Annotated in this window: 58 protein-coding genes (2 of these 58 only partly in view); 39 read left to right on the forward strand and 19 right to left on the reverse strand. The window is 64.0% G+C overall.

What is annotated here, in order from left to right:
• Both AC0L23_RS06305 and AC0L23_RS06310 read right to left on the reverse strand, forming a co-directional pair.
• A protein-coding gene (locus AC0L23_RS06305) for a DUF2865 domain-containing protein (RefSeq protein WP_085352744.1) crosses the window boundary here: on the reverse strand, positions 1-30 show its start. It extends 1,164 nt beyond the left edge of the window; only the first 30 of its 1,194 coding nucleotides appear in the window; it begins with the start codon at positions 28-30; the stop codon falls past the left edge of the window.
• Between the two features lie 131 nt (positions 31-161).
• Positions 162-467, reverse strand: coding sequence for a hypothetical protein (locus AC0L23_RS06310; protein ID WP_026233782.1), 306 nt, complete (start codon positions 465-467; stop codon positions 162-164).
• A 291-nt stretch (positions 468-758) separates the two neighbouring features.
• Here AC0L23_RS06310 and cysS point away from each other — a divergent pair, with 291 nt between their 5' ends.
• From cysS to AC0L23_RS06330, 4 genes are all read left to right on the forward strand, one after another.
• Positions 759-2,141 carry a cysteine--tRNA ligase gene (gene cysS, locus AC0L23_RS06315; protein WP_085352745.1) on the forward strand — a complete coding sequence of 461 codons (1,383 nt, stop codon included), beginning with the start codon at positions 759-761 and terminating at the stop codon, positions 2,139-2,141.
• A 115-nt stretch (positions 2,142-2,256) separates the two neighbouring features.
• Complete coding sequence (locus AC0L23_RS06320) at positions 2,257-2,766, forward strand: GNAT family N-acetyltransferase (RefSeq protein ID WP_085385796.1); 510 nt, start codon at positions 2,257-2,259, stop codon at positions 2,764-2,766.
• The gene (gene cimA, locus AC0L23_RS06325; RefSeq protein ID WP_018459349.1) at positions 2,763-4,361 is read left to right on the forward strand and encodes a citramalate synthase; all 1,599 of its coding nucleotides are present in this window, start codon (positions 2,763-2,765) and stop codon (positions 4,359-4,361) included. Before AC0L23_RS06320 ends, cimA begins: the two co-directional genes overlap by 4 nt.
• Positions 4,362-4,410: 49 nt before the next feature.
• Positions 4,411-4,788 carry a VOC family protein gene (locus tag AC0L23_RS06330; protein WP_018459348.1) on the forward strand — a complete coding sequence of 126 codons (378 nt, stop codon included), beginning with the start codon at positions 4,411-4,413 and terminating at the stop codon, positions 4,786-4,788.
• On the opposite strand, the gene AC0L23_RS06335 is transcribed toward AC0L23_RS06330, so the two are convergent.
• A complete protein-coding gene (locus AC0L23_RS06335) occupies positions 4,785-5,390 on the reverse strand; it encodes an LOG family protein (RefSeq protein WP_018459347.1) in 606 nt (201 codons plus the stop codon). The genes AC0L23_RS06330 and AC0L23_RS06335 overlap by 4 nt on opposite strands.
• Before the next feature lie 202 nt (positions 5,391-5,592).
• On the opposite strand from AC0L23_RS06335, the gene AC0L23_RS06340 reads away from it, so the two are divergent.
• The 4 genes from AC0L23_RS06340 to AC0L23_RS06355 all read left to right on the forward strand — a co-directional run bounded on the left by AC0L23_RS06340 (position 5,593) and on the right by AC0L23_RS06355 (position 10,171).
• Positions 5,593-7,548 (forward strand): ABCB family ABC transporter ATP-binding protein/permease, encoded by a 1,956-nt coding sequence (locus AC0L23_RS06340; RefSeq protein ID WP_018459346.1) that lies wholly within the window; start codon positions 5,593-5,595, stop codon positions 7,546-7,548.
• A 77-nt stretch (positions 7,549-7,625) separates the two neighbouring features.
• Entirely contained in the window at positions 7,626-8,330 is a 705-nt protein-coding gene (locus AC0L23_RS06345; RefSeq protein WP_256374445.1) for a phosphatidylserine decarboxylase, read from the forward strand.
• Positions 8,331-8,417: 87 nt separating this feature from the next.
• Positions 8,418-9,299, forward strand: a complete 882-nt coding sequence (locus tag AC0L23_RS06350) for a CDP-alcohol phosphatidyltransferase family protein (RefSeq protein WP_018459344.1) — start codon at positions 8,418-8,420, stop codon at positions 9,297-9,299.
• Between the two features lie 152 nt (positions 9,300-9,451).
• Positions 9,452-10,171: an RraA family protein gene (locus AC0L23_RS06355; RefSeq protein ID WP_018459343.1), complete on the forward strand. Its 720-nt coding sequence runs from the start codon at positions 9,452-9,454 to the stop codon at positions 10,169-10,171.
• Between the two features lie 18 nt (positions 10,172-10,189).
• On the opposite strand, the gene AC0L23_RS06360 is transcribed toward AC0L23_RS06355, so the two are convergent.
• On the reverse strand, positions 10,190-10,483 hold the full coding sequence (locus tag AC0L23_RS06360; RefSeq protein WP_085353034.1) for a hypothetical protein: 294 nt from the start codon (positions 10,481-10,483) through the stop codon (positions 10,190-10,192).
• 327 nt (positions 10,484-10,810) lie between these two features.
• Between AC0L23_RS06360 and AC0L23_RS06365 the strand changes: the two genes are divergently transcribed.
• From AC0L23_RS06365 to AC0L23_RS06395, 7 genes are all read left to right on the forward strand, one after another.
• Positions 10,811-11,584: a motility protein A gene (locus AC0L23_RS06365; RefSeq protein WP_018459340.1), complete on the forward strand. Its 774-nt coding sequence runs from the start codon at positions 10,811-10,813 to the stop codon at positions 11,582-11,584.
• Between the two features lie 23 nt (positions 11,585-11,607).
• Positions 11,608-12,438 carry an OmpA/MotB family protein gene (locus tag AC0L23_RS06370; RefSeq protein ID WP_007592497.1) on the forward strand — a complete coding sequence of 277 codons (831 nt, stop codon included), beginning with the start codon at positions 11,608-11,610 and terminating at the stop codon, positions 12,436-12,438.
• A 271-nt stretch (positions 12,439-12,709) separates the two neighbouring features.
• Positions 12,710-14,608: a potassium transporter Kup gene (locus tag AC0L23_RS06375; protein ID WP_085385797.1), complete on the forward strand. Its 1,899-nt coding sequence runs from the start codon at positions 12,710-12,712 to the stop codon at positions 14,606-14,608.
• 141 nt (positions 14,609-14,749) lie between these two features.
• Positions 14,750-16,678: a potassium transporter Kup gene (locus AC0L23_RS06380; RefSeq protein WP_085352750.1), complete on the forward strand. Its 1,929-nt coding sequence runs from the start codon at positions 14,750-14,752 to the stop codon at positions 16,676-16,678.
• A gap of 170 nt (positions 16,679-16,848) precedes the next feature.
• Positions 16,849-17,175 (forward strand): rhodanese-like domain-containing protein, encoded by a 327-nt coding sequence (locus AC0L23_RS06385; RefSeq protein WP_063996571.1) that lies wholly within the window; start codon positions 16,849-16,851, stop codon positions 17,173-17,175.
• A gap of 8 nt (positions 17,176-17,183) precedes the next feature.
• Positions 17,184-18,362, forward strand: a complete 1,179-nt coding sequence (locus AC0L23_RS06390) for an aminotransferase (RefSeq protein WP_085352751.1) — start codon at positions 17,184-17,186, stop codon at positions 18,360-18,362.
• 4 nt (positions 18,363-18,366) lie between these two features.
• The gene (locus tag AC0L23_RS06395) at positions 18,367-19,473 is read left to right on the forward strand and encodes a polyamine ABC transporter substrate-binding protein (RefSeq protein ID WP_085352752.1); all 1,107 of its coding nucleotides are present in this window, start codon (positions 18,367-18,369) and stop codon (positions 19,471-19,473) included.
• Positions 19,474-19,486: 13 nt separating this feature from the next.
• Here AC0L23_RS06395 and AC0L23_RS06400 read toward each other — a convergent pair whose 3' ends face one another.
• The 6 genes from AC0L23_RS06400 to AC0L23_RS06425 all read right to left on the reverse strand — a co-directional run bounded on the left by AC0L23_RS06400 (position 19,487) and on the right by AC0L23_RS06425 (position 24,366).
• Positions 19,487-20,419, reverse strand: coding sequence for a lipid A biosynthesis lauroyl acyltransferase (locus AC0L23_RS06400; RefSeq protein WP_018459334.1), 933 nt, complete (start codon positions 20,417-20,419; stop codon positions 19,487-19,489).
• 8 nt (positions 20,420-20,427) lie between these two features.
• Positions 20,428-21,705, reverse strand: coding sequence for a beta-ketoacyl-ACP synthase (locus AC0L23_RS06405; protein WP_018459333.1), 1,278 nt, complete (start codon positions 21,703-21,705; stop codon positions 20,428-20,430).
• A gap of 99 nt (positions 21,706-21,804) precedes the next feature.
• Positions 21,805-23,010: a beta-ketoacyl-ACP synthase gene (locus AC0L23_RS06410; protein WP_018459332.1), complete on the reverse strand. Its 1,206-nt coding sequence runs from the start codon at positions 23,008-23,010 to the stop codon at positions 21,805-21,807.
• Entirely contained in the window at positions 23,007-23,477 is a 471-nt protein-coding gene (locus AC0L23_RS06415; RefSeq protein ID WP_085352753.1) for a 3-hydroxyacyl-ACP dehydratase FabZ family protein, read from the reverse strand. Before AC0L23_RS06415 ends, AC0L23_RS06410 begins: the two co-directional genes overlap by 4 nt.
• A gap of 10 nt (positions 23,478-23,487) precedes the next feature.
• Positions 23,488-23,775 carry an acyl carrier protein gene (locus AC0L23_RS06420; protein ID WP_007592476.1) on the reverse strand — a complete coding sequence of 96 codons (288 nt, stop codon included), beginning with the start codon at positions 23,773-23,775 and terminating at the stop codon, positions 23,488-23,490.
• A 249-nt stretch (positions 23,776-24,024) separates the two neighbouring features.
• Entirely contained in the window at positions 24,025-24,366 is a 342-nt protein-coding gene (locus tag AC0L23_RS06425) for a hypothetical protein (protein ID WP_085352754.1), read from the reverse strand.
• A gap of 271 nt (positions 24,367-24,637) precedes the next feature.
• Here AC0L23_RS06425 and AC0L23_RS06430 point away from each other — a divergent pair, with 271 nt between their 5' ends.
• On the forward strand, positions 24,638-25,261 hold the full coding sequence (locus AC0L23_RS06430; protein ID WP_063992858.1) for a ParB-like protein: 624 nt from the start codon (positions 24,638-24,640) through the stop codon (positions 25,259-25,261).
• Positions 25,262-25,411: 150 nt separating this feature from the next.
• Positions 25,412-25,555 (forward strand): hypothetical protein, encoded by a 144-nt coding sequence (locus AC0L23_RS06435; protein ID WP_162847291.1) that lies wholly within the window; start codon positions 25,412-25,414, stop codon positions 25,553-25,555.
• Positions 25,556-25,572: 17 nt separating this feature from the next.
• Here AC0L23_RS06435 and AC0L23_RS06440 read toward each other — a convergent pair whose 3' ends face one another.
• The 3 genes from AC0L23_RS06440 to AC0L23_RS06450 form a co-directional block, all read right to left on the reverse strand.
• On the reverse strand, positions 25,573-26,514 hold the full coding sequence (locus AC0L23_RS06440) for a hypothetical protein (protein WP_085352755.1): 942 nt from the start codon (positions 26,512-26,514) through the stop codon (positions 25,573-25,575).
• 198 nt (positions 26,515-26,712) lie between these two features.
• Entirely contained in the window at positions 26,713-27,291 is a 579-nt protein-coding gene (locus AC0L23_RS06445) for a peroxidase-related enzyme (RefSeq protein WP_026233779.1), read from the reverse strand.
• A gap of 103 nt (positions 27,292-27,394) precedes the next feature.
• Positions 27,395-29,134, reverse strand: coding sequence for an ATP-binding protein (locus tag AC0L23_RS06450; protein WP_026233778.1), 1,740 nt, complete (start codon positions 29,132-29,134; stop codon positions 27,395-27,397).
• 435 nt (positions 29,135-29,569) lie between these two features.
• On the opposite strand from AC0L23_RS06450, the gene AC0L23_RS06455 reads away from it, so the two are divergent.
• Positions 29,570-30,532: a catechol 2,3-dioxygenase gene (locus AC0L23_RS06455; protein ID WP_085353038.1), complete on the forward strand. Its 963-nt coding sequence runs from the start codon at positions 29,570-29,572 to the stop codon at positions 30,530-30,532.
• Between the two features lie 3 nt (positions 30,533-30,535).
• Here the strand turns inward: AC0L23_RS06455 and AC0L23_RS06460 are convergent, their stop codons facing one another.
• Both AC0L23_RS06460 and AC0L23_RS06465 read right to left on the reverse strand, forming a co-directional pair.
• Positions 30,536-34,066 (reverse strand): molybdopterin cofactor-binding domain-containing protein, encoded by a 3,531-nt coding sequence (locus AC0L23_RS06460; protein WP_085352757.1) that lies wholly within the window; start codon positions 34,064-34,066, stop codon positions 30,536-30,538.
• Complete coding sequence (locus AC0L23_RS06465; protein ID WP_085352758.1) at positions 34,066-34,548, reverse strand: (2Fe-2S)-binding protein; 483 nt, start codon at positions 34,546-34,548, stop codon at positions 34,066-34,068. The genes AC0L23_RS06460 and AC0L23_RS06465 overlap by 1 nt, the downstream gene beginning before the upstream one ends.
• Before the next feature lie 282 nt (positions 34,549-34,830).
• Here AC0L23_RS06465 and AC0L23_RS06470 point away from each other — a divergent pair, with 282 nt between their 5' ends.
• From AC0L23_RS06470 to AC0L23_RS06510, 9 genes are all read left to right on the forward strand, one after another.
• Positions 34,831-36,288, forward strand: a complete 1,458-nt coding sequence (locus AC0L23_RS06470) for a 6-hydroxynicotinate reductase (RefSeq protein WP_085385609.1) — start codon at positions 34,831-34,833, stop codon at positions 36,286-36,288.
• Entirely contained in the window at positions 36,285-37,181 is an 897-nt protein-coding gene (locus AC0L23_RS06475; protein WP_018459320.1) for a UPF0280 family protein, read from the forward strand. Before AC0L23_RS06470 ends, AC0L23_RS06475 begins: the two co-directional genes overlap by 4 nt.
• 27 nt (positions 37,182-37,208) lie before the next feature.
• Positions 37,209-37,793, forward strand: coding sequence for an amino acid synthesis family protein (locus AC0L23_RS06480; protein WP_085352760.1), 585 nt, complete (start codon positions 37,209-37,211; stop codon positions 37,791-37,793).
• Between the two features lie 24 nt (positions 37,794-37,817).
• On the forward strand, positions 37,818-39,020 hold the full coding sequence (locus AC0L23_RS06485) for an ABC transporter substrate-binding protein (protein WP_085352761.1): 1,203 nt from the start codon (positions 37,818-37,820) through the stop codon (positions 39,018-39,020).
• 152 nt (positions 39,021-39,172) lie between these two features.
• Positions 39,173-41,062: an ABC transporter permease gene (locus tag AC0L23_RS06490; RefSeq protein WP_085352762.1), complete on the forward strand. Its 1,890-nt coding sequence runs from the start codon at positions 39,173-39,175 to the stop codon at positions 41,060-41,062.
• Positions 41,059-41,850 carry an ABC transporter ATP-binding protein gene (locus AC0L23_RS06495; RefSeq protein ID WP_085352763.1) on the forward strand — a complete coding sequence of 264 codons (792 nt, stop codon included), beginning with the start codon at positions 41,059-41,061 and terminating at the stop codon, positions 41,848-41,850. Before AC0L23_RS06490 ends, AC0L23_RS06495 begins: the two co-directional genes overlap by 4 nt.
• Entirely contained in the window at positions 41,847-42,551 is a 705-nt protein-coding gene (locus AC0L23_RS06500; protein ID WP_007592446.1) for an ABC transporter ATP-binding protein, read from the forward strand. Before AC0L23_RS06495 ends, AC0L23_RS06500 begins: the two co-directional genes overlap by 4 nt.
• A gap of 26 nt (positions 42,552-42,577) precedes the next feature.
• Complete coding sequence (locus tag AC0L23_RS06505) at positions 42,578-43,033, forward strand: MarR family winged helix-turn-helix transcriptional regulator (protein WP_007592445.1); 456 nt, start codon at positions 42,578-42,580, stop codon at positions 43,031-43,033.
• A gap of 42 nt (positions 43,034-43,075) precedes the next feature.
• A complete protein-coding gene (locus tag AC0L23_RS06510; protein WP_018459313.1) occupies positions 43,076-43,465 on the forward strand; it encodes a hypothetical protein in 390 nt (129 codons plus the stop codon).
• A gap of 5 nt (positions 43,466-43,470) precedes the next feature.
• Here the strand turns inward: AC0L23_RS06510 and AC0L23_RS06515 are convergent, their stop codons facing one another.
• Together AC0L23_RS06515 and AC0L23_RS06520 are read right to left on the reverse strand one after the other, a co-directional pair.
• A complete protein-coding gene (locus tag AC0L23_RS06515) occupies positions 43,471-44,160 on the reverse strand; it encodes a hypothetical protein (RefSeq protein ID WP_085352764.1) in 690 nt (229 codons plus the stop codon).
• 108 nt (positions 44,161-44,268) lie between these two features.
• Positions 44,269-45,465: an amidohydrolase family protein gene (locus AC0L23_RS06520; protein ID WP_018459312.1), complete on the reverse strand. Its 1,197-nt coding sequence runs from the start codon at positions 45,463-45,465 to the stop codon at positions 44,269-44,271.
• Positions 45,466-45,621: 156 nt separating this feature from the next.
• Between AC0L23_RS06520 and AC0L23_RS06525 the strand changes: the two genes are divergently transcribed.
• From AC0L23_RS06525 to AC0L23_RS06560, 8 genes are all read left to right on the forward strand, one after another.
• Positions 45,622-46,395 carry a ferredoxin--NADP reductase gene (locus tag AC0L23_RS06525; RefSeq protein ID WP_018459311.1) on the forward strand — a complete coding sequence of 258 codons (774 nt, stop codon included), beginning with the start codon at positions 45,622-45,624 and terminating at the stop codon, positions 46,393-46,395.
• 106 nt (positions 46,396-46,501) lie between these two features.
• Positions 46,502-46,828 (forward strand): hypothetical protein, encoded by a 327-nt coding sequence (locus AC0L23_RS06530; protein WP_018459310.1) that lies wholly within the window; start codon positions 46,502-46,504, stop codon positions 46,826-46,828.
• Between the two features lie 110 nt (positions 46,829-46,938).
• Entirely contained in the window at positions 46,939-48,210 is a 1,272-nt protein-coding gene (locus AC0L23_RS06535; RefSeq protein WP_018459309.1) for a cytochrome P450, read from the forward strand.
• Positions 48,211-48,347: 137 nt separating this feature from the next.
• Positions 48,348-48,530 carry a hypothetical protein gene (locus tag AC0L23_RS06540; protein WP_018459308.1) on the forward strand — a complete coding sequence of 61 codons (183 nt, stop codon included), beginning with the start codon at positions 48,348-48,350 and terminating at the stop codon, positions 48,528-48,530.
• A 13-nt stretch (positions 48,531-48,543) separates the two neighbouring features.
• Positions 48,544-48,744 (forward strand): hypothetical protein, encoded by a 201-nt coding sequence (locus tag AC0L23_RS06545; RefSeq protein WP_018459307.1) that lies wholly within the window; start codon positions 48,544-48,546, stop codon positions 48,742-48,744.
• Between the two features lie 3 nt (positions 48,745-48,747).
• The gene (locus tag AC0L23_RS06550) at positions 48,748-48,975 is read left to right on the forward strand and encodes a hypothetical protein (protein ID WP_018459306.1); all 228 of its coding nucleotides are present in this window, start codon (positions 48,748-48,750) and stop codon (positions 48,973-48,975) included.
• 15 nt (positions 48,976-48,990) lie between these two features.
• Positions 48,991-49,254, forward strand: coding sequence for a hypothetical protein (locus tag AC0L23_RS06555; RefSeq protein ID WP_018459305.1), 264 nt, complete (start codon positions 48,991-48,993; stop codon positions 49,252-49,254).
• A gap of 34 nt (positions 49,255-49,288) precedes the next feature.
• Positions 49,289-49,531, forward strand: a complete 243-nt coding sequence (locus AC0L23_RS06560; RefSeq protein ID WP_026233777.1) for a hypothetical protein — start codon at positions 49,289-49,291, stop codon at positions 49,529-49,531.
• A 38-nt stretch (positions 49,532-49,569) separates the two neighbouring features.
• Here the strand turns inward: AC0L23_RS06560 and AC0L23_RS06565 are convergent, their stop codons facing one another.
• The gene (locus AC0L23_RS06565; RefSeq protein WP_026233776.1) at positions 49,570-50,820 is read right to left on the reverse strand and encodes a DUF763 domain-containing protein; all 1,251 of its coding nucleotides are present in this window, start codon (positions 50,818-50,820) and stop codon (positions 49,570-49,572) included.
• Positions 50,821-50,945: 125 nt separating this feature from the next.
• Here AC0L23_RS06565 and AC0L23_RS06570 point away from each other — a divergent pair, with 125 nt between their 5' ends.
• Positions 50,946-52,094, forward strand: coding sequence for a mechanosensitive ion channel family protein (locus tag AC0L23_RS06570; protein ID WP_018459302.1), 1,149 nt, complete (start codon positions 50,946-50,948; stop codon positions 52,092-52,094).
• Positions 52,095-52,181: 87 nt separating this feature from the next.
• Here the strand turns inward: AC0L23_RS06570 and AC0L23_RS06575 are convergent, their stop codons facing one another.
• Complete coding sequence (locus AC0L23_RS06575; protein ID WP_085353040.1) at positions 52,182-53,159, reverse strand: tripartite tricarboxylate transporter substrate binding protein; 978 nt, start codon at positions 53,157-53,159, stop codon at positions 52,182-52,184.
• A gap of 105 nt (positions 53,160-53,264) precedes the next feature.
• Between AC0L23_RS06575 and AC0L23_RS06580 the strand changes: the two genes are divergently transcribed.
• The 3 genes in view from AC0L23_RS06580 to dctA are tightly spaced (at most 29 nt apart) and all read left to right on the forward strand, a layout consistent with a single transcriptional unit that may run on beyond the window.
• Positions 53,265-53,972: a TetR/AcrR family transcriptional regulator gene (locus AC0L23_RS06580; protein WP_085385611.1), complete on the forward strand. Its 708-nt coding sequence runs from the start codon at positions 53,265-53,267 to the stop codon at positions 53,970-53,972.
• Between the two features lie 29 nt (positions 53,973-54,001).
• Positions 54,002-54,886, forward strand: a complete 885-nt coding sequence (locus tag AC0L23_RS06585) for an amidohydrolase family protein (protein ID WP_018459299.1) — start codon at positions 54,002-54,004, stop codon at positions 54,884-54,886.
• On the forward strand, positions 54,883-54,890 hold the 5' portion of the coding sequence (gene dctA, locus AC0L23_RS06590; protein ID WP_018459298.1) for a C4-dicarboxylate transporter DctA. Its footprint extends 1,294 nt past the window's final position; only the first 8 of its 1,302 coding nucleotides appear in the window; it begins with the start codon at positions 54,883-54,885; its stop codon lies off the right edge, out of view. Before AC0L23_RS06585 ends, dctA begins: the two co-directional genes overlap by 4 nt.

A 54,890-nucleotide genomic window follows, 5' to 3' on the forward strand; every position in this document is an offset into this window, starting at 1 on the left:
GAGAGACATAAATTCAGGCATATCCGCCATTCTAGCGAGGTCACGGCCAGGCGTGATGTGGGGAGGCCGGAGCGCGCCCTCCCATAGCCGCTTCCTGCGGCATCGTCACGTCGTTTCAGAGGCCAGCGATTGGGCCTAAGGTACGCCAGTTCCGAGCGAATTCAGCGCTGGCAGGTGATTGCGACATATTCGTCGCAATGGCCATGGGAGCAGTTTGCGCCGGATTTGGGGACAGAGCCGGTAATTTCGTCGGGATCGACCCGGCGATAGGCCGAAGCCTGGGCAAAATCGCGTGACTGGCAGTAGGTGCGGGCGACCTGCGCGCCGCATTTGTCGCTCTTGGCCAGGCACTGATCGACGCCGTAGCCGTCCGCCTGGTTCGGGATGATGAAGACGCGGGTCTCCGCGAGAGCGCTGGACGCCGCAAGGATGGAGGCGCAGGACATGAGCGCGAGCAATGATCGCATGAAAACACCGGGGCAAAAAATGTGAACTGCCAGTTCCAGAATGGGCTCAAATGGTTAAGGAGATGAACCATCTGCGCGCGGCGGCTGCGCATTGCGGAGATAAGACGGCGTTTTCGCGGCTCTCTTGACGCGGGGCCGCCTCATAGCCCATATGTTCCGTCATGAACGGTCTCCTCGTCATTTGCGCCATTTGCCGCGAGATTACGAGCTAGCGATTCGCTGGCTGGAGCCGTCTTTTCTCAAAACCATTGAGAGCACTGGACGCCCGGCCAACAGCCGACGGGTATCCTTATGGAATTGCGCCTTTACGATACGCTGAGCCGGGAAAAGCGCACCTTCGTGCCGCTCGATGCCAAGAACGTCCGCATGTATGTCTGCGGACCGACGGTCTATGACTTCGCCCATATCGGCAATGCCCGGCCGGTGATCGTGTTCGACGTGCTGTTTCGGCTGCTGCGCCATCTCTACGGTGAGGCGCACGTCAAATATGTCCGCAACATCACCGACGTGGACGACAAGATCAACGACCGCGCCGCGCGGGATTTCCCCGGCCTGCCGCTGAACGAGGCGATCCGGAAAGTCACCGAGCAAACCGGCAAACAGTTTCACGCTGACGTCGACGCGCTCGGCGCGCTGCGGCCGAGCGTCGAGCCGCGCGCCACCGAGCATATCGGCGAGATGCGCGAGATCATCGAACGGCTGGTTGCCGGCGGCTTTGCCTATGTTGCCGAGGATCACGTGCTGTTCTCGCCGCAGGCGATGAACGCGGCCGATGCCGGGCTGCCGCGCTATGGCGCGCTGTCCAATCGTTCGCTGGACGAGATGGTTGCCGGCGCCCGCGTCGATGTCGCGCCCTACAAGAAAGGCAACACCGACTTCGTGCTGTGGAAGCCGTCCAAGCCCGGCGAGCCGTCATGGCCGTCACCCGCCGGCGTCGCCGCGCAGGGGCGCCCGGGCTGGCATGTCGAGTGCTCGGCCATGGCCTGGAAGCATCTCGGCGAGCACTTCGACATCCATGGCGGCGGCATCGATCTCGTGTTTCCGCATCACGAGAACGAGGTCGCGCAGACCTGCTGCGCCTTCCACCGGGAGCGCATGGCGAACTACTGGATGCACAACGGCTTCCTGCAGGTCGAGAGCGAGAAGATGTCGAAATCGCTAGGCAACTTCGTCACGATTCACGAGCTGCTCGCGGACTGGCCGGGCGAAGTGCTGCGCCTGAATATGCTCAAGACGCATTACCGCTCGCCGATCGACTGGACGATGAAGTCGCTGGAGGAGAGCGCCAGGACGCTCGACGATTGGTATCGGGTTGCGGCTGACGTCGCATCCGGCAAGCCCGCCCCCTCACTGGTCGAGCCGCTGCTCGACGACCTCAACACGCCGCTGGCGATCGCGGCGCTGCATGGGCTGCGCGGCAGCGATGTTGGTGCCCTCGCGGGTTCGTTGCGTCTGCTCGGCTTTCTCTCCGAGAGTGCCGCGCAGTGGGAAGGACGCAAGCAGCAGGCGAGCGGCGTCGATGCCAAGGAAGTCGAGCGCCTGATCTCGGAGCGGACGGCCGCGCGTGCGCGCAAGGACTTTGCGGAGTCCGATCGTATCCGCGATCTGCTCGCCACGATGGGCGTTGCGATCAAGGATTCCAAGGAAGGGACGACGTGGGAGGTCGTACGATGAAGCGGCCCGACACGCCTTTTCCGCGGCACTGGTTCTATTACATCGCGCTGAAAATCCTGCTGCTCGGCGCTGCCGTGGCGCTGGCGCTGAAACTCTATGGGATGTGGTGAAGACGATGGCACAAGCACTCCCAAAGCCTGGCTTGCGGCCCTTCCTGCCGGAGGACGTGCCGGTTCTCGCCGCGATCTTCACCGCCAGCATCGAAGAGCTGACCGGCGAGGACTATAGCGAGGCCCAACAACAGGCCTGGATGGCGTCGGCGGAAGACGAAGAGTTCGGCAAGGGGCTCGCCTCCGACCTGACGCTGATCGCAACGCTGGAGGGGTCACCGGTGGGTTTTGCCTCGCTGCAGGGCAAGGATCATATCCGCATGCTCTATGTGCATCCGGCCGTGGCCGGGCAGGGCCTCGCGACCATGCTCGTCGATGCGCTGGAAAAGCTTGCGGGCGGCCGCGGCGCCGACAAGCTGACGGTCGATGCCAGCGACAACGCGCAGGGCTTTTTCGCCAAGCGCGGCTATGTCGCCATGCAGCGCAACAGCATCACTGTCAACGACGAATGGCTGGCCAACACCACCATGCAGAAGACGCTCGGCAGTGGACCCGCGTCGGGAGCGCTGCAATGAGCAAGGAGCGCCTCTATCTGTTCGACACCACGCTGCGCGACGGCGCGCAGACCAACGGCGTCGATTTCACGCTGACCGACAAGCAAATCATCGCCCAGATGCTCGATGAACTCGGCATCGACTATGTCGAGGGCGGCTATCCCGGCGCCAATCCGACCGACACCGAGTTCTTCGGCACCAAGCCGAAGTTTTCGCATGCGCGCTTCACCGCCTTCGGCATGACGCGGCGAGCGGGGCGCTCGGTTTCCAACGATCCCGGTGTGGCCGGGCTGCTGGAGGCCAAGGCCGACGTGATCTGCTTCGTGGCGAAGTCGTCGGCCTATCAGGTGCGCGTTGCCCTGGAGACGACGAAGGAGGAGAACCTCGCCTCGATCCGCGACAGCGTCGCAGCAGCCAAGGCCGCCGGCCGCGAGGTGATGCTCGACTGCGAGCATTTCTTCGACGGTTACAAGGAGGATTCCGGTTTCGCGCTCGCCTGCGCGAAAGCTGCTTATGAAGCCGGCGCGCGCTGGGTGGTGCTGTGCGACACCAACGGCGGCACCATGCCCAACGAGGTCGAAGCGATCGTCACCGAGGTGACGAAGCACATCCCCGGCGATCATCTCGGCATCCACGCCCATAACGACACCGAGCAGGCGGTGGCGAATTCGCTCGCCGCGGTGCGCGCCGGCGCGCGGCAGATCCAGGGCACGCTGAACGGCCTCGGCGAGCGCTGCGGCAATGCCAATCTCTGCTCGCTGATTCCGACCTTGAAGCTGAAGGCCGAGTTTGCTGACGCGTTCGAGATCGGCGTCACGGCGGAGAAGCTCGCGACCCTGGTCAAGGTGTCGCGCACGCTCGACGATATGCTCAACCGCGTTCCGAACCGGCATGCGGCCTATGTCGGCGAGAGCGCGTTCGTCACCAAGACCGGCATCCATGCCTCTGCCGTGCTGAAGGATCCGCAGACCTACGAGCATGTCTTGCCGGAGCTGGTCGGCAATCATCGCAAGGTGCTGGTGTCCGATCAGGCCGGCCGCTCCAATGTCATTGCCGAGCTCGACCGCGCCGGCATCGCCTATGAGAAGAGCGATCCGAAACTGTCGCGGCTGGTCGAGGAATTGAAGGAGCGCGAGGCGCAGGGCTACGCCTATGAATCCGCCAACGCCTCGTTCGAGCTGCTGGCGCGGCGCACGCTCGGCAAGGTGCCGCACTATTTCGAGGTCGAGCAGTTCGACGTCAATGTCGAGCAGCGTTACAATTCGCATGGCGAACGCGTCACCGTGGCGCTGGCGGTGGTCAAGGTCGACGTCGCCGGCGAGCATCTGATCTCGGCGGCCGAAGGCAACGGTCCCGTCAACGCGCTCGACGTCGCGCTGCGCAAGGATCTCGGCAAGTACCAGAAATATATCGAAGGCCTGACGCTGATCGACTATCGCGTGCGTATCCTCAACGGCGGCACCGGCGCGGTCACGCGCGTCCTGATCGAGAGCGAGGACGAGAACGGCGACAGCTGGACCACGGTCGGGGTGTCCCCCAACATCATCGACGCCTCGTTCCAGGCGCTGATGGATTCGGTGATCTACAAGCTGGTGAAGTCGGGCGCGCCGGCGTAGGGCGGCGGTGCCACAAACGGGATGACGAGCAGGAGAGGGGGCGCGACCCATGATCGATCACATCTCTGTCGGCGTCAGCGATCTCCAGCGCTCGGCGACATTTTACGAGGCAACACTCGCCGCGCTCGGTCTCGCTCGCCTCGTCACGCGGCCGCGGACGATCGGCTTCGGCAAGGCCTATCCCGAATTCTGGATCAATCTGCGCGAGGGCATGCCGCACGTGCCGCCGGAGAGCGGCGTCCATATCTGCCTGCGGGCAAAGACGACCGTCGAGGTCGATGCATTTCACGCCGCAGCGCTGTCGGCCGGCGGCGCATCCGACGGCGCGCCGGGTATCCGCCCGCACGATCGCGTGCGTTATTACGCAGCCTTCGTTGTCGACCCCGATGGTAACCGGATCGAGGCGGTGACGTTTCCTGCGGACTAGAGCTTGCGCGCCATTTCCGGTGCGAGCTGCTTTTCCGCATCTTCGATCTGCGCTGCAGCCGATTTCAGCTTCGGCAAAATCTCTTCGATCCGATCGGCCTTGAGGATGTCGACCGAAAGGCCGGCGCGGATGAACTCGGTCTGGCGCATGTGCGACAGCAGCGAGAACAGCGGCTCCCAGAAATTATCGATGTTGGCCAGCAGCACCGGCTTGGCGTGACGTCCGAGCTGCTTCCAGGTCAATTGCTCGACCAACTCCTCCAGCGTGCCGACGCCGCCCGGCAGCGCCACGAAGGCGTCGGAGCGTTCGAACATCAGTCGCTTGCGCTCGTGCATGTCGGGGGTGACGATCATCTCCTGCACGCGCGTCAGCGCGTTTTCCCGCATCCGCAGGAAATCGGGGATGATGCCGGTGACAGTGCCGCCGTGATCGAGGACGGAGGTCGCCACCGAGCCCATCAGGCCGAGCGAGCCGCCGCCATAGACGAGGCGGATGTTGTTCTCGGCGAGCGCCTTGCCGAACGCCTTGGCGCCTTCGGTGAAACGGGGATTGGTTCCTGGGCCGGAGCCGCAATAGACACAGACGGTTTTGATCGTGCTCATTGGTGCCATGATGCATTGCAGCGAAGGGGCGTCAAGCCCAATCGGTGATTCGGGGCTTCCGGAAATCTACCGGTAAACCACGACGAACAATCCAAGATTCGCCATCTGGCGGGGTGCATGGGCATCGGTAAGGCTCTATATGACAAACGAAAATCCTTAATGGCAACGCAGCCCGCATTCGACGGGCTTTTCAGGCTTCTTGATGGACCAAGCTCAATCGCCCGCCGGCGCCAACGTTCCTGATCCCGCCGGGGGGCCGCTGGAGCGGGCCACGCTGATGGGCACGCTGGCGCATCTGTGGCCCTATATCTGGCCGGGCGACCGTTTCGACCTGAAGATGCGCGTGGTCTGGTCGATGGTGCTGCTGCTCGCCGCCAAGCTGATCACGCTGACGGTTCCTTTCAGCTTCAAATGGGCGACCGACGCGCTGACCGGCGCCAACAGTGCGCCAGTTCAGGCCGACAATTGGCACCTCTGGGTGATCGCCTCGCCGCTGCTGCTGACCGCCAGCTACGGCGTGATGCGCATCGTGATGGCGGTGCTGACGCAATGGCGCGACGGCATTTTCGCGCGCGTTGCCATGCACGCGGTGCGCAAGCTCGCCACCATCACTTTCATCCACATGCACGAGTTGTCACTGCGCTTCCACCTGGAGCGCAAGACCGGCGGCCTGACGCGCGTGCTCGAGCGCGGCCGCGAGGGCATCGAGGTCATCGTGCGCATGGTGATCCTGCAGCTGATCCCGACCATCGTCGAGGTCTCGCTGCTGATGGCCGTGCTGCTGTGGCAGTTCGATTGGCGCTACGTGCTTGCGACCCTCGTCACTGTCGCGGTCTACATGTACTACACCTACATCGCGACCGAGTGGCGGATCGGCATCCGCCGCAAGATGAACGATGCCGACACCGAGGCGAACACCAAGGCGATCGACTCGCTGCTCAACTACGAGACCGTCAAATATTTCAGCGCCGAGGCCCGTGAGTCACAGCGCTACGACCGGTCGGTCGCGCGTTACGAGGAGTCGAGCGTCCAGGCCTATACTTCGCTGGCCGTGCTCAACACCGGGCAGGCCGTGATCTTCACGCTGGGGCTGACCGCGACCATGCTGATGTGCGCGATCGGCGTGCGCAACGGCACCAACACGGTCGGCGATTTCGTGCTGGTCAACGCGATGATGATCCAGCTCTACCAGCCCTTGAACTTCATGGGCATGGTTTATCGCGAGATCAAGCAGGCGATCATCGACATCGAGAAGATGTTCAACGTGCTGGGGCGCGAGGCCGAGATCAAGGATGCGCCGGGCGCGAAGCCACTGGTGGTCTCCGCGGGCAATGTGCGTTTCGAGGATGTGCGCTTTGCCTATGAGCCGTCCCGTCCGATCCTCAAGGGCATCAGCTTCGAGGTGCCGGCCGGCAAGACGGTCGCGATCGTCGGCCCGTCAGGTGCGGGCAAGTCGACCATCTCGCGGCTTCTGTTTCGCCTCTACGACATCTCGGGCGGCAAGATCCTGATCGACGGCCAGGACATTCGCGAAGTCACGCAGGCGAGCTTGCGCGCGTCCATCGGCATGGTGCCGCAGGACACCGTGCTGTTCAACGACACCATCCGCTACAACATCCGCTACGGGCGTTGGGACGCCAGCGATGCCGAGGTCGAGCAGGCAGCGCAGCTGGCGCAGATCGATCATTTCATCCGCATGGCGCCGAAAGGCTACGAGACCCAGGTCGGCGAGCGCGGCCTGAAACTGTCCGGCGGCGAAAAACAACGGGTTGCGATCGCGCGCACCGTGTTGAAGGCGCCGCCGATCCTGGTGCTGGACGAGGCGACCTCCGCGCTTGACACCCACACTGAGCACGAAATCCAGGGTGCGCTCGAGCGCGTGGCGAAGAACCGCACTTCGCTGGTGATCGCCCATCGGCTCTCGACCATCGTCGGCGCCGACGAGATCATCGTGCTGGACCAGGGCCGCATCGCCGAGCGCGGCACCCACGCGAAACTGCTTGGGGAGGGGGGACTTTACGCCAGCATGTGGAACAGGCAGCGCGAGGCCGAGGCGGCGCGCGAGAAACTGGCGAGGATGGCCGATTCCGGCGAGGCGCCCAACCGGGAGCCACCGCCGGTCGCCGATGTCCTGACGGCGCCTGCGGCGGCGGAGTGACCTTGTCTCCGGTCCCAACTCTGGCCTAAACAACACCACCGCGCGGGACGACCTGCGCCATCAACCCTGAGCGGCAGATAGCGATGTCCATTCTCGATTCGATCCAGCGTCAGATCCCGCCGATCCACAAGGAGGGATATCCCTTCATCGGCGGCTTTGCGCTGGCAAGCCTCCTCCTGTTCTGGCTGTGGTCGCCGTTGGGGTGGATCGGCACCATCCTGACCGTATGGTGCGCGCTGTTCTTCCGCGACCCCGTGCGCGTGACCCCCGTGCGCGAGGGGCTCGTGGTGTCGCCCGCCGACGGCCGCGTCTCGATGATCACTATGGCGCTGCCGCCGGCCGAGCTCGGCCTCGGCGATCGGCCGCTGCCGCGCGTCTCGGTGTTCATGAGTGTGTTCAACTGCCATGTGAACCGCAGCCCGATCGCGGGCCGGGTGGACCGTATCGCCTACCGGCCCGGCCTGTTCATCAATGCCGAGCTGGACAAGGCGAGCGAGGACAATGAGCGCAACTCGCTGGTGATCACGACGCCGACGGCGCGGATCGGCGTGATCCAGATCGCGGGTCTGGTCGCCAAGCGCATCGTCTGCTTCGTCAAAGAGGGGCAGGCAATCGGCGCCGGTGAGCGCTTCGGTCTGATCCGATTCGGCTCGCGGCTCGACGTCTATCTGCCGCTGGGCACGAAGGCGCTGGTCTCGGAAGGCCAGACCGCGATCGCCGGCGAGACGATTCTGGCGGATCTTGCCGGAGACGACCCGAGCCGCGCCTACCGTGCCAATTAACCAATAAGTCGGTCCTGAGGGGCCTTCCGCCGCAATGGCGGAGGGGAACGCGGCTTGCTATATCTCGCCCCAAGGTGAGGACGAGCCATGACGCCTTATGACTTCAAAGATCCTGATGTGCGCCGCCGGCGGTTCCGCCCGATCCCGGTGCGCATGCTGGTGCCCAACGTCATCACGCTGCTGGCGATCTGCGCCGGCCTGACCTCGATCCGGCTCTCGATCGAGGGGCGGATGTCGCTCGCGGTCTACGCCATCGTGTTCGCGGCGGCACTCGACGGCATCGACGGCCGCATCGCGCGCATGATCAAGGGGCAGTCCAAGTTCGGCGCCGAGCTCGACAGCCTCGCCGACTTCGTCAATTTCGGCGTGGCGCCCGGCCTGATGCTGTATTTCTGGCAGCTGCACGAGCTCGGCAATGCCGGCTGGATCGCCGCCATGGTGTTTGCGATCTCCGGTGGCCTCCGCCTGGCGCGCTTTAATGCCACCATGGACGATCCCAACAAGCCGGCCTTTGCCGCCAACTTCTTCACCGGCGTGCCGGCGCCGGCCGGCGCGATCACGGTGCTTCTGCCGATCTATGTCGCGTTCCTCGATCTCGGCCGGCTGCCTGCGGCGGTGACGGCTGCGTATACGCTGCTGATCGCCTTCCTGATGGTGTCGCGCCTGCCGGTGTTCTCCGGCAAGACCAAGCGCATGCGCGTGCCGCCCGAGCTGGTGCTGCCGGCGTTCGTCGCGGTGGTCGTGTTCATCGCGATCCTGATCGCCTATCCCTGGCACGTGCTGTCCATCGGAACGGTGCTGTATCTGCTCGCTTTGCCGCTCGGCTACAAATCCTATCGCGACCAGGCGCGCGCGATGGAAGCCACCGCGCCGGCTGGAGGCGAGGTCTCCTCGCCGCCTTCGGCGCCGACGCTGGCAAACCTGTCGGAGCCGCCGCGCGAAGACGACCGGCCCGACCGGCTGCACTGAACGGCAAGCGCCAAGCAGCCAAGGCACTGAACAGCGAGACTTGGATATCTGCCATGAGGCGCCCTGAGTTGGGTTGAGGCCCGATCTCGGCTATATCGCCCGGTGCAGGCGGCACCGCACCAACAGCGGCCGCCAATCTGGGAGAGAACGCTGTGACGAATACTGCGACCGGGCCGCTGCCCGCTTCCGTCCTCGAAGCGCTGGGCCGCTATGACACGCCGACGATCTGCAATGCCATGGAGATCGTGGCGCCCGAGCGCCGGCTGATCGGCTACACCACCAAACCACTGGTCTGCCCATTTCCCGATCTGCCCCCGATCGTCGGCTATGCCCGCACGGTCGCGATCCGCTCGGTGCTGAAAAATTCACTACCGCCGGAAGAGCAGTCCAAGCGCCGCATCGCATATTACGAATATGTCGGTACCGGCCACGGTCCGCGCATCTCGGTGATCCAGGACATCGACGGTCCCGACGTCGGCTACGGTGCGTTTTGGGGCGAGGTGCAGAGCAACGTGCACAAGGCGCTCGGCTGCCTCGGCGTCATCACCGACGGTTCGATCCGCGACATTCCGCAATGGGCGCCGGGCTTCCAGGCGCTGGCCGGCTCGATCGGCCCGTCGCATGCGTGGGTGCATGCCGAGAGCTTTGGCGGCGAAGTGCGCGTCGCCGGCATGACCGTGAAGTCGGACGATCTGATCCATGCCGACCAGCACGGCGCCGTCGTAATTCCGCACGATATTGCCGCAAAGCTGCCCGAGGCCGCCGAACTCTGTGGCCGCCGCGAGACGCCGATCCTCGAGATCGCCCGCAGCCCCGACTTCTCGTTGGAGAAGTTGAAGGCTGCGCTGAAGCGCTCGGCGGAGATTCACTAACGGCGGGACCGCGATGATCTACGGTTGCGACGCCGCTCGCAGGCTGCCCTGTTCCGTCAGGAACAAGGCGGCCTGATCCGGCTCGCCGAGCACCGCGGCAGCGCATCCGATCAAGGTGAAGCCGCCGGCAAAATCCCACAGGGTGATATCTTCCGCATTGTCCGGCATGTGGATCAGGTGCGCTGCGATCCCGGCGAGGGCCGCCTCGGCAAAGAGCAGCACGCTGAACGCCGGCAGGACGAGCCCGGGTTCGAGCATGTGGAGCGCCAGCACTGCGGGAAGCGCGGTGAGAAGACTGAACAGCGTCACCATTGCGATGCCTTCCGCCATGAGGTGCCGGCCGGGTCCAGAATACCAATTGATCGGTCGCCCCCGATGTGGCGCAGGGCCGCAGCCGAAGGGATCGCGTGCACGGGTGACGGGTGCGCGCGACACCGTATGGTTAGCAAAATGTTGAGATCCGTGTCGGCAGTCGGCAAAAGCCGGCGCCTTTCAGCGCGCTGCGGCCGCCAGGCGCGCCGGCTCAACTTAACCTTTACGCGTCTTTAATCGCGGCTCACTAGGGTTTCCGATGCGGTTCGGGGTTGGGCCGCGCCATCGGCCAGGACGGCCGTTGTTGCGTTCGCGTTGGAGTCTCCCATGGATATCATGACGAGCATCGGGCTCGTGGCGGGCATTGTCGTCATCGCGACGATGATGCTGCTGGGCGGCGATCTCCACATGTTCGTTTCCGAGCATGCGATGATCATCATCTTCGGCGGCTCGACGGCCGCGACCATGATCCGCTTTCCGCTCTCGACGCTGATCCACGGCCTACCGCTCGGCGCCAAGTTTGCCTTCACTATGAGCCGTCTGTCGGCGCACGATCTGGTCGACGAACTCGCCCGCATCGCCGAGATCGCCCGCAAGCAAGGGCCGGTGGGTTTGGAAAAGGTCGAGACCGACGAGCCGTTCCTCGCCAAGGGCATCCGCTACGTCGCCGACGGCTACGACCTGGACTTCATTCGCGACAATCTCGAGCGCGACCGCGATAATTTTTTGATGCATCTGGATGAAGGCAGCAAGATCTACCGCGCCATCGGCGACTGCGCCCCGGCCTTCGGCATGGTCGGCACGCTGATCGGCATGGTGCAGATGTTCGCCAACATGACCGACCCGTCAAAGCTCGGCCCGTTCATGGCGACCGCGCTGCTCGCGACTCTCTACGGCGCGCTGGTCGCCAACCTGTTTTGTACCCCGATCGCCGACAAGCTGCATGGAAAGCTCCTGGACGAAGAGACCAACCGCACGCTGATCATCGACGGCATCCTGATGATCCGCGACTCCAAGAGCCCCACGTTGGTCCGCGAAATGCTGCTGGCCTATCTGCCCGAGAAGCACCGCCACGCTGAAGGCGAGCCGGTGCCGGCCTGAGGCCGCGCGCCGGGATTTGAGATATGGCCAAGAAGAAGCGCGGCGATTCACACGGAGGCGGTCACGGCTGGTTCGTGACCTTCGCCGATCTGATGGGCCTGATGATGAGCTTCTTCGTGATGCTCGTCGCGTTCTCGACCCAGGATGCCAACAAGCTGAAGGTCGTCGCAGGCTCCATGCGCGACGCCTTCGGTGTCCAGACCGAAGCGCGCTATTCCGGCATCGTCGAGTCCGACGGGCTGCCGACCCGCCCTCGGCTGAAGAACGTCGATCACATTCAGCCCGAGGACTCTTCCAACACGCCGACGCCGGACCAGGAGGATCGTGACCGCACGTCGGGCGCGAAGATCAAGGTCGACCGCAATTTTGCGCTGGCGGCGGCCTCGCTGCGCCAAGCGTTGCAGGACATGCCGGAATTGACCGAGATGTCGAAGCACATCATGTTCGAGGAGACCAAGCAGGGCCTCAACCTCGAGATCGTGGACCAGGACGGTCGCTCGATGTTCGCCGACGGCTCCAAAGTCCCCTATGACCGCACCCGCCGCCTGATCGAGAAGCTCGCTGTCCCGCTCAAGGCGACGCCGCTGCGCGTCTCCATCGCCGGCCACACCGCGGCTGGATTCGTGCCGACCCGCAGCGACTACGGCGCCTTCGATCTGTCGGCCGACCGCGCCAATGCCGTGCGTCAGATCCTCGAACGCGAGGGCCTGCCGGCCGCCCATGTCTTCGCCGTCGCCGGCAAGGCGGATACCCAGCCGCTGTTTCCGGACGATCCCTCGCTCGCGGCCAACCGGCGGGTGACCATCACCCTGATGCGCGAAGATCCGCCGCTGCCGCCGAATCTGAAGCCGTAGGGCGCATTCGAGCGAAGTGGACCCTGTTTCGCGCGAAGAAGCGCGACAAAACAAGGATGTAGAGCCAATTCCCGTTCAATCGGGGACTGAAGGCTCAGGGCTCTTGTGCCACCATCTTACCTGAGGCATGTCGTCGCGTGGGCAACGACCGTTGCTGCGCCGTCACAGCATCTGGCCCGGTGCCTGCTATGATGATGTGCCGATTGACAGGGGCGCCGGAACCGTCAAAAGGCGCCGGATCAATTCTCGGGCAGAAGCGTTCCAGTTTCATATGACGGCGAGCATCACATCGACCGAAGCTCCGGACGGGCCGGTCACCTCGGGTTTCTGGGGCCTGACGCTCGGGAGCATCGGCGTCGTCTTCGGCGACATCGGCACGTCGCCGCTCTACGCATTCCACGAGGCCGTCAGGGGCGCGGCCCATGGCCAGCCGGTCTCGCGGGTCATGGTGCTCGGCGTGCTCTCGCTGATCCTTTGGGCGCTGCTGATCGTCGTCACCGCCAAATACGTGCTGCTGCTGCTGCGCGCCGACAACAACGGGGAGGGCGGCACGCTTTCCCTCATGGCGCTCGGCCAGCGCGCGCTCGGGCGGCGGAGCTGGTTCCTGATGGCGCTCGGCGTCGTCGGCGCCTCCATGTTCATCGGCGATTCCATGATCACGCCAGCGATCTCGGTGTTGTCGGCGGTCGAGGGTCTGAAGCTCGCAACGCCCGCCTTCGAGCACTATGTCGTTCCCCTGACCGTTCTCATCCTGACGCTGCTGTTCGCGGTCCAGAGCAAGGGGACGGCACTGGTCGCCTCAGCCTTCGGGCCGGTGATGGTCGTCTGGTTCACCGTTCTTGCCGTGCTGGGTGCCGTTCACATCGCCGACGATCCGTCGGTGCTGGCAGCGATCAATCCCTATTACGCCCTGCAATTCCTGCTGTCGCACGGCACGATCGGCCTGGTGACACTGGGCGCGGTGTTCCTCGCGGTGACCGGCGGCGAGGCGCTCTACGCAGACCTCGGCCATTTCGGCCGCAAGCCGATCCAGTCGGCCTGGATGTTCTTCGTGCTGCCTGCGCTCCTGATCAACTATTTCGGGCAGGGCGCACTGGTGCTGTCGGATCCCAGCGCGATCGAACACTCCTTCTATCGCATGGTGCCCGAGCATTTCGTGCTGCCGCTGGTCGGACTTGCGACCGCGGCGACCGTGATCGCGAGCCAGGCGGTAATCACGGGGGCCTATTCCCTGGTCTATCAGGCAGTGCAGCTCGGCCTCCTGCCGCGCTTCGAGGTGCGCTTCACCTCGGAAACTCATGCCGGCCAGATCTATCTGCCGCGTGTAAACCGGCTGCTGCTGATCGGTGTGATGCTGCTGGTGCTGTTGTTCCACACCCCCAGCAATCTGGCTTCGGCCTACGGTATTGCGGTCTCCACCACCATGGTTGCTGACGGCATCATGGGCTTCATCGTGATCTGGAAATTGTGGAACTGGCGCGCGGCGACGGCCGCAGCGGTGATCCTGCCCTTCGTCGTGGTCGACATCAGCTTCTTCAGCGCGAATCTTCTGAAGCTGCTCGAAGGCGCCTGGGTGCCGCTGCTGTTCGGCGTGATCATGGCCGGGACAATCTGGACCTGGCGGCGAGGGTCCGGGATCCTGATCCAGAAAACGCGCCGCATCGAGGTGCCGCTGGACGATCTGATCCGGAGCCTGGAAAAGCGGCCGCCGCACATCGTCAAGGGCACCGCGGTGTTCCTGACCAGCGATCCCTCCTTCGTGCCGACCGCGCTGCTGCACAATCTCAAGCACAACAAGGTGCTACACGAGCACAACGTGGTCCTGACCATCGAGACCGCGCATACGCCGCGGGTCGATCTGTCGGAGCGGTTCCGGATGGAGAGGATCAGCGACAAGTTCTTCAAGGTCCGCCTGCGCTTCGGCTACATGGAGCAGCCGAACGTGCCCAAGGCACTCGCGATCGCGCGCAAGCAGGGCTGGCAATTCGACATCATGTCGACCTCATTCTTCGTGTCGCGGCGCTCGCTGAAGGCGTCGGCGCAGTCCGGCATGCCGCTTTGGCAGGACCATTTGTTCATCGCGCTGAGCCGGTCCGCCAACGACGCCACCGACTATTTCCAGATTCCCACCGGACGCGTGGTTGAAGTCGGAACCCAGGTCACCATCTAAACGGCGGCCGGCCAAGCCATGCAAATGTGCATGGCTAAGGTCCAAAATCTGGCTAGGCTATGCCGGCAGCGCAGGCCTATAAGCCCCGCGCCCTTCTGCCGTTGTGCAGTGAAGCATTTTTAGAGGCCACCAGGCTCTCCCATGACAAGTGATATCGCGATTCCCGCCCCGGAAACGGCGGCGGCCAATGGGCATGGCGACGCCCACACCACCGCCGGCTTCGGTGCGCTGACACTCGGCAGCATCGGCGTCGTCTACGGTGATATCGGCACCAGCCCGCTCTACGCGTTCCGCGAGGCGGTGATGGCGGCTTCTGGCGCGGAGGGGGTGCCGACGCCGGCGGCCGTGCTGGGCGTGCTGTCCCTGATCCTGTGGGCGCTCATCGTCGTGGTGACGCTCAAATATGTCGTGATCCTGCTCCGTGCCGACAACAACGGCGAGGGCGGCACGTTGGCGCTGATGGCGCTGGCCCAGCGCGCAGTCGGCACCCGCGGAACAACCATCGTCCTGCTCGGCATCATTTCCGGAGCCCTGTTCTACGGCGACGCCGTGATCACGCCGGCGCTCTCGGTGCTGTCGGCGCTCGAAGGCATGAAGGACGTCACCCTGCACTTCGAGCCCTACATCGTGCCGCTGACCGTGATCATCCTGGTCGGTCTGTTTGCCGTGCAGTCCCGTGGCACCGCTCGCGTCGCCGCCTTCTTCGGCCCGATCATGTGCGTCTGGTTCGCGGTGATCGCGATCGCGGCGATCCACCCGATCATCCAGCAACCGCAGGTGCTGTTCGCGCTGAACCCGCTCTACGCCGTGTCCTTCATGATCCACCACGGCATCATCGGCTTCGTGACGCTCGGCGCGGTGTTCCTGGCGGTCACCGGTGCCGAGGCGCTCTATGCCGACCTCGGCCATTTCGGCAAGCGGCCGATCCAGACCGCCTGGCTGTTCATCGTGGTGCCGTCGCTGGCATTGAACTATCTGGGGCAGGGCGCCCTCGTGCTCGGCGACCCCGGCGCGATCGTGAGCCCGTTCTTCCAGCTCTTTCCGCAAGGTTTTTTCCGCGGCTGCATGGTGGTGCTGGCCACCGCCGCAACGGTTATCGCGAGCCAGGCGGTCATCACCGGTGCCTATTCGCTGACGCGTCAGGCGATCCAGCTCGGTCTGTTGCCGCGGTTTGAAATTCGCCATACGTCCGAAGCCCATTCCGGCCAGATCTTCATCCCGCGCATCAACCAGCTCCTGCTCGTCGCAGTGGTCCTGCTGGTGCTCTTATTCCGCTCCTCCAGCGCGCTGGCCTCGGCCTACGGCATCTCCGTCACCGGGACCATGGTGGTTACGGCGATGATGGGCTTCGTGGTGATCTGGAAGGTATGGCGGTGGTCGCCGTTCACGGCTGCCGCCCTGATCGCGCCGTTCTTGTTTCTCGACCTCACCTTCCTGGCCGCCAATCTGCTCAAGGTGTTCGAGGGCGGCTGGGTGCCGCTGGCGCTCGGCGCGCTCATGATCATCCTGATGTACACGTGGCGGCGCGGCAGCCGGCTGCTGTTCGAGAAGTCGCGCAAGCTCGAATTCCCGCTCGCCGACCTGGTGGCCATGCTGGAGAAGCGGCCGCCGCAGCGCGTGCCCGGCACCGCCGTGTTCCTGACCAGCGACCCCCTGAGCGCGCCGACCGCGCTGATGCATAGTCTGAAGCACTACAAGGTGCTGCACGAGAAGAACGTCATTCTCACCATCGAGACCGCGCAGACCCCGCGCATCGATCCGGCCGAGCGGGTGAAGCTGGAACAGATCTCGCCGACCTTCTCCAAGGTGACGCTGAAGTTCGGCTTCATGGAATCGCCCAACGTGCCGAAGGCGCTGGCGATCGCCCGCAAGCTCGGCTGGCAGTTCGACATCATGTCGACCTCGTTCTTCCTGTCGCGGAGGGCGCTCAAGCCGGCCGCCCATTCCGGCATGCCGCGCTGGCAGGACCGGCTGTTCATCTCGCTCAGCCGTTCCGCCAACGACGCCACCGACTATTTCCAGATCCCCTCCGGCCGCGTCGTCGAGGTCGGCACCCAGGTGACCATCTAAGTGACGATCTGATCCTCCGTTGGAAGGTCGCGCTTCAAGTCGCTGCGATTTAGCTTTAACTTGCGCAAGGCAGCTCAAGCCTTTGTAGCGCTTGATTTTCGCGGGCCAAGAGGCGAGGTTGCCGGCCGCCGGGATCGCCCCGGCAGCGGCCCGCGACGTTGGAGGATGATGTGGCAAATCAAGTACAGGATCTGACCCCGGACGAGGTCTCCAAGGGTGTTGCGGAAGGGCGCTATCTCCTCGTCGACGTGCGCGAGCCGAACGAGGTCGAGGCCGAGGCTTATCCCTACGGCGTGGTCGTGCCGCTCTCGACCTTCGATCCCAAAGCGATCCCCGATCCGGAGGGTAAGGAGGTCGTGTTCGCCTGCCGCTCGGGCAAGCGTTCGGTGACGGCCTCACTGGCGGCGCAGGCCGCGGGCCTGCCTTACGACAAACATCTGGCCGGCGGCATGCTGGGCTGGAAGGCGGCGGGTCTTCCCAGCAAGGTCGGCGGCTGACCCCGCCGATGTTCAAGAGCTCGTCCCTCAACAAGGTCTTCGCAGACCTTCCCGTCACCATCTTCGAGGCGATGTCGCAGGCTGCGCGCGACAATGCCGCCATCAATCTTGGGCAGGGCTTTCCCGACGATCCCGGGCCCGAGGACATCCGCCGCGCCGCGGCCGAGGCCTCGCTGAACGGCTACAACCAGTACCCGTCGATGATGGGCCTGCCGGAACTCCGCCAGGCGATCGCGACCCATTACGGCCACTGGCACGGCCTCGAGCTCGATCCGATGAGCGAGGTGATGGTGACCTCCGGCGGCACCGAGGCCCTGACCTCGGCCATCCTCGCCGTGGTCCAGCCCGGTGACGAGGTGGTGTGCTTCCAGCCGGTGTACGATTCCTATCTGCCGATTATCCGCCAGGCCGGCGGCATTCCGCGCCTGGTCCGGCTCGAGCCGCCGCATTGGCGGCTGAATGAGGACATGCTGAAAAGTGTCTTCAATTCAAAGACCAAGGCGGTGCTTTTCAACAACCCCCTGAATCCGTCCGCGGTGGTGTTTCCGCGGGAGGACCTCGAGCTGCTGGCGCGCTACTGCCAGGAGTTCGACGTCATCGCGATCTGCGACGAGGTCTGGGAGCACGTCACTTTCGACGAGCACAAGCACATCCCGCTGATCACCATCCCCGGCATGCGCGACCGCACCATCAAGGTCGGCTCGGCCGGCAAGATCTTCTCGTTGACAGGCTGGAAGATCGGCTTCGTGTGCGCCGCGCCGCCGTTGCTGCGCGTTGCCGCCAAGGTGCACCAGTTCCTGACCTTCACCACCGCGCCGAACCTCCAGGCCGCCGTCGCCTACGGCCTCGGCAAGCCCGACGAGTATTTCCTGTCGATGCGCAAGGACCTGACGCGGAGCAGGGACCGCCTCGCCAAGGGCCTGGAGAGCCTCGGCTTCCCCGTGCTGAAGTCGCAGGGCACCTACTTCCTCACCGTCGACCTGTCCCCGCTCGGGCTGAACGAGAGCGACACCGAGTTCTGCTGGCGGATCGTGAAGGACTACAAGGTCGCGGCTATCCCGGTCTCGGCCTTCTACGAGCAGGACCCTGTGACCTCGGTGGTGCGCTTCTGCTTTGCCAAGAAGGACGAGACGCTCGACACCGCACTGGAGCGACTGTCGGACGCGGTGCGCGGGCGCAAGAGGTAGGGAGATGACCAACGTCAGCCGCTGTGGTTTTGGCCTTGCGATCGCCGCCGCGCTGACGTTGCTCTCCGCTCCTGCCGGGGCCGAGGAGCGGGTCGTCAACTTCTACAATTGGTCGAACTACGTGGCGCCCGACGTCCTCCAGGCCTTCACCAGGGAGACGGGCATCAAGGTGGTCTACGACACGTTTGACGCCAACGAGACGCTGGAGACGCGCCTGATGGCCGGCAAATCCGGCTATGACGTCGTGGTGCCCACCGCCTATTTCCTCCAGCGCCAGATCAAGGCCAACATCTTCCAGAAGCTCGACAAGTCGAAGCTGCCGAACCTGGCCAATGACTGGCCGGTGGTGACCGAACGTCTCGCGATCTACGACCCCGGCAACGTCTACGCCGTCAATTACATGTGGGGCACGACCGGCATCGGCTACAACGTCGCCAAGTTGAAGCAGATTCTCGGAGCGGATGCCAAGATTGACAGCTGGGACATCGTGTTCAAGCCGGAGAACCTCGCGAAATTCAAAGACTGCGGCGTCCACATGCTGGATTCCGCCGACGACATCTTTCCGGCGGCGTTGAACTATCTCGGGCTTGATCCGAACTCGACCAAGCAGGCCGACCTCGAAAAGGCCGCCGATGTCGTCACCAAGGTGCGGCCCTCCGTGCGCAAGTTTCATTCGTCCGAATATCTTAGCGCGCTCGCCACCGGCGAGATCTGCTTCGTGGTCGGCTGGTCCGGCGACATCATGCAGGCCCGCGCCCGCGCTGCCGAAGCCAAAAGCGGCATCGAGATCGGCTACGCCATCCCGAAGGAGGGCGCGCAGATGTTCTTCGATAATCTCGCGATCCCCGCGGATGCCAGGAACGTCAGCGAAGCCTACGAGCTGATCAACTATCTCTACCGTCCGGACGTGGCCGCCAGGAATACGGACTTCCTGTCCTACGCCAATGGCAACCTCGCCAGCCAGAAACTGGTCGATCCGAAAATCTTGAGCGACAAGAACATCTATCCGGACGAGGCGACGCTCGCAAAGCTGTTCGTCATCACGGCGCGTGAGCCCGCGACCCAGCGGGTCATCAATAGGCTTTGGACCAGGGTGAAGACGGGGCGGTAAGCACTACTGTCCGCTACCGCCACCTTCGGTGCAGCCACAGCCACTGCTCCGGATGCTCGCGGACCCAGCCTTCCACCACGCTCGTGATCGCCTGCGTGGTGCCCTGGATGTCGATCTTGCCGTCGGCGTCGCGCACCGGGTGGACCTCTTCGGTGATCTCGGCGGTGAAGCGGCCGCCGGGCAGGCGGATGACGCGGACGCCGTGGATCGGGCATTCGACCTGTCGTAACAGGCGCGCCAGCATCGGATTGGCGCGGGTCTTGCGGCCGAAGAAGGTGACCTCGACTCCGCCGGTCAGATACTGGTCGATCAGCATCGCGACGTGCTTGCCGTCCTTGAGCGCCTGGGCAAGCCGCAGCGGCGCGTCGCGCCCCGCCGGGATCAGCGTGCCCATGTTGACCTGTCGCATCTCCTGGATGATGCGGTCGGCGGAGGCGATATTCGGGCGGCGGTAGAGGATCGCTGCATCGAGCCCGTGTGCGACCGCGGCGAGCGCCGGTAATTCCCAATTGGCCAAATGCGCGGCGAAGATCAACGCCGGCTTGCCGTCGTCGCGGATTTGATCGAACAGCTCGATGCTGCGGCTGGGCAGTTCGATCCGACTGTTTTCTGGATGATCGCGGTCGTAATCCCAGACCTGGTCCATATGGGCGAATTCGGCGCCGACGCGACCGAGATTGTCCCAGACGCCCATCAGGATGGCTTCGATTTCCTCGGGCGACTTGTCCGGAAACGCCGCGGTGAGATTGGCGCGGCCGATGCGGTGCTCGCGCAGGCGCGGGCCGATCAGTTTGGTGACGCGTGCGAAAAAGTCCGAGGTCTTGGCTGGATCGAAATAACGCGTGGTGCGCAACATGCCGACGGTGGCAGCGCCGATCAGCCCTCCACCGATCGACTTTGCCGTCTGCCGCGCGCGGGCCTTCGTCCTCGCCGGAAGCAGCGCCATGCGTCCGGTCAGGCCGGTTCGCGGGTCAGGATCAGCGAGGCGTTCTGGCCGCCGAACCCGAACGAGTTCGACATCACCGCGGTGACGCGGGCATCGCGTGCCTTGTTGCCGACGACGTCGAACAGGATCGTGGGATCCGGATTGTCGTAGTTGATCGTCGGCGGGATACGCTGATGCTCCAGCGTCAGCAGCGAGAAGATCGCCTCGACCGCGCCCGCGGCCGAGATGGTGTGGCCGACCATCGACTTGTTGGAGGTGACCGGAATCTTCGAGACGAGCTCGCCGAACACGGCCGATGTCGTATTGTACTCCATCTTGTCGTTCTCGGGCGTCGCGGTGCCGTGCGCGTTGATGTGGTCGATCTGATCCGGCGTCATGCCGGCATCGGCCAGCGTCTTGTTCATGCAGCCGATGATCGGCTTGCCGTCGGGCGAGGAGCGGGTGCGATGGAAGGAATCGGTGAGCTCGCCGCAGCCGGCGATTACGCCGAGTATTTTTGCGCCGCGCGCGGTGGCGGCTTCATAGCTTTCGAGCACCAGCGCACCGGCGCCTTCGGCCATGACAAAACCGTCGCGGTTCTTGGAGAAGGGACGGGAGGCCGCCTGCGGCGGGTCGTTCTGGGTCGAAAGCGCCGAGAGCAGCGAGAAGCGCACCAGCGCCTCCGGATTCACGGTGCCGTCGGTCGCCACGCACAGCGCGGCATCGGTCTCGCCGCGGCGGATCGCCTCGACGCCGAGCTGAATCGAGGTCGCGCCCGAAGCGCAGGCCGTCGACAACGAGATCGGCGAGCCCTTGGTGCCGAAGGTCTCGGCGAGGTAGGCCGCGACCGAACCGAACATGAAGCGGTGGTGATAGGCGCTGTACTTGCCGCCACCGGAGATGCGCAGCAGATCGTCGTAATTGAAGTCGGGTTTGCCGACGGCGCGGCCGAGTTCGCGGCGCTGCGGCCATTCGACTTCGACCGGTGCGACCGCAAGAAAGAGAGGACCCGGGAAATCCGCCTTGGTGCCGATCCCGGCCTGGTCCAGCGCTTCCTGCGTCACCAGTTCGGCCATCCGTTCGGACAGGCCGGTGGAGGAGAACGGATCGACGCTGACGAAATCCACCGTGCCGGCCATCGTGGTTTTGAGGCCGTCGACCGGAAAGCGCGTGATGGTGCGGATGCCGGATTCGCCGGCGACGAGCTTCGCCCAATTGTCGGTCTTGCCGTTGCCGAGCGAGGTCATGATGCCCATGCCGGTGACGACGACGACGGGACGCCCGAGTTTGTCGCGTGGTGCAGTCATGTCGATCCCCGCTTGAGCTGGAGCATGATCCGAAAAAGCGTGACGCGGTTTTCCGAGAAGATCATACCCAAACAATAACCTGCCAAAGCGTAACGCGCTTTAGCTTACTGCCTCGACCAGCGCCATGCCTTCGCCGCGCCAGTGTCCGGCCCCCACCACCACAATCTGGGTGGGCGCTCCCTGCATTTCAATCTCGGTGCCCGTGGAATCGTTCGGCGGAAACAGCGCGCCGCGAGAGATCGACAGCGCGGCGAGCGCGATGCCGAGCGGGAATTGCGTCTCCATGGTGTGGCCGAACATCGTGCCGGTCGAGCGCACCGGGAACTCGGCGTGGCCCTTCAGGAAGGCGCGCTCTTCTGATGTCGCAGGCTCCGCGCCGGTCGCGCCGGATATGATCGCGCCCTTGCCGTCGCGCTTCGGCAACTTTGCCCAAAGCTTCTCCAGCGTCGCGGCCATGTCGCCGGGGGTCTTACGACGGGCAAGGTCGGCAACGACGCTCGACAGCTTTGCGAATGGTTTTGCGCCGCGCGCTTCCGCATGGGCCTTCGATTCCAGCACCAGGAACGCGCCAGCCGAGCCGAGCGCGAAGCCGGCGTGGTCCTTGCGCGCCCACACGGGGGCGAACTTGTCCTTCAGATTGAAGTCGCCGAATTCGTAGAGGACCATCAGGTCCTTGCGCTCGCCATTGTGCGAGCCGCCGATCAGCGCGATGTCGCTCTCGCCGGAGGCGATGCGCGACAATGCAATGCGGGCGGCATCGGCGCCGGCAACCTCTTCACCCATGAAGGTGCGCGAGGTGCCGCCAATGCCGTGCACGATGGCGATGTTGCCGGCGAGCAGGTTGGAGAGCTGGGCCAGGAACAGCGTCGGCCTGAGATCGCTCATCAGCCGCTCATTGAGGAAGCCGGGCGCGTTGGCGCCCTTGGCCTCGGCCGTGAGCACGCCGGTGTCGACGTTGAGATCGCGTTCACCGCCGCCGGCGGCGACCACCATGTCGATCTTCGACAGGATGTCCTTGTTGCCCTTGATCCCGGCGGAGTCGAGCGCAAGCCCGGCCGCATAGGTGCCGATGCGCTGCCAGGCTTCCATCTGGCGCTGGTCGCCCTTCTTGGGGATCTGGCTGTCGAAGGTGACAGGCATCAGGGGGTGCACGATGTAGGGTGCAAAGCCCTTCTCGTCGACATTGATGCGCTTCTCCTGAAGCGCGGCCCAGTTGGCGTCCAGGCCCTCGCCGAGCGAGGTGGCCAGGCCAATGCCGGTGATCCAGACTTCCGTCTGGGCAGGCTTCGAAGCAGTCTCGGTCATGGCAATACGGCCTGTTGCGGAAAGCCGACGCGTTTGGCGACCGCGTCCATGTGGGCGCGCATATCCGCATGGGGAAAGGGAATCTGCGTGAAGGTCAGCGTCGAATTCGCGCGCAGCTTGCCGCCGACCTTGATCTTGGCTTCGGTCACGGCGTAGCCTGAGCCCTGATGGGCCAGGCTCGCCTCGATGCTCATGAGATCGCCGGGGAAGACCGAGCCGCGGACCTTGGCCTCCTTGACGGCAGCCAGGATCGGCATACGCTCGAATTTGAGCACGCCAAGCTGAAGCCAGCCCGAGGCCTGCGCCATCGATTCGATCAGGAGCACGCCGGGCATCAGGGGATAGCCCGGGAAGTGCCCTTCGAAGATGGTGCTCTCCATCGGGACCTGAGCCTCGACAACAATCGTCTTCGCGTCGACGTTGAGGTCGACGACGCGATCTATCATGTGGAAGTATTCGAGTTGCATGACCGCGCGCTTAGGCGCTCGCGCCCTTGGCCGCAACCAGTTCGTCGATGCGGGCGCACAGGTTTTTCAGCACGAAATACTGCTCGGTGGTCGCTTTGCCGTCGTTAACCTCCTGAGTCCACTTTTCCAGCGGCAGCTTGATACCGAACTGCTTGTCGATCGCGAACGCGATGTCCAGGAAATCGAGGCTGTCGATGCCGAGGTCATCGATGGCATGGCTATCCGGCGTGATCGTGTCGCGCGGGATGTCGCAGGTTTCAGCGATGATCGTAGCGACCTGATCGAATGTGGAGGACATCACTAAGCCTTTGATATATTGCAGATGTTTGTCAGATTTTCCAGAGTGGAACGATGGGTGGGCATCGCGCCCCGATGACGCCCTCAACCCCCCTCTGGCCGGGTCGAAAGCCCGTATATCGGAGCGCCGCCCTGAGTTCAATGGAGCCGGACGGGTGTGGGGACCGGGCTGGGGACGCCCCGGCTGAGCCGTTTCGGCCGAAGGAACGCCAGCGGGCCTACCAGACGTCTTGCTTACCAGATGTCCTGCCTAGATGTGCGGCGTCGTGATCTTGACGCAGTCGCGGCGGCCCATCAGCACGCAATCCTGGGTCCGGCGCAGGTCGGCGATGCTCACCGCGAGCCAGATCCCGATCGCGGTCAGTGCGATGGTGAAGGCCAGCGCCGCGATATTGGCGAGCATGCGACGGCGGAAATCGTCCGGTTCGGTGCGGGGCTCCTCGTAGCGCGACAGGTCGAGCCGCTCGGGCGCGACGCGCAATTGCTGCACGCTAGCGTTGCCGCGGTGGGCCGTCGGGGAAGGCGAGGTGCGCGGCCTGAACTGGAGCACCCGGTGCTCGTCATCCGAGCTTATGGGCCGCTGGGTTGTCATGGTGCAGGGATCACTCCGAAGCAGCGATTTTTAGATAGCATACGTAGTGAACGCGTTGCAGAAAATTTTCTCAACGCGCACGTGCATTGCGCGTTCGCACTATCCTGCAGGACTGCGAACGAAGGACCGTGGAACCGTGGTCGTTCCGGGCCTGCAGAGGGTGCGATGCAATAATATCCACCGAGCCGAATGCATTTGCCGGCGCGGTGCCCATGACATAGTCCAGGGAACCTGACCACGCAGCTGCAACCATGTTAGGGGCCTTTCGACCATGACCAATACGCGCGAACCGAGAGTGCATCCGGTGTCGATCCTGTCGCTGCGGCCGACGCAGATGACGGTCGGGATGCGCGAGGTCAAGGAGAAGCGCAAGCGCTGGCGCGAGCACGACAAGAAGAAGCAGGCCGATCTGCTCGGCAAGCATATGATCCCCGTCGTGCACGGCCCCGACGAGCGCTATTACGTGATCGACCATCATCATCTCGGTCGCGCGCTGCACGACGAGGGCGTCAAGGAGGTGCTGGTCACCATTGTCGGCGACCTCAGGATGGTCGAGCGCGAAGCGTTCTGGGGCGTGATGGACAACAAGCGCTGGGTTTACCCCTACGACGCCAAGGGCGAACGGCGACCATTCCGCGATTTGCCCAAATCCGTCGTCGACCTCAAGGACGATCCTTTCCGGAGCCTTGCCGGCGAACTGCGCCGCATGGGCGGCTTCGCCAAGGACACCACGCCCTTCTCCGAATTCCTGTGGGCCGACTATCTGCGTCGAAAGCTGTCGCGCAAGGCTGTGGATGCCAATTTCGACAAGGCGCTCGAGAAGGCGATGTCCTCAGCCAAGAGCAAGGATGCGATCTATTTGCCCGGCTGGTGTGGGCCAGCGGACGATGATTAGGCGCAACGCTCGCAGCAGCGAGGCATGCGGCTCCGCAAACCGGATCTGATCACAGCCTCTTGAGCGAAACCATCTTCCGTCCGCACGAAGCAGTGCTGAAACCAAGCCGTGCCATCTGTTGGAATTGTCGAGCTCACACAGGAGGCCGAAATGCGCCGTCTGGTTTTCGCCGTTGCCCTGCTCGTGGTCGCTTCAGCCGGGATCTCGGCGTCGTTTGCCGCAGTTCACCATGCCAAGACGTTGACTTTTTCCGAGCGCTTTGCCCCGGCGCTCGAGTTGATGGCGCAGCGCTAGGACAGGTTCACGCCAGTTCAACCAGCAGCGTCGCGATCGATTTTGCGCAACCGCACAAAGGCGGCCCAGGCCCGCGGATAATCCTTGTCCGCGGGATCAATCGTAAGTAGCGCGCGGCATGCTTCCTTGATCTCCTCGGGCGAAGGACGCTTGGCCGGAACCCCGGATGATTTGGCCTCCTCCCAGCGAGCCTCGATGCCTTTCGCAAACGCCAGGGCCTCGGCGCTCGTCCGCTTCTGCGCCGATTTCGCCAGCGGATGGTCCGAGGGGAAGTTCGGCCATGCAGCCGGCGGCTGATCGACACGCCACGTCAGTTCATCTGCTTGTCGCGCCTCCACGCCCGAACCTGAATGCTGTGCTGCTGGCGCCCATCCTGCCCCTGCCGAGGCTGGCGAACCCGATGAGCCGGCTGATCTCCGCGGGACCGCCGAACCTGGCGCGACCGCCGCTGTCTGTGCGGCCAGCTGGCCAAGCTGTTGTTCCATCGTTCCGCCGCTGGACTTGGGGATGACTTTTTCGATGGTCTTGATCATCGACAGCGCGCCTGGCGATATCAGCGTGTTCTGGTCGGCAATTTTGTCGTCGGCCGCGCCTGGGCAGGGCTTGTAAGCAGAGCGCTGCGACGTCATCCGGCCGTCGTCGTCGATACGGGCAAAATCGATCGAGACGGTGTAAACGAACGCGGCCTCGACATACTGCCTCTCCTTGTCCATCGCTTTTACGGAGCCGCATACGTATCTTGCCTGGTCTGCATCGATCGTTCGCAGGCCGTTGAAGTGAGCTGAATTCGGCGCAACGAGGACGCGTAAGACGGCAGCCCGCGCCTTGCCGTGCTCCGATTCGAACATGCTCCATATCTCGTTCGCGTTGATGATCTCCGGCTGATAGTTCCATGCGTATCCGGCAGCGAAGAATGTCGTGCCAATACAGGTCGCGATAACAAATGCCCGCACGTTCATGAGAAGCCCCCCAACAGGCACGACTCATCCGCGTCTCCGGGGACGGAAACTGCGCAAGTTGTGCCAAGGCGTTTGTGCTAGTTGAGGGTGAGATTCTTAATTAAACGTGTGCGATTGCGAAAACACAGAGTTCCCGTCAAGCGGGAACTCATCCGCTGCATTGTGGCGATGCGTTCCTTCCGCCCTCGCGGCGGTCGGTCATTTCTTCGGCAACCGTCCCATCAGATAGAATTCGTCGTTCGGCCGCATGCCGGTGAAATTCGCCAGCCGGTTCGACAGTGCGAAGAAGGCGGAGATTGCGGCGATGTCCCAGATGTCGTCGTCGCTAAAGCCATGCGGCGCGAGCGCGGTGAAATCGTCCTCGGAAATCCGCTGCGCATCGGCCGAGACCTTCATCGCGAAGTCGAGCATCGCCTTTTGCCGCGGCGTGATGTCGGCCTTGCGGTAGTTCGTGGCGATCTGGTCGGCGATCAGCGGGTTCTTGGCACGGATACGCAGGATCGCGCCATGCGCGATCACGCAATACTGGCACTGATTGGCTGCCGAGGTCGCGACCACGATCATCTCGCGTTCGGCTTTGCTGAGGCCGCCGTCCTTCTCCATCAGTGCGTCGTGGTAGGCGAAGAAGGCGCGGAACTCGTCCGGGCGGTAGGCCAGCGTCAAGAACACGTTCGGCACGAAGCCGCTCTTCTCCTGGACGGCGAGGAGACGCGTGCGGATGTCGTCAGGGAGCGCATCGAGGGCGGGAGCGGCGAAGCGTTGCACAGGCTTTGTCATGGGCATGGATTCCGGCTTGGGGCCGGCAACCATAGTCGATGCGGGTGCCATGCTCAACGTGACGCCAGGCTCGCAATGCCGGCGCTGGAAAACGAGCGTCGCTTTACCGCAGCGGCTTCTTCAGCAGCGAGAAGCGGTCCGGATCCAACCCCATCGACGGTTGCAGCATCGGAGTTTCGATGCTGGAGAGCGTCTTCGCGGGCGGCGCCGAGAACACCGGATCGTTCGGCACGTCGCGCTGCGAGGTGGCACCGCGCCAGCGCTCGAGCACGGCGCCGACGAAATGCATGTCGTGACCGGAGGTGACGGAGGGCACGCTGCTGATCGTGGCTTCGCCGCGCGGCAATTGATGCGGCGGCACCTCCTTGAAGCGCAGCCGCGTCGGCAGCGCGACACCTTCGCCGAATGCCAGCACTTCTCGGGTGCCGAGCGAGGGCACGAACGAAAGCAGGTTCGCGGCCGCATCCGACACCGCGGCGCGCAGCAGCGCCTGGTCGCGCTCGTTGGCAAGGCGCATCGTGAACAGCGTGTTGCACTGGGAGATGATGGTGGCGTCGAGCTCGGCCGGACGCTGGGTGATGAGGCCGAGATAGACGCCGTATTTGCGGCCTTCCTTGGCGATGCGCGACACCGCCTTGCGGGTCGGCCCGAAGCCGACATTGCGATCGGCCGAGGCGTAGCGGTGAGCCTCCTCACAGACGAACAGCATCGGCGAAACGCCATCGCTCCACAAGCCGAAGTCGAAGGCCATGCGGCAGAGCACCGAGACGACGGAATCGATGACCTCGGCCGGGAAGCCGGCGAGCTGCATCACCGTCATCGGTTTGCCGTTGGCCGGCAGGCGGAACAGATGACTGATCACCTCGGCCATGGTGTCACCGCCGACATTGGCGTTGTCGAACATGAAGGCGTAGCGCGGGTCGTTGCGGACCGCCTCGATGCGGGAGATCAGCTTGTGATAGATGATGCGCGAGGAGCGGTTCTCGAGCTTGCCCATGCGCTCGTCGATCAGCGACATCAGATCGACCAGGCGATAGGGCACCGGCGTATCGACGGTGTAGCCGATCTGCTTGGGATCGATGCGCTTCAGGCCAATGCGGTCGGCGTTCTGGTACTGGGTGTAGACGCCCTTGGCGAGCGGAATGACCTCGGCGAGGACGTCGAGCTCCTCAGGCACGCCGGCGCGGCCGCCGAACAGCACGTCGACGATTTCCTCGAAATTGAACAGCCAGAACGGCAGTTTCAGATTGCGCGGGTTGAGCACCAGCGCGCGGTCGCCGAAGCAGCGGCCATATTCGTTGTGCACATCGAGCAGGAAGATGCGCAGGTTCGGGCGTGCCTTGAGGATCTCGTTGAGCAACAGCGACACACCGGTCGATTTGCCGACGCCGGTCGATCCCAGCACTGCAAAGTGCTTGGAGAGCATTTCCTCGATGTCGACATAGGCGACGACGGAGCTGTCCTGCTGAAGGAAGCCGACATTGATCTGGTCGGAACCGGTGGGCGCGTAGATCGTGCGCAGCTCCTGGCTCGTGATCAGGTCGACCGAATCGCCGATGGTCGGATAGTTGGTGACGCCGCGCTGGAATTTGGCCTTGCCGGTCGCGTTGAGGATTTCGCCCAGCAGGTCGACCGAGGCGATGGCGATCAGATTGTCGTTGCTCGAGAGGTTCTCGCAGGACACCTCGGTGATCATGGCGACGATGACCGAGCTGGCGCAGCGGATACTGACGAAGCGGCCGACGGTGGCCCGAACTTCCGAGACCGGCATGCGGCTTTCAGCCAGCAGCCCGACCCGGGCGAGCGATCCGCGAACCGAAATCACGCGTCCAAAGGATGTCACAATGAATGAACCTGGCAAGAGCAACGGGTTGCCCGGACTATGCACGGCCGTCGCTGGACAAACGGTTAAGCGGCAGGCGCCGGCGCTTCGTTAAATCCGCGACAATTCGGGTGCGAGGTTTGTTCCCAATACATACTCCCTGGCAGTAGCGGCGGAAAATGCTGCTTTTTCCCGGCCGACGGGCGAGAGTGCTTAAGAGAGATTTTACCATTCGGGCAGTCGGTCCGCGGTTCCGGGACGGGTTGGTCATCCTGGATGGTCCGTCATCCGTTCCGGGCGGCGATGTTTGATTTGTTGACGGGACCTAATCATTTGTACATTGGTACAAATAAACCGGCGGCCTTGTGCCGCCCACCGGCGCGTGAGTGGATTGCAGCCTGTGCCAGATCGCGGGATCCGGTCCAGCGGATCGCAAGCCACGTCTTGGAGGACACCATGCAGCCCGAACCGATCCTCGATCTCGCTCATCTCGGCCACATGGAGCTGTTGACACCCAAGCCGGACGAGAGCCTGAAATTCTTCGTCGACGTGATGGGCATGACCGTCAGCGGACAAAAGGGCGAGTCGGTCTATTTGCGCGGCTGGGACGATTACGAGCGCTATTCGCTCAAACTGACGGCGTCGAAGACATCGGGCATGGAGCACATGGCGTTACGTGCGCGCAGCCAGCAGGCGCTGGAGCGTCGCGTCGCGGCGCTGAAAGGGTCCGGCTTCGACATCGGCTGGATCGACGGCGACATGGGGCAGGGGCCGACCTTCCGCTGCCGCGATCCCGATGGACACATCGTCGAGCTCTACTACGAGACCGAATGGTATCAGGCGCCGCCCGAGCTGAAGCCCGCACTGAAGAACCAGGCGCAGCGCTTTCCCGCGCGCGGCGTCAATGTCCGCCGCCTCGATCACCTCAATTGCCTCGCCGTGGACATCAAGGCCAACCGGGAGTTCTTCGAGAATTATCTCGGCTGCCGCCTCACCGAGCAGATCGTGCTGAACGACGGCCGCGAAGCGGCGATGTGGCTGACGATGTCGAACAAGAGCTACGATTTCGCCTATTCGCTCGATCATTCCGGCACGGCCGGCCGCTTCCACCATGTCACTTACGCGCTCGACAGCCGCGAAGAGATTCTGCGCGCTGCCGACATCTTCCTGGAGAACGGCATCCACATCGAGACCGGCCCGCACAAGCACGCGATCCAGCAGACCTTCTTCCTCTATGTCTACGAGCCCGGCGGCAACCGCGTCGAAGTCGCCAATGCCGGCGCGCGCCTCATCCTCGCGCCCGACTGGAAGCCGATCGTGTGGACGGAAGACGAACGCAAGAAGGGGCAGGCGTGGGGCCTCAAGACGATCGAGTCGTTTCACACGCACGGCACGCCGCCGGTGCAGCACAAGAAGTAGCGCTCAGTTCGCGGCGGCTCTCACACGCGCAATCGTCTCCTTCACACCGATCCATGCTGGCCTGTCGGGTGCGAACTGCTTGCGCAGGAAGGTGACCAGCTCCTCGACCTGCGCATCGCTCATGCTGTTCTTGAAGGCCGGCATATAGCCGAGATTGCTCGACACCGGCTCGGCGATGCCGTGCAGGATGATTTGCACGAGATTGTCCGATGTGGCGCTGTGCAGGTTGCTGTTGAGGGCGAGCGAGGGGCGGCTGCCGAACAGCGCCAGGCCGCCGACCTCGTGGCAGACGGCGCAGGCGCCCTGATAGAGGCGCGCGCCGGTTGAGGACGCCATCGTGACTTGCGTTGAAGCTTCTAGCTTCAGAGCGATCGCATCCTGCGCTTTCCTATCGGTCGCGGTGTCATTGAACGAGTTGAGATAGACGGCCATGGCGCGGATGTCCTGGTCGGGCAGGGCCGCCAGATCCCTGACGATCGGCGCCATCGGCCCAGCGGCGACGCCATGATATCGCGAGTGGCCCGTGCGCAAATAGGCGAAAAGCTCGTCTTCGTTCCACGGGATCGGCGCTTGCGACAGCGACGTCAGCGGCGGCGCCTCCCAGCCCTCGGCAAAACCGCCGGCGAGATAGGCGTCACGCTGCTCGGCGCCGAGCGTGTTGCGCGGCGAATGGCAGGCGCTGCAATGGCCGAGACCTTCGACGAGATAAGCGCCGCGATTCCAGACCTTGGATTTCGCGGGATCAGGCTTGAACTCTCGCGTCTGGTGGAACAGCGCATTCCATCCGGCAAGTAGCGGGCGGAGATTGAACGGAAAGGCGAGCGTATTCGCAGGCTGCGTCGCGCGCACCGCAGGCTGTGCCATTAGATAGGCATAAAGCGCCTGCATGTCGGCATCGCCAGTCTTCGAAAAGTGCGTGTAGGGGAAGGCGGGATAGAGTTGCCGTCCGTCGCGATGCAGCCCGTCGCGCATCGCGCGCTCGAATGCGGGATAGGACCAGGCGCCGATGCCGGTCTCGACGTCGGGCGTGATGTTGGTCGCGTAGATCGTGCCGAACGGCGTCTCCAGCGCGCGGCCACCGGCGTTGAGCGCACCGCCGATCATGGTGTGGCACTCCGCGCAATTGCCGAGTGCGGCCAGTTGTTGCCCGCGCGCGATCGTCGCTGCGGAATAGACCGATGGGTCTGGCCGCGCGATCGGTGCGATGGCGCGGCCGGGCAAAACAGCCGCACCGATGCCAATCGCCGCGGTGCAGACGGCCGCGACCGTCGCGAAGATGCCGGCGCGTTTGGCGAATGGATTCTCCCAGATACGGGATGGTTGTGGCGCAGCGGGAGCGGGCAGCGCCTGCCGCGTGGCCGGCCCGCCGCTGTGCAATCCATTCAGGATGCGCTCGGGCGTGAACGGCGGCTCGCGAAATCGCACGCCGGTGGCATCGAAAATCGCGTTCGCAATCGCAGCCGCACTCGGGACCGAGGCGGATTCGCCGACGCCGAGCGGCGGCTGGTCCGGCCGCGGCAGCAACAACACGTCGATCTTGGGCACGTCAGGGAAGGGGATGATCGGATAGGCGCCCCATTCCCGCGCCGCGACTGCGCCGCGCTCGAACGAGACCTCCTCCATCAGTGCGCGGCTGGTTGACTGGATGACGTTGCCATGGATCTGGTGGCGCACACCGTCCGGGTTGATCATCAATCCGGAGTCCTGCCCAGCAACCACGCGCGTCACGCTGACCTCGCCGGTCGACTTGTTCACGGCAACGTCGGTGACCCAGGCCGACCAAGCCGCGCCATAGCCGGGGAATTTGCTGTGGACGTAGAGCGCATAGGCAAAGCCGCGCCCATGCACGATCTCGCCGTCTTTCTCTTCGCGCACCGGCCGCGGCGTCCAGCCCGCGCGCTCGGCGACAGCATGGACGAGATCGACGGCGCGCTGGTCCTTCAGGTAACGCAGACGATATTCGACCGGGTCAACCCCGGCCTCGGTCGCGGCCTCGTCGATATAGGATTCATGCGCAAAGGTGTTGGGCAGGGCCGAGACGCCGCGAAACCAGGACGCGCGCACGATCGGCGCCATGTCGTGGGCGACGACGCGCATGTGGCCGTAATCGTAAGGCGGGATCGCGGTGCGGTCGCCCATCTGGAGGACGTCCGGCCTCGGCGATATCCGTCCCGTCAGCAACAGCGCCAACGTCGGCGCGGCATTCGACGGATAGCGCGTAGCGAGATCGTAGGCAGCGACGTCGCCCGCCGCATCCAGGCCGCCATTGACGTCGATGAGCTGCGCGGCGCCTTTGGGCTCCCAGGCGTGTTCCTGCTCGCGCGTCAGCTGTACGCGCACGGGCCGGCCGACCGCGCGCGAGAGCAACAAAGCGTCCGCGGTGACATCGTCGGCGCAGTTGCGGCCGTAGCATCCGGCGGCCTCCAACCTGATGACCTCGATCTCGCTCTCGGGACGCTCGATCAGCAGTGACAGGTCTGCGCGCAGCACGTGCGGGTTCTGCGTGCCCGACCAGACACGGATGTTGCCGTCCTGGAAGTCGGCGACCGCGCAGGACGGGCCGATCGAGGCATGCATCTGATATGGCCAGACGTAAGTGCGCCGCATCGGTTTGGCCGCGCCGGCAATGGCAGCATCGACATCGCCCTTGTCGATCAGCGTGCGCGGCGTGGACGGGTTGGCACGAAGCGCCGTCTCGACGTCGGCGAGATCGGTCAGTTCAGGCGTCGGTCGCCAGCTCACCGCAAGCTGCTCCGCCGCGCGGATCGCGTTCTCCTCGCGCTCCGCGACGATTCCGACGAAATCGCCGATGCGTACGACGGCCATGATGCCGGGAATGTCGCGCACCGAGGATTCATCGACCGAAATCAGGCTGGTGCCGACGAACGGGCCGGCGTCGACGCCGGCATAGGGCGGGCGCACCACGCGGCCGTGCAGCATGCCCGGTATACGGATGTCGTGCACGAACGTCAGCTCGCCCGTGGCCTTGGCGGGCAGGTCGACGCGTGGCATCGATTGGCCGACAATGGCGTAATCGCCGACCGGCTTGACGGCGACGTCGTCGGCAAGCTCGAGACGAATGGTCTCTCCGCCGATCAACTCGCCATAGCTGACGCTGCGATTGTCGTGCCCGCGCACGAGGCCGTCTTCGATCCTGAGATCGGCTGCCGGCAGCTCCAGGCGCTCGGCCGCACGTGCGATCAGGAAGTGACGCGCCTGCGCGGCGGCTTTGCGCAGGGGAACGGCAGTGATCTGAATGGTCTCGCTTGCGATCGTGGCGCCCTGGTTCGGCACCGTTGCGGTGTCGCCGAGCACCACGACGAGGCGGGCAAAGGAGACGTCGAGCTCTTCAGCCACGATCTGGCCAAGCGCCGTGCGGATGCCGGTGCCGAGATCGACATGACCATTGTAGGCTGTGACCGAACCGTCCGCGGTGATGCGGACGAAGGTCTCGGATGTGCACTCGTCCACCGTGCGGACGACGACGAGCGAGCCGGATTGCAGCTCAGCTCCGTTCGGATGCGGGGAGGCCATCAATCACCGGCCTCGGCAAGCTGACCAGACGCACGCATCACGGCGCGCAGGATTTCGATATGCGTGCCGCAGCGACAGAGATTGTAGCGCAGCGCCGCCAGCGCCTCCTGTTCGGTGGGCTGAGGGTTGATCGCAAGCAGCGCCTTGGTCGTCATGATCATGCCGTTGAGACAATAGCCGCATTGCGCGGCCTGCTCGTCGATGAAGGCCTGCTGCACCACATCCGGCTTGTCGCGGGTACCGAGCCCCTCGAGCGTCACGATGTCGCGGCCGGCGCAGCCACTGATCGGAATGACACAGGAGCGCGCCGCCGCGCCATCGATCAGGACAGTGCAGGTGCCGCATTCACCGAGGCCGCATCCGTATTTCGCACCGTTGAGCGCGAGATCGTTGCGCAGCACGTAGAGCAGAGGCGTGGCTCGCGCCGCAGTGATCTCGTGGATTCTGCCGTTCACGGTGATGCGGATCGGTGTCTGCGTCATCCTCGTTCCCAAATCGACTCGTTGAGCGCCGCGGCCAAGGCTTCGCGAAATTCCAAGTCCGCTCAAAATCTACGTTGTGACGATACCGTTTGTACACAAACGTGCAAGCCGGACATGCCGCAGTGCAGCGCGAGTGCCTTCTTTGTGGACAGGCCGGATAGGCAAACGAGGTTTTATGCGGCAGGCGTATGTTTTGCGCCGCACCGCCGCTTGACAGTCATCGGGAGGGCGCGCAACATCGTTCGTGTACAAATGATAACTGCACTGTCGGCTGGCTTTGACATGGTGACTGAACCTACGAGCGCCGCCATCGACAAGATCCGCTGCGATGCGTGTCCGGTGATGTGCTACATCAAGCCGGGCGCGGCGGGCGCCTGCGACCGCTATGCCAATCACGAGGGCAAGCTCGTCCGCGTCGATCCGCATGTGATCCTGGAGCGCACCGTGTCCCATGGCGGCAAGCTCGTTCCGTTCAGCCGCACCGAAGATTGGGACGGCAAGATCGTCCACGAGCCTTCCACCTTTGTAACGGCGATCGGCGCGGGGACGACCTATCCCGACTACAAGCCGGCGCCGTTCATCGTCTCGGCGGAGGTCGATGGCGTCGACATGGTGACTGTTGTCACCGAGGGCATCTTCTCCTATTGCGGCATCAAGGTGAAGATCGACACCGACCGCTATCTCGGGCCGGAGACGGCGACCGTTCGTGCACAAGGCGAGGCGGTCGGTCATGTCACCACCAGCGAATACGGTTCGCAGATGCTGTCGCTCGGCGGTGTGCACCATCTGACCGGCGGCTCCAAGAAGGAAGGCCGCGTCACCTGTGACACGCTGATGGACCTCGCAAATTGCAAGGCGGTCGAGCTCACCATCGACGGCGGGGCGAGCGTGGTGGTGCAGGCCGGCCAGGCGCCGATCGTCAACGGCATGAAAGAAGAGCGCATGCGCGTCGGCTGCGGCTCGGCGACGATCGGCATGTTCGCCAAACAATGGCACGGCAAGGTCGACGAGGTTGTCGTGGTCGACGACCATATCACCGGCGTGCTCTCGGAGCATCAGGCCGGCAAGCTGCTCGACATCGCCGATACCGGCATCAAGATGAAGGGGCGCCGCTCGACGCCCGGCCGCTATTTCCAGGTCGCCGATCCCGGCACGGGTTGGGGCGGCACCAATATCTCCGATCCGCTCGCAATCCTGGGACCGTTCGACGCGAAGGAGGCCAAGCCTGGCCTCTCGATGCTGATGGTCTCCACGACGGGCGAGCATTCGTCCTATTACGTGCTCGACGAAGCCTTGAAGCCGGTCGAGACCGAGATGCCGGATGACCTCAAGTTTTCGGTCGAGCGCATTCAGGAGAATTGCGAGCCGGCGCTGTGCACGGTGCTGTTCATGGCGGGCGCCGGTGGTTCCTTGCGGGCGGGCGTGACCGACAATCCGGTGCGGCTGACGCGCTCGGTGAAGGAGGCGCTGACGCGCGTCACCAGTGGCGGCGCGCCGGTCTATGTCTGGCCGGGCGGCGGCATCACCTACATGGTCGACGTGACGCAGATGCCGGCGGGGGCATTCGGTTACGTGCCGACGCCCGCGCTGGTGGCGCCGATCGAATTCACGATGAAGCTGTCGGACTATGCGGCGCTCGGCGGGCACATGGATTATGTGAAGCCGCTCGCCGAAGTTCAGGGCGGCGACGATGTCCGCCAATTGCCCTGGCAGAACCCGATCCCGGGCCCCCGGGTATGACAAGGCTCCCGCAAATCGCGTTGCTGTCTGACGGCCGGCGGCTGCATTTGCAGGATGGACCGATTGACCTGATCGTCGAGGCGAGGGGGGCGGCCGACGCAGTGCGCGAGGCCTATAAGGCTGCGGCCGAACGGTTCACCGGGCTTCTCGACGAGCTCTGCGCGGAACTGCCGGAACTGCGGACCGTTGTCGAGGAGCGGACCTCGTTGAGAGGCGTTGTGGCGCATCGCATGCACGCCGCGGTGGCGCCCTATGCCGGTGATGGCTTCATCACGCCGATGGCCGCTGTGGCCGGCAGCGTGGCGGAGGAGGTGTTGGGCGCAATGCTGAACGCTGCGGCGCTCGATCGGGCCTATGTCAACAATGGCGGAGACATTGCCCTGCATCTCGGCGAGGGCGAGCATTTTTCGGTCGGCCTGATGGACCGGCCCGATCGCGACGGCGTGATGCGGACAATCAGGGTGGACGCCGATGATCCCGTGCGTGGCATTGCGACCAGCGGACGGCACGGCCGCAGCTTTTCCCTCGGGATTGCCGATGCGGTGACCGTGCTGGCCGGAACGGCGTCGCAAGCCGACGCGGCCGCGACGATCGTTGCGAACGCCGTCGATCTGCCGGGGCATCCCGCCATCATCCGAAAACCTGCGAACGAACTTCAGCCCGACAGCGATCTTGGCGCGCGGCTCGTGACCCGCAACGTTGGTGGATTGTCGCAGAACGAGATCACCACCGCGCTCGAATCTGGCGCGGAATGTGCACGGCAATTATTCGATCGCGGATTGATCGAGGGTGCCGTGTTGCAGCTTTGTGGTGATATGATTGTCATCGGGACCAAGGATATTGAACGGCAACGATCGCGCCCGCTTGTACAAGAGAACGCGGTCCATGCCTGAACTGGGAAGCGGTTTGAGGAAACAATCATGAGCGCGATCATCCGCAAGATCGTCACCGTCGTCGAAGAGACGCAGATGGAGATGGGCCGCCAGGTCTCACCGCCGACGCGGCGTGCGGCGGCGATCGCCGTGATCGAGAATCCGTTTGCTGGAAAGTATGTCGAGGATCTCTCGCCGCTGATCGCGATTGGCGAGGAGCTCGGCGAGCTGCTCTCGAAGCGCGCGGTGGCGGCGCTCGGCATCGACGGGTCCAAGGCGCAGAGCTATGGCAAGGCCGCGGCCGTCGGCGAGAATGGCGAGCTGGAGCATGCAGCCGCCATCCTTCACCCGAAAATGGGCGCGCCGGTGCGTAAAGTGCTGGGCAAAGGCGCTGCGCTGATCCCGTCGTCGAAGAAGCGCAGTGGACCCGGCACGACGCTGGACGTTCCGCTGGGCCACAAGGATGCAGCCTTCGTGCGCAGTCATTTCGATGGCATGGAAGTGCAGATCAACGACGCGCCGCGCGCCAACGAGATCATGGTCGCGGTCGCCGTCACCGACAGTGGCCGTCCTTTGCCGCGCGTCGGCGGGCTGACCGTTGCGGAGATCAAGGGCGAAGATGGACTGCGTTAATCTTTTCAGAAAGTGGAGGTTGGGATGCGAGCAAAGAACTATTTTGTCGGGGCGGCGTTCGCGCTGTTGGCAAGCGGCATGGCTCATTCGGCCCTTGCGCAGGACATCAAGATCGGCGAGATCAACAGCTACTCGCTGCTGCCGGCGTTCACTGAGCCCTATCGCAAGGGCTGGCAGCTCGCGGTCGAAGAGATCAATGCGGCCGGCGGCATCAACGGCAAGAAGCTCATCGTCGTCTCCAAGGACGATGGTGGCAAGCCGGCAGATGCGCAGACCGCGGCCAACGAGCTGGTGTCGAGCGAGGGCGTGGCGATGCTGACGGGTACGTTCCTGTCGAACATCGGTCTTGCGGTCAGCGACTTCGCCAACCAGAAGAAGGTGTTCTTTCTGGCGGCCGAGCCTCTGACGGACGCCATCACCTGGTCGAAAGGCAACAAGTACACGTTCCGACTGCGTCCTTCGAACTACATGCAGGCCGCGATGCTGGTGGAAGCGGCCAGCAAGCTGCCCGCAAAGCGCTGGGCGACGATCGCGCCGAACTATGAATACGGCCAGTCCGCGGTCGCGGTGTTCAAGAAGCTGATGTCGGAGAAGCGGCCCGACATCCAGTGGGTCGATGAGCAGTGGCCGCCGCAGGGCAAGATCGACGCCGGTCCGGTGGTGCAGGCGGTTGCCGCGGCCAATCCCGAAGCGATCCTCAACGTCACCTTCGGCGCCGATCTCGTCAAGCTCGTGCGCGAAGGCAACACCCGCGGCCTGTTCAAGGGACGCGAGGTCGTCTCCTTCCTCACCGGTGAGCCGGAATATCTCGATCCACTCAAGGAGGAGACACCCGAGGGTTGGATCGTCACCGGCTATCCCTGGTACTCGATCAAGACGCCCGAGCACGACGCGTTCCTGAAGGCCTATCAGGCCAAGTACAACGACTATCCGCGCCTCGGCTCGATCGTTGGCTACCAGACCATCAAGTCGGCGGCGGCGATCCTGGCGAAGGCCAATTCGACCGATCCGGAGAAGCTGATCACTGCGGCGGAAGGACTTTCGATGCCGTCGCCGCTGGGCGAGATCACCTTCCGCAAGATCGATCACCAGTCGACGCTCGGTGCCTATGTCGGCAAGACCGCGCTGAAGGAAGGTAAGGGCGTGATGGTGGACTCGTCTTACAAGAAGGGCGCGGACTATCTACCAAGCGATGCCGAAGTCGAGAAGCTGCGTCCGAAGGATTGATCCAAAGTGAGACCGGGGCCTCGTGGTTCGAGACGCGCGGCGCAGCCGCGCTCCTCACCATGAGGGTCCCGGACCTCATCCTGAGGAGGCGCGTAGCGCCGTCTCGAAGGATGAAGCCTAATATTGCGACTTACGCTTAACCCGGACCGCAGATGGCCTTTTACGTCGTACAGTTTCTGACCGGTCTCGCCAGCGCAGCGTCGCTTTTCCTGGTGGCGTCGGGCCTGTCGATCATCTTTGGCGTGACGCGGATCGTGAATTTTGCGCATGGCGCCTTTTACATGATCGGCGCCTATGTCGCCTTCACGCTGACGGAGCGCCTGTCAGGTGCATTCGGCTTCTGGGGCGGCATCGTGGTGGCGGCGTTCGCGGTGGCGCTGATCGGCGTCATCGTCGAGATGGTGCTGCTCCGGCGCATCTATCACGCGCCCGAGCTGTTCCAGCTGCTTGCGACCTTCGGCCTGACCTTGATGGTCGAGGACCTCGTCGTCCTGATCTGGGGCCCAGACGATCTCGTGGGGCGCCGTGCGCCCGGCTTCAAGGGGGCGATCGACTTCTTCGGCCAGAACATTCCGAGCTATGATCTGTTTCTGATCGTGCTCGGACCGGTCGTGCTCGGCATTCTCTGGCTCTTGTTCCAGCGCACGCGCTGGGGCGTTCTGGTGCGCGCAGCGACGCAGGACCGCGACATGGTCGCGGCGCTGGGCGTCAATCAGAAATGGTTGTTCACGAGCGTGTTTGCGGTCGGCGTTTTCCTCGCCGCTCTCGGCGGTGCGCTCCAGATCCCACGCGATGCCGTGCATCATGCGATGGATTTGCGCATCATCGTCGAGGTCTTCGTCGTCGTGGTGATCGGAGGCCTCGGTAGCATCATCGGCGCTTTCGTCGCGGCTGTGCTGGTCTCCGAGCTCAACGCCTTCGGCATCCTGATCTTTCCAAAAATCTCTATCATCCTGGTCTTCCTGGTGATGGCGGTGGTGCTGATCGTGCGGCCCTGGGGCTTGTTCGGCAGGCCCGAGGCGCCGGCCCGCAAGACGCCCGGTCTCACCGTCAATCCCTGGCGACCGCTGACGTCGAATGAGCGGTTGGCTGCGTTTGCAGCGCTCGTCGTCGCGGCGACACTACCGCTGTTCGCCGGCAATTATGCACTGACCGTCGGCTCGGAGATCGCGATCTCAGTGATCTTCGCCGTCAGCCTGCACTTCCTGATGTCGGTCGGCGGGCTCGCGTCCTTTGGTCACGCCGCCTATTTCGGCCTCGGCGCTTACGGCGTCGCTTTCCTCGCCAAGATGGCCGGACTGCCGATGATCGTCTGCCTGTTGCTCGGTCCGCTGCTCGGCTGCATGGGCGCTGCCGTGTTCGGCTTCTTCGCGGTGCAGCTCTCCGGCGTCTATTTTGCGATGCTGACGCTCGCCTTCGCGCAGATCGTCTGGTCGATCGCGTTCCAGTGGGTGAGCGTCACCGGCGGCGACAACGGCATCCTGGGCGTCTGGCCCTCGAGCTGGGCGGCGAGCCCATCGCATTTCTATTGGCTGTCGCTCGGTGTTGCGGCGCTCGTGACGATCGCTTTGCGGGCCATGGTGTTCTCGCCGTTCGGCTATGCGCTGAGGGCGACGCGCGACTCGCTGCTGCGCAGCGAAGCGGTCGGCATCAACACCAAGCGTATCCAGTGGACCGCCTTCGTGATCGCGGGCACGACCGCGGGCATTGGCGGCGCGCTGTTCGCCTACCTCAAGGGCAGCGTCTTTCCGGACAATCTCGGCATCTCGCTCTCGGTCGACGCCCTTGTCATGGTGCTGCTCGGCGGCGTCGAGACGGTGTCGGGCGCGGTGATCGGCGCCATCGTCTACAAGGCCTTGAACATCTGGCTGGTCAGTCAGACCGACCTGTCAAAACTCGTGCTCGGCGGTTTCATCGTTCTGATCGTCGTCGTCTTCCCCAAGGGCATCGTCGGCATGCTGGAGATGCTAGCGCAGCGCCGCAGGAAGACGTCGCCGCCGGGGTCACCCTTGCTTGCCAAGCCGATCGAGTCCGCCGAATGAGCGTCGCGCCCCCACTTCTCGCGGTCGAAGGACTGACCAAATCCTATGGCGGCGTCCATGCCGTGCGCGGCGTCTCGTTCTCGCTGCGCGCCGGTGAAATCCTGGCGCTGATCGGACCGAACGGCGCGGGCAAGAGCACCTGTTTCGACATGCTCAATGGCCAGAACAAGCCTGATACCGGCCACGTCCGCCTGCTCGGCGAGGACACAACCGGCAGGAAGCCGCGCGAGATCTGGCGGATGGGCGTGGGGCGCACTTTCCAGATCACCGCGACTTTCGCGACCATGACGGTGCGCGAGAACGTGCAGGTCGCGCTGATTTCGCACGGCAAGCAATTGTACAATCTTTGGGGCTCGGCGCCGAACTTCGACCGCGGCGAAGCCGGGCGACTGCTCGAGCTGGTCGGCATGGGCGGCTATGCGGATCGCCCCTGTGGCGAGCTTGCCTACGGCGACCTCAAGCGGCTTGAGCTCGCCGTCGCGCTCGCCAACCAGCCAAAGCTGCTGCTGATGGACGAGCCGACCGCCGGCATGGCGCCGCGCGAGCGCGTCGATTTGATGCGGCTGACCGCGCAGATCGCTCGGGAAAAATCGATCGGCGTTCTCTTCACCGAGCACGACATGGACGTGGTGTTCGAGCACGCCGACCGCATCATCGTGCTCAACCGCGGCACGCTGATCGCCGAGGGCTCGCCGGCCGAGGTCCGGGGCAATCCGCAGGTGCAGGCGGTCTACCTCGGCGAGGGCCTCCTCTACGATGCCGGGCCTCGCGAGGGAGCATCGGCATGAAGCTCACGGTGCAGGACCTCAATAGTCATTACGGCCCGGCCCATATCCTGTTCGACATCGGCTTCGAAGTCGGCGAGGGGGAAGTCGTGGCATTGCTCGGCCGCAATGGCGCCGGCAAGTCGACGACGTTTCGCTCGATCGTCGGGCTCGTCGCGCAGCGCTCAGGACGGATCATGTTCGAAGGCAAGGATGTCTCGGCGCGTCCGACACATGAGATCGTGCGGGATGGGCTTGGTTACGTGCCGGAGGAGCGGCGTATCTTCACCGATTTGACGGTGGAAGAGAATCTCGAGGTCGGCCGCCAGCCGAAGCGCCCGAACGCGCCGCACTGGACTCGCGACAAGCTGTTTTCGCTGTTCCCTAACCTCGGCGAGATGAAAAATCGCCCGGGCGGCCGCATGAGCGGCGGCGAGCAGCAGATGCTCACCATCGCGCGCACGCTGATGGGCAATCCATCGCTGGTGCTGCTGGATGAGCCCTCGGAAGGCCTGTCGCCGAAAATCGTGGAGCAGATGGTCGAGGCCATCCTGACCATGAAGAAGGAGGGCGTCAGCATCGTCGTCTCCGAGCAGAATCTGCATTTTGCGCGGCTGATCTCCGATCGCGCCTATATCATCGAGCGCGGCCGCATCTGCTTCGGCGGCACCATGGCCGAGCTCGACGCGCGTCCGGATATCCGCGACGCGCATCTGTCGTTGTGAAGGCAAAGGGCAAGGGCATCGAGCGGATGGCGAGAAGCGTCGCGGCGAAGAAAAGCGTCAAACCGGCAAAGCCGCCTTATGTGCTCGACGAGCAGGTCGGCTTCATCCTTCGCCAGGTCTGGCAGCGCCACAGCGCGATCTTCTCTCGCGAGATCGGCACCAACATTACGCCGACGCAATGGGCGGCGCTGTCGAAGCTCGCCGAGGCCGGGCCATGCTCGCAGAACCAGCTCGGGCGCCTGACGGCGATGGACGTGGCGACCATCAAGGGCGTGATCGATCGGTTGACGGCGCGCGGCCTCACCGAGACCAGCCAGGATCCGGAGGATGGACGGCGGCTTCTGGTCAGCCTGACGCGCGCGGGCCAGCAATTGGCGGAAAAGGTCGCGCCGAATGCGCTTGCGATCACACGAGAGACGCTGGCGCCGCTCGAGGCAAAGGAGCGCGAGATGCTGATGGCGCTGTTGAACAAGCTGCGGTGAGGCGCGACTAACCTCGGTGAAGGTCTTGTCGAGGTTTTTGACATGAGAGCGGCGACCCGGTTTGCTATGGCTCTGAGCATGAGTGTGATGCTGGCGGGCCAGTCTGCTCCCGCCCTGGCGGCGCAAGCCTATGAGGGGTTCTGGGCGTCAACCAAAAAGGATTGCCGCGACGAGGACAGCGCTAACCGCATGAGCATCGAGGGCGGCAACCGTCTCTATTGGTACGAGACCCGGTGCCGCGCCAGCGAGATCACTGCCGACGGGAAACTCGCCTGGAAAATGAAGCTCGCCTGCGAAGGCGAGGGTGAGAAGTATCGCTCCAGTCCCCGGGTTTCCATTGCCGCGGACGGCAAGCTGGTGATGGACAACAGCCCGGTCGGGCCGGGCAAGCGCCAGACCTATGTGCGTTGTGAGATAGCGAAACCGCGGTGATCCTGCTACGTCTTCCCCGGCCATTTTGCGCGATAGCGGATTTCGCTGCCATCGGCGAGCCGCCGCCACGTTCCGAACTCCGGCGTATGCGGAGCCGAGGCCGTCAATCCGATCGGGTAGATTCGGCTGGGCTGTCCCTGGATGTTGACGGCGAGTTGCCGGTGCGAGGTTCGGAACGCCAGTTCGACTTCGCCTGCGATGACGGGCTGATCGCCGTCACTATGGAAGCCAGCTGCGTTCAATTCGCCCGGCATGGTGTTGAGGTCCGTCTGCAATTCGATGGTGATATCTTGCGGTGATTTCGGCACTGTTGCGCCGGCCGGAAGGCGAACCTCGAAGACGAGCAGAGGAGTGGCGCCGTTTCGGTTGAGCCAGGGCGTGGCCGTCATGTACGCGACGCCCAGGTAGGTGGCGGCGGCGGCCACGCAAAGCAGGACCACGACACCAAGCGATTTCAGGCTGTTGCGCGCGAGACCGCTATTGCCTGCATCCGTGCCGGAACGCGTCACCAGCCAGCTGGCAAGCACCACGCCAGCGATCGCTCCGATGGGTGAGTAGACGAACAGTGCCAACAGGCCAGACGTGATCGGGTCCGCCCGGTTGCCCAGATCGAGCACTGAAAACAGCACAAAGGTCGCGACATAACCTCCGACCGCACCGGCTACACCGGCGGCAATCCGCGACGAATTCTTCATGTCTCCCTCGGCGTTCCAGCAATGAACTGCCTGCGTTAGACGCAGCAGGCCGACGACTTGTTCAATGCTGTCAAGGGAGCACGGGAGCGGCGAGCCGCTCCGGCTGCGTCACTTCGCCACCACCTCGGGCACCCTGCCGGCCGGCGGGGTGTTGCGGCTGCGCTGGGTGCGCACGATACCGTCAATGATGGTCATGCCGATGCCGGGGAGGTCGCCGAGTTGGACGCTGTCCAAAATGTTCTTGCCGGCCGAGTGCTGCGCCTTGTCCATGATGACGAAATCGGCCGAGCGGCCCACTTCGATCAGGCCGCAATCCAATTCGCGCATCCGCGCCGTGTTGCCGGTGGCCAGGCAAAACGCGACCTCGGCCGGGAGGTCGCCAAGCGAGGACAGCATCGACACCATGCGGAGAATGCCGAGCGGCTGCACGCCCGAGCCGGCCGGCGCATCGGTGCCGAGGATGACGCGGTGCAGATCGCCCATCTCGCGCGCAATGCGCAACGTGAACAGCGCCGAGCGCTCGTTGCCATTGTGAACGAGCTCGAGGCCGCGCTTGCAGCCCTCGCAGATGCAGCGGATCTGGTCGTCGGGAAGCGCGGTGTGACCGCCATTGATGTGGCCAACCACGTCGGTGTCTGCCTCAAGCACCACATCCTTGTCGATCAATCCGGAGCCGGGGATCGAAGGACCGCCGGTGTGGATCGTGCTCTGGATGCCATATTTGCGAGCCCAGCCGACCATTTTTCGCGCCGTGGGGCCGTCCTTGACGCCGCCCAGGCCGACTTCGCCGAGCAGCTTGACGCCGGCTGCGGCCAACTCCTTGAAGTCCTCCTCCACCATCTCGCACTCGATCACAGGCGCGCCGGCGTGAACCTTCACGCCGCCAGGCCGCAGATTCCAGAATGCACGCTGCGCGAAGATGGCCATCGCCTTCAACCCCACGACGTCGCGCGGGCGGCCGGGCATATGCACCTCGCCGGCGGAAATCATCGTGGTGACGCCGCCATGCAAATTGCTGTCGATCCAGCCGATCTGGTTCTGGCGCGGCGTCCAGTCGCCCGCAACAGGATGGACATGGCTGTCGATCAGGCCGGGCGCCACCGTGGTGCCGTTGGCCTCGACGATGGTGGTCGCGCCTTCGGTGTTGAGGTCCTTGAAGCGGCCGATCGCGGTGATCTTGCCGTTCTCGGCGACGATGGTGTCGCCGTCCAGGATCGGCTTTTCCAGCGCGCCGGACAGGATCAGGCCGATATTGCGGATCACGAGCTTCGAGGGTCCGGTGGCCTGGGGTGCGTCATGCGCCATGGAATGGGTCCTTGTCCTTAACTGCAACGCTTCCGATCTTGGGCAGCCTTGACCGCGGGATCAAGCCGGATTATTCATTAGTACACAAATGATCGTATACAAACGACGCATAGCTGCCGCCTTGAAAACCGCCACGACGCGCCACGGAAGGGTGAGATGAGCAATTTCAATCAGGAAGCCGTTTTGAGCGTCCACCACTGGACCGACACGCTGTTCTCCTTCAAGACCACCCGCAGCCCGACCTTCCGCTTCCGCAACGGCGAATTCACCATGATCGGGCTCAAGGTCGGCGAGAAGCCGCTGCTGCGGGCCTACAGCGTCGCCAGCGCCAATTACGAGGACACGCTGGAGTTCTTCTCGATCAAGGTCGCGGACGGCCCGCTCACCTCACGGCTCCAGCATCTAAAGGAAGGCGACGAGATCATCGTCAGCCGCAAGGCCACCGGCACGCTGGTGATCGACAATCTGGAGGACGGCCGCAACCTCTACCTCATCGGCACCGGTACGGGTCTTGCGCCGTTCCTGAGCGTGATCAAGGACCCCGAAACCTACGAGCGGTTCGAGAAGGTCGTGCTGCTGCACGGTTGCCGACACGTGAAGGAGCTCGCCTATGGCGAGATGATCACCGAGACGCTGCCCAAGGACGAGCTGATCGGCGAGTACATCCGCAACCAGCTGATCTACTATCCGACCGTGACGCGCGATCCCTTCCGCAATCGCGGGCGCATCACCGATCTCATCACGTCGGGCAAGCTGTTTTCCGACATCGGCCTGCCGGCACTGGAAGCGGCCCACGATCGCGTCATGATCTGCGGCAGCCCGGCGCTGGTGGCGGATACCCGCGTGCTCCTCGGCGAGCGGGGTCTTGTCGAGGGCAATCACGGCGAGCCGGCCCAATTCGTGGTCGAAAAGGCCTTCGCCGAGCGCTGAGCCCGGAACCCCCGCGCAAGAAGACCGTATTTTCGCCGCCGCGCGCCCGTTGCGGCGTCGATTCGGCACGCGATACACTGTGGGAACGAATCAGCGGAGTTCCCACATGGTTGCGGACAGCGACAGCAATATCGCCTGGCACCGGGTTCAGTTGAAGAAGAACCGCGCCGAGTTGAAGGCGCTCGAAACCGCGCGCTTCACGATGGGCGAGATCGCGTCTTCGAAGCGGAACGGCCAGACCCAGAAGGCGCTCGGGGAACTCAAGCGCAAGATCGTGCAATCCGAGCGCGTGATCGCCGATCACGACAAGCGCACGCGCCGTCCGCTCACCACCGACCTGCGAAGCCTCAGCAACGGCAGCTGGAGCAATTGGGACGCCTACACCAACCAGCAGCAGCGCAAGATCGGCCCGCGTTCGCCGGGGCGGGGGTAGACTCGACTCTCACGCCTGCACCGAAGCCGAAGCGGAGGTTCCGGGTTCCCTTGCGCGGGCGGCGTCGTGCACCATCTTGGTGAGACCCCGTCAACCGCTTCGGTGATCACATGGCACCACGCCTCGATTTCACCAGCGAGGCCTTCTTTCGCGATCTGCCCAAGGCGATCGCAACGTTGCGCATGTCCGGTCCTGTGGTCGCGGCGCGATTTCCTCTCGTCGGCGATGTTTGGATCACCACGACCCATGAGGCCACCGCGCAGGTCCTGAAGGACGGCACCGATTTCACGCTGCGCAAGGAGGATGGGGACGTCGCGGGTTTACGCTGGTGGATGCCGAACTACGTCAGAACCATCGCCAACAACATGCTGACAATGGACGAGCCTGACCACACAAGGCTGCGCAGCATTGTTGACGAGGCCTTCCGCCGCCGCGCGATCGTCGCGATGGAGCCGCGCATCCGCGCCATCGCGGACGGGCTCGCCGACGAGCTGTTCCTGGCAGGAAGCCCGGCCGATCTCGTCCAGCGCTATGCGCGCATCCTGCCGCTCGCGGTGATCTCCGAGCTGCTCGGATTGCCATTGGCCGATCGCCCCCGCTTCATCGCCTGGGCCAATACGATGTCCTCACTTACGAACGTCGCCAGCTTCTTCCGCATGCTGTTCGCGTTCCGCAAGATGCGAGCCTACCTCGAACGGCAGCTGCAGATTGCCCGCGTGCGGGGCGGCGAAGGCCTGATCGCGGAGCTGGTTCAGGTCGAGCGCGAGGGCGGCCAGATCACGCCGGACGAAATGGTGTCGATGGTGTTCCTACTGCTCGCGGCGGGCTCCGAGACCACGACGCATCTCATCAGCGGTTCTGTCTACGAGCTCCTCAGAAATCCCGGCGTCCGCGACTGGCTGGCACAGGACTGGAGCCGCGTCGGGCTTGCGGTGGAGGAATTCCTGCGCTTCGTGTCGCCGGTGCAGTTCTCCAAGCCCCGCTATGTGAGGCGGGATATCGAGCTCGCGGGCGTGCGTCTCAAGAAGGGCGATCGCGTCATGGTGATGCTCGCCGCCGCGAACATGGACCCGGCGATGCATGAGCGCCCCGAGAGCCTCGATCCCGCGCGCAAGCCGAACCGTCACATGTCCTTCGGAACGGGCATCCATTTCTGCCTCGGCCATCAACTCGCGCGCATCGAGGCAGCGTGTGCCCTGGAAGCGTTGTTTGTGCGATGGCCGCGGCTTGGCTTTGCTGTGGACGTGTCTCAGATCCACTGGCGCAAGCGACCGGGCATGCGAGCGATCGCGAACCTCCCTGTCGTGCCCGACGGCCACGCAGCACAGGCGACAGCATCAGCTGGATCGATGTTGGTTCGTTCCCAGCCAGTGGCCTGCTGAGACTTACACCTTGCGGAAAATTTCTCTGCACTCGTCGGTAGGAACGGCATGCCGTTGCTCTAGTTGTTTTTGCGACATCGAAAGCCGCGACGAGTTCCTCCGGTCGATGTCGCAGATCAACAACAGGAGACAGCATCATGACCGGCAAGATGCCACCTGTTCCCGCCGAGAATCAAAGTCCGAAGGGAACCGGCGACAGCAAGCAAGTGTCCTCGACTGCCCCGCGCGGCCAGCAGCGTGCGCAAAATCCGGACCAGCAAGGGCAGCAGGGCAACATCAAGCAGAACACCACCAACCAAGGCTATCAGCAAGATCGCTGAGGAGCGGACCCTCATGTCGACATCCACCAAGACACCGAACAGCAACCGTCAGGGCGGACCAGGCGCATCGCATGAGAATGCGAAGGCACCGCTCGAAGTGAAGAAGCCCGCGGCGGACGACCCGCAGCGCAACCACAGCCGCGTCTCCGGCGGAGGTGGCGAGCACGATTCACACCACAGGCATGACGAGGCCGGAAAAGGCGGAGGCAGGTGAGGCATGACCAACAAGCAACCCAAACTCTACGCACCGACGGAAAAGGATATGCAAAATAACCCCATGATCGGCGGATCGAAGGGCGCAACGATGGCCGGTATCTCGCCTGAGGACCTCGAGGACGCCTTGGGCGAGAACACGATCGAAGGCGACGTCGAGAACGACGTGAACGCCGCTGGCGGCATCGACAAGGACATCGCACGCAGTGGCACGCACCGAAGAGGCCGATAGCTCCGGAGGACGAGCATGCAAGGCAAGAAGACCCACGAGCAACAGGTTCGCATCCTCGAGCGCAAGCCGGATGTTCCAGACGCGCGAGAGCTTGAGCGCGCCCTCGGCCACAATCCGGAGAATACGGCCGTTCACCGGGCGCGACCTGAGGCGCGACAGAGTGAATTCCCGGTGAGCCGAGGCGGCCTCAACCAGGAAAGCGATCACAACAAGCACAATGATTCCGGCCAAAGCGGACACAAGCCGCCGAAACCGACGCCGGCACAGCAGAAGCATTGAGCTGCACGGGCGATCAAAGCAAGAGGAGAAAAAGATGCCAGGTGGTCGTGGCAGCAAGACGCATTTCAGATCGGGCATGCATGGCAAGGGCGACGGCAGCGGCGCCATGACGGACGTGCCCAAGGAGAAGATCGGCGACAACATGGTGCTGTCAAACCGCGACAAGGCGCAGCACTCGGACATTCGCGGCATGGACGGCAAGGCGATCCAGACCGAACAATATCAGGACCACTCGGCCAACCGGCTCGACGAGGAGCCGGGCACCGACGAGACCTGAGAGCGGCGTTCCTTCCCGCTGAACTCGCGGACCGGCTTTCAGCCGGTCTGCTTTTTTGTCGACCCGAGATCACGCTCCCAGCCGAACACGGAACGGCCGTCGAGATCGGGCGAGGCCGCACGCTCTCCGGCGATATAGGATTCGACGGATGGCCCATGCGCGGTGCGCTCCAGCCGCCGCGCCTGGTCGTCGAGGCGCTTGATGGCTTGCATCTCTTCCTCGCGCCCGAGCTTTGCGTTCTGAATCGCCCCCTTCAGCACGCGAATGGTTTCGTCATAGACCTTGAGTGGAACAGGGTAGGGATGCCGGTCCTTGCCGCCGTGGGCAAGCGAGAAGCGCGCGGGATCGTTGAAGCGGTAGGGCGCGCCGTGCACGACTTCGGCGACCATCGCCAGCGAACGAACGGTGCGAGCGCCAACGCCGGGAGTCAGCAGCAGCTCCGGAAAGTCGACCGGGCCGCGCTCGGCCGCAGCAGCGAGTGTGCCGTGCAGGCGGCGTGCAAACACGTCCTTCGGCCGCACGTCGTGATGCCCGGGCATGATCAGGTGCGGCAGCGTCGCCTGTGCGGGCGCGGGCGCAGTTCCGGTGAGCCGCTCGAATTCGGAAAGGATACGATCCGGGCCGAGATCGCTCAGAAGCTCGAGCTGCGCGGTGCGCGAGATCTCGGCGCGATGGTCGGTGAGGTTGACGATCTCGCCTTGCCGCGGCCCGTCGATCGCGCTGTGCGGTGCGTCGACAAAACTCTTCAGCGCCTCGGAATGCCAGTGATAGCGGCGGGCCTGCCGCTTGTCGCCGTTCATGCCTTGCTGCACCACGGTCCATTTGGCGTCGGCGGTGACGAAGAAGCCGTGCAGGTAAAGGTCAAAGCCGTCCTGGACCGCGGCGCTGTCAACCTTCGCCACGAGGCGACTCGCACGCGTGAGCTTTGCGCCGTCGAAGCCGATTCGGTCGCCGAGCTGCATCAGCTCGTCCGGGGTCTTGCGCGAGTGCTGGCCACGCCCGCCGCAGACGTAGATTCCGAGCTCGTCCTGGAGCGGTCCCAGCCCGCGCTTCAGCGCGCCAATCACCGACGTCGTGATGCCGGAGGAGTGCCAATCCATCCCCATGACGGCGCCGAACGACTGGAACCAGAACGGGTGCGAGAGCCGCTGGAGGAATGCATCGCGTCCGTAGTGATGCACGATCGCCTGTGTGACGATCGCGCCGAGCGACGACATGCGGGTCGCCAGCCAGGGTGGAACCCGGCCGGTGTGAAGGGGAAGATCGGCGCTGCCGGTCCGTCGAGTCATGATTGACCACAAATAGCGCAGTTCGGCGATGATTGCACCAGAGGGATGCTGCATTGCACCGAGCGGGGGAGCGAACGACGCTGCAACGCGTTGAACGCAAGCGCGGATGCAATGCGGGGACATTAATGGATTGGCAGACCCTTTTGGCCGACATCGACAGGATGTTCGGGTGGATCCCGTCGTGGTTCGTCGGCCTCACTCTAGTCTTGGGCGCGATCCTGATCGCCCTGTCGATCTATCGCCTTTCGGTTTGGCTGTTCAACCGCGCCTTCGGAACCCGCCTCCCGCTCGTGAGCGTGTTCATCGCCCGCACCGCGGGCCCAACTCAGCTGGCCCTCAGTCTTGCCGCCGTAGCGTTGGTGCTGCCGCTCGCGCCGCTGGACGACGCCTTCCGCACGCCGCTGACGCGCCTGTTCGTCGTCGCCTTCATTGCGCTGATCGGCTGGATCTCGATCCGGATCGTGGATATGAGCGCGGCACGGTATCTCCAGAACTTTCGCGACGTCACCGAGAATTTTGTCGCGCGCAAGCACGTCACCCAGGTCCGCGTCTTCAAGCGCGTCACCGATATCATCATCGTCATCATCACGGTGTCGACCGCGCTGATGACATTCGACTCGGTCAGGCAATACGGCGTCAGCCTGTTCGCCTCCGCCGGTGCCGCCGGTATCATCGTTGGTCTTGCCGCCCGGCCGCTGCTGAGCAATTTGATCGCGGGCATGCAGATCGCAATCACCCAGCCGATCCGCATCGAGGATGCCGTCATCATCGAGAACGAGTGGGGCTGGGTCGAGGACATCGCCGCGACCTATGTGGTGATCCGGCTGTGGGACTGGCGCCGCATGGTGGTGCCGCTGTCTTATTTCATCGAAAAGCCATTCCAGAACTGGACCCGCGACACTGCGTCCCTGATCGGCGTGATTGCGTTTCATGTCGATTATCGTGCCGACGTGCCGCGGATCCGGCGCTGGCTGGAAGAAGCAGTGAAGGAGTCCAAGCTCTGGGACGGCGAGGTGGTCAATCTCCAGGTCGTTGACGCGGATGCTCGCACCATCGAGCTCCGCGCCCTCGTCAGCGCCAGGAACGCGCCGCAGTCCTGGGACCTGCGCTGCGAGATGAGGGAGAAGCTCATCGCCTTCATCCGGGACGAGATGCCGGAAGCGCTGCCGCGCGAGCGCGCGATCCTGATCCCGTCGGGAGGAGGCGACGATGACGCCGATTTCGTGCGGCGTCCCGCGCCGCCGGAGAAGATGCGGGCGAGCGCACGCAATTGACCTACTTGCGCGTCGGCCTTCGTGGCGCCGCACAAGCCTGCCTGGCGCTGGATCGTGTCCAGCGCGCTGGTCCTCATGCGAAGCACCTCACTGCGCGCGGATGTCGGCGGCCTTCAGCACCGGCTCCCATTTGGTCGCCTCGGCATGCATGTAGGCGCCGAAATCCCTCGACGATGAGCCGACCGGGGCCGCGCCGATCTTGCCGAGCGTCGACAGTACGTTTGGGTCCTGCAGCGCCGCCTTCAGATCGCTTTCGAGCTTCGTGACGATCTCCGGCGGCATTTTTGCGGGACCAAGAACGCCCCACCAGACGGAGACGTCGTAACCCGGCACGCCCGACTCGGCGACGGTCGGAACATTGGGCAGCGCCTTGGAGCGTTCGGCCGAGGTCACCGCGAGCGCGCGCACCGCGCCGCCTTCGATCTGGCTGATGGCTTCCGCAAGTGGATTGATGCTGAGCGGAATGTCGCCGGCGATCACGGCGGTCAGCGCGGGGGCGCCGCCCTTGTAGGGGATCGCGACGATCTTGGTGCCGGACATGTATTTCAACAGCTCACCCGCGAGGTGCGCCGAGGTGCCGTTGCCGGACATGCCGTAGGAGAGCTTATCCGGCTCCTTTTTCGCCGCGATGAGGAGATCACTGAGCGTCTTATAGGGGCTGTCCTTGGCCACGACGATCGCGAGCGGGGAGGAGGCGACTTCGCTGATCGCGGTGAAATCCTTGAACGTGTCGTAGGGCACCCTCGGATAGATGAACTGGTTGAGTGGATGGCCGCTCGCGACGAGGATCAGCGTGTAGCCGTCGGGCGCGGCCTGCGTCAGCGCTTGGGACGCGACGATTCCGCCGGCGCCGGGACGATTGTCGATCACCGGCTGCTGGCCCCAAGTCCCGGCCAGCGCCTGAGCCAAGGTGCGCGCGAGCACGTCGACGGCGCCGCCGGCCGCATAAGGCACCAGGATGTGGACCGGCTTGCTCGGATATTTGTCGGCCTGTGCGGCGGTCCCCGCGAGCAGCAGACCGGCGCCCACCATCAGACCGCTGATGGTCTTGTTGAAACCCAGCATTTCCCAGCACTCCTTTGCACCCAGCGGCGGTCTCTCGGCCTTTCCGGGTGTCATCCATGGTTTTTGTTGACGAGACCTGATCTTTTGTACGATAGTACAAATCACATGATCCGCAACCCCGCCAGCAAGGAAACGGCCCGCAAGCCGAACATGCGCGAGGCGATCCTCGCCGCGGCCGAGGAGCTGTTCGCCACCAACGGCTTCAACGCCGTGTCGGTGCGCGATATCGCACAGGCCGCCGGCGCCAATCCCGGCAGCGTCACCTATCATTTCAAGACCAAGGACGGCCTGCTGCTGGAGATCTACCGGCGCCATTGCGGGCCAATGAATTTGCGCCGTTCCGAGCTGCTCGCGGCCGCCAAGCGCGTGCGCGATCTCCAGGATCGGCTCGAAGCGGTGGTGCGGGCCTATGTCGTGCCGGCCTTCACCTCGGGCAGTGATCTTGCCGGGGGCGGGGCGCGGTTCACGCGGCTGCGCGCGGTGATGTCCGCGGAGGGCAATGAAGTCGCGCGAAAGATCATCGCACAGACTTTTGACGACACCAGCCACGCCTTCATCGATGCTGTTCACGAAAGCCTGCCGCACGTTCCGCGCACCGATATCGTCTGGCGCAGCCACTTCCTGCTTGGCGCACTCTATTATTCGCTGGTGACGCCGGATCGCGTCTCGCGCCTGTCGCGCGGCGAGGCCGACGGCAGCGATGCCGCAAGTGCCATCGAGCAATTGGTGCAAGCCACCGTGGCCGCGTTCCAGGCGCCGGCGCTGGATCAGGCGCCAGCACGGCGACGGCCGGTCGTCAGCAGCAAGACTTGAAGACACGATCTGGTTCGGCGGTTTATCTGATGGCAATGATGTACACGCCGACCATTCCGCCGCCCGATCCGGACACGCGCACGCCGAAGTTCAGACTGCCGAACCTGTCTTGCGATGCGCATTGCCACATCTTCGGGCCCGGCGCGAAATACCCTTACGCGCCGGAGCGTTCCTACACGCCGCCGGATGCGCCGCTCGAGGATTTCCGCGCGCTGCATGCCAAGCTCGGCGTTGGACGTGCCGTCATCGTCAATGCGAGTGTGCATGGCACCGACAACACGGTGGCGCTTGACGCCATCGCGCAGAGCAACGGGGCCTATCGCGCGGTTGCCAATATCGACGACACCATCACCGAGCGCGAGCTTCGCGTGCTGCATGAGGGCGGCTTCCGCGGCTGCCGCTTCAATTTCGTCCGCCATCTCGGCGGGGTCCCGGACAAGCAGGTGTTCGACCGCATCGTCGCGCTGGTCGCACCGCTCGGCTGGCATATTGATCTGCATTTCGATGCGATCGACCTGCCTGAACATGCCGACACGCTGATAAGGCTGCCGCTGAGCTACACCATCGACCATATGGGACGGGTGAAGGCGTCCGAAGGGCTCGACCAGCTGCCGTTCAAGATCCTGGTCGAGCTGATGCAGCGCGACGAGAAATGCTGGGTCAAGATCTGCGGCTCGGAGCGGGTGTCATCGGCCGGTCCGCCGTTCACCGACGCCGTGCCGTTCGCGCGAAAAATTGTCGAGACGGCGCCCGACCGCGTCATCTGGGGCACCGATTGGCCGCATCCCAATGTCAAGGCGATGCCGAACGACGGCGATCTCGTCGACCTAATCCCGCTGTTCGCGCCGGAGCCGGAGTATCAACAGAAGATCCTCGTCGATAATCCAGCGCGGCTGTTCGAGTTCGGCCAATGACGGC

It is taken from the genome of Bradyrhizobium sp. MI1.4 (genome assembly GCF_055811315.1).

Excerpts from the sequence above, each read along its gene's own strand:
- AC0L23_RS06310 (WP_026233782.1), bottom strand. The coding sequence starts at position 467 with ATGCGATCATTGCTCGCGCTCATGTCCTGCGCCTCCATCCTTGCGGCG.
- cysS (WP_085352745.1), top strand. The coding sequence starts at position 759 with ATGGAATTGCGCCTTTACGATACGCTGAGCCGGGAAAAGCGCACCTTC.
- AC0L23_RS06320 (WP_085385796.1), top strand. The coding sequence starts at position 2,257 with ATGGCACAAGCACTCCCAAAGCCTGGCTTGCGGCCCTTCCTGCCGGAG.
- cimA (WP_018459349.1), top strand. The coding sequence starts at position 2,763 with ATGAGCAAGGAGCGCCTCTATCTGTTCGACACCACGCTGCGCGACGGC.
- AC0L23_RS06330 (WP_018459348.1), top strand. The coding sequence starts at position 4,411 with ATGATCGATCACATCTCTGTCGGCGTCAGCGATCTCCAGCGCTCGGCG.
- AC0L23_RS06335 (WP_018459347.1), bottom strand. The coding sequence starts at position 5,390 with ATGAGCACGATCAAAACCGTCTGTGTCTATTGCGGCTCCGGCCCAGGA.
- AC0L23_RS06340 (WP_018459346.1), top strand. The coding sequence starts at position 5,593 with ATGGACCAAGCTCAATCGCCCGCCGGCGCCAACGTTCCTGATCCCGCC.
- AC0L23_RS06350 (WP_018459344.1), top strand. The coding sequence starts at position 8,418 with ATGACGCCTTATGACTTCAAAGATCCTGATGTGCGCCGCCGGCGGTTC.
- AC0L23_RS06360 (WP_085353034.1), bottom strand. The coding sequence starts at position 10,483 with ATGGTGACGCTGTTCAGTCTTCTCACCGCGCTTCCCGCAGTGCTGGCG.
- AC0L23_RS06365 (WP_018459340.1), top strand. The coding sequence starts at position 10,811 with ATGGATATCATGACGAGCATCGGGCTCGTGGCGGGCATTGTCGTCATC.
- AC0L23_RS06370 (WP_007592497.1), top strand. The coding sequence starts at position 11,608 with ATGGCCAAGAAGAAGCGCGGCGATTCACACGGAGGCGGTCACGGCTGG.
- AC0L23_RS06375 (WP_085385797.1), top strand. The coding sequence starts at position 12,710 with ATGACGGCGAGCATCACATCGACCGAAGCTCCGGACGGGCCGGTCACC.
- AC0L23_RS06380 (WP_085352750.1), top strand. The coding sequence starts at position 14,750 with ATGACAAGTGATATCGCGATTCCCGCCCCGGAAACGGCGGCGGCCAAT.
- AC0L23_RS06390 (WP_085352751.1), top strand. The coding sequence starts at position 17,184 with ATGTTCAAGAGCTCGTCCCTCAACAAGGTCTTCGCAGACCTTCCCGTC.
- AC0L23_RS06395 (WP_085352752.1), top strand. The coding sequence starts at position 18,367 with ATGACCAACGTCAGCCGCTGTGGTTTTGGCCTTGCGATCGCCGCCGCG.
- AC0L23_RS06400 (WP_018459334.1), bottom strand. The coding sequence starts at position 20,419 with ATGGCGCTGCTTCCGGCGAGGACGAAGGCCCGCGCGCGGCAGACGGCA.
- AC0L23_RS06405 (WP_018459333.1), bottom strand. The coding sequence starts at position 21,705 with ATGACTGCACCACGCGACAAACTCGGGCGTCCCGTCGTCGTCGTCACC.
- AC0L23_RS06410 (WP_018459332.1), bottom strand. The coding sequence starts at position 23,010 with ATGACCGAGACTGCTTCGAAGCCTGCCCAGACGGAAGTCTGGATCACC.
- AC0L23_RS06415 (WP_085352753.1), bottom strand. The coding sequence starts at position 23,477 with ATGCAACTCGAATACTTCCACATGATAGATCGCGTCGTCGACCTCAAC.
- AC0L23_RS06420 (WP_007592476.1), bottom strand. The coding sequence starts at position 23,775 with ATGTCCTCCACATTCGATCAGGTCGCTACGATCATCGCTGAAACCTGC.
- AC0L23_RS06425 (WP_085352754.1), bottom strand. The coding sequence starts at position 24,366 with ATGACAACCCAGCGGCCCATAAGCTCGGATGACGAGCACCGGGTGCTC.
- AC0L23_RS06430 (WP_063992858.1), top strand. The coding sequence starts at position 24,638 with ATGACCAATACGCGCGAACCGAGAGTGCATCCGGTGTCGATCCTGTCG.
- AC0L23_RS06435 (WP_162847291.1), top strand. The coding sequence starts at position 25,412 with ATGCGCCGTCTGGTTTTCGCCGTTGCCCTGCTCGTGGTCGCTTCAGCC.
- AC0L23_RS06440 (WP_085352755.1), bottom strand. The coding sequence starts at position 26,514 with ATGAACGTGCGGGCATTTGTTATCGCGACCTGTATTGGCACGACATTC.
- AC0L23_RS06445 (WP_026233779.1), bottom strand. The coding sequence starts at position 27,291 with ATGACAAAGCCTGTGCAACGCTTCGCCGCTCCCGCCCTCGATGCGCTC.
- AC0L23_RS06455 (WP_085353038.1), top strand. The coding sequence starts at position 29,570 with ATGCAGCCCGAACCGATCCTCGATCTCGCTCATCTCGGCCACATGGAG.
- AC0L23_RS06460 (WP_085352757.1), bottom strand. The coding sequence starts at position 34,066 with ATGGCCTCCCCGCATCCGAACGGAGCTGAGCTGCAATCCGGCTCGCTC.
- AC0L23_RS06465 (WP_085352758.1), bottom strand. The coding sequence starts at position 34,548 with ATGACGCAGACACCGATCCGCATCACCGTGAACGGCAGAATCCACGAG.
- AC0L23_RS06470 (WP_085385609.1), top strand. The coding sequence starts at position 34,831 with ATGGTGACTGAACCTACGAGCGCCGCCATCGACAAGATCCGCTGCGAT.
- AC0L23_RS06475 (WP_018459320.1), top strand. The coding sequence starts at position 36,285 with ATGACAAGGCTCCCGCAAATCGCGTTGCTGTCTGACGGCCGGCGGCTG.
- AC0L23_RS06480 (WP_085352760.1), top strand. The coding sequence starts at position 37,209 with ATGAGCGCGATCATCCGCAAGATCGTCACCGTCGTCGAAGAGACGCAG.
- AC0L23_RS06485 (WP_085352761.1), top strand. The coding sequence starts at position 37,818 with ATGCGAGCAAAGAACTATTTTGTCGGGGCGGCGTTCGCGCTGTTGGCA.
- AC0L23_RS06490 (WP_085352762.1), top strand. The coding sequence starts at position 39,173 with ATGGCCTTTTACGTCGTACAGTTTCTGACCGGTCTCGCCAGCGCAGCG.
- AC0L23_RS06495 (WP_085352763.1), top strand. The coding sequence starts at position 41,059 with ATGAGCGTCGCGCCCCCACTTCTCGCGGTCGAAGGACTGACCAAATCC.
- AC0L23_RS06500 (WP_007592446.1), top strand. The coding sequence starts at position 41,847 with ATGAAGCTCACGGTGCAGGACCTCAATAGTCATTACGGCCCGGCCCAT.
- AC0L23_RS06505 (WP_007592445.1), top strand. The coding sequence starts at position 42,578 with ATGGCGAGAAGCGTCGCGGCGAAGAAAAGCGTCAAACCGGCAAAGCCG.
- AC0L23_RS06510 (WP_018459313.1), top strand. The coding sequence starts at position 43,076 with ATGAGAGCGGCGACCCGGTTTGCTATGGCTCTGAGCATGAGTGTGATG.
- AC0L23_RS06515 (WP_085352764.1), bottom strand. The coding sequence starts at position 44,160 with ATGAAGAATTCGTCGCGGATTGCCGCCGGTGTAGCCGGTGCGGTCGGA.
- AC0L23_RS06520 (WP_018459312.1), bottom strand. The coding sequence starts at position 45,465 with ATGGCGCATGACGCACCCCAGGCCACCGGACCCTCGAAGCTCGTGATC.
- AC0L23_RS06525 (WP_018459311.1), top strand. The coding sequence starts at position 45,622 with ATGAGCAATTTCAATCAGGAAGCCGTTTTGAGCGTCCACCACTGGACC.
- AC0L23_RS06530 (WP_018459310.1), top strand. The coding sequence starts at position 46,502 with ATGGTTGCGGACAGCGACAGCAATATCGCCTGGCACCGGGTTCAGTTG.
- AC0L23_RS06535 (WP_018459309.1), top strand. The coding sequence starts at position 46,939 with ATGGCACCACGCCTCGATTTCACCAGCGAGGCCTTCTTTCGCGATCTG.
- AC0L23_RS06540 (WP_018459308.1), top strand. The coding sequence starts at position 48,348 with ATGACCGGCAAGATGCCACCTGTTCCCGCCGAGAATCAAAGTCCGAAG.
- AC0L23_RS06545 (WP_018459307.1), top strand. The coding sequence starts at position 48,544 with ATGTCGACATCCACCAAGACACCGAACAGCAACCGTCAGGGCGGACCA.
- AC0L23_RS06550 (WP_018459306.1), top strand. The coding sequence starts at position 48,748 with ATGACCAACAAGCAACCCAAACTCTACGCACCGACGGAAAAGGATATG.
- AC0L23_RS06555 (WP_018459305.1), top strand. The coding sequence starts at position 48,991 with ATGCAAGGCAAGAAGACCCACGAGCAACAGGTTCGCATCCTCGAGCGC.
- AC0L23_RS06560 (WP_026233777.1), top strand. The coding sequence starts at position 49,289 with ATGCCAGGTGGTCGTGGCAGCAAGACGCATTTCAGATCGGGCATGCAT.
- AC0L23_RS06565 (WP_026233776.1), bottom strand. The coding sequence starts at position 50,820 with ATGACTCGACGGACCGGCAGCGCCGATCTTCCCCTTCACACCGGCCGG.
- AC0L23_RS06570 (WP_018459302.1), top strand. The coding sequence starts at position 50,946 with ATGGATTGGCAGACCCTTTTGGCCGACATCGACAGGATGTTCGGGTGG.
- AC0L23_RS06575 (WP_085353040.1), bottom strand. The coding sequence starts at position 53,159 with ATGCTGGGTTTCAACAAGACCATCAGCGGTCTGATGGTGGGCGCCGGT.
- AC0L23_RS06580 (WP_085385611.1), top strand. The coding sequence starts at position 53,265 with ATGATCCGCAACCCCGCCAGCAAGGAAACGGCCCGCAAGCCGAACATG.
- AC0L23_RS06585 (WP_018459299.1), top strand. The coding sequence starts at position 54,002 with ATGGCAATGATGTACACGCCGACCATTCCGCCGCCCGATCCGGACACG.